Here is a 57671-nt window from a genome sequence, read left to right as displayed (position 1 = left end):
TAAAAAATGGCATTGAAAAATAGAAGAATAAAATATGATAGAAATATAAAAAATGGCATTGAAAGATAGAAGAATAAAAAAATTAATTTAAAAATAAGATATTTTAAAAAATAACATTTTTATAGAGTTTTAAATCATATAATAGTTTTTTAAAATAGTTCTTAATTATTTAAAAATTAAAAAATAGTTTTAGCTATTGTAAAATAGCTAAATAATTAGAATCTTTGTGGTTTGAGCTTTTTGGTTTTTTCTTTGCTCACATTTTGAGCTTCATCTTCATACTCATCACAAATGGCATCTACTTCACCAACAGCTCTCACTCTACCTTTTTCAATCCAAATTGCTTTATCACAAATGTTTCTAATTTCTCTAATTGAGTGGGAAACAAGCAATACAGTAGTGTTTGATGCCATTAATGATTGAAGCTTTTCTCTACTTTTTTCTCTGAAAGTGATGTCTCCTACTCCAAGAACTTCATCAAGAATGAGAATATCAGGATCTACAATGGTTGCTATTGAAAATCCAAGTTTTGATAGCATACCTGAAGAATAGTTTTTAACAGGCAAGTTGATAAATTCTCCAAGCTCTGAGAATTCAAGGATTTCATCGTATTTTTCATTTAGGAATTTTTCATTATATCCAAGAATCGCTCCATTTAAAAATATGTTTTCTCTTCCAGAGTAATTCTTATCGAATCCAGCTCCTAAGGACAGTAAAGGTGCTATATTTCCATTTACAATAACTTCTCCTTCATCTGGAGTGTATACACCTGAAATGATCTTAAGCAATGTACTTTTTCCAGCACCGTTAAAACCGATAATTCCTACCTTTTCACCTTTATAAATTTTAAATGAAACATTATCTGTTGCCTTAAAGATGGTTTTCTTTTCCTTGGTTCTATTAATGGTTCTGATAACATATTCCTTTAGGTTATCAATCTTGTCCTTACCTATTTTAAAGCTTAGGGAAACATTTCTCAATTCAATTGCAACATTATCATCACCAACAGTCTGCAATTGATTTTGAGCTTCAGCAAATTCCTCAATTTTCCTTAATTTTGCTGCTTCTTTTTCCTTTTTAGCTTCTTCTTTTTTCTTTTGAGCTTCTTCTCTTCTTCTAACTTGGTAAGGGTGACCGTTTTTCAATTCTTTCTCTTCTTTTGAAGGTCTTACTCTAAAGGTATTTACTTTAGCTTTTTCGTATTTGTCACTTCCCTCATACAATAATTGTATGATTGTGTCACCCTTTAGGTTAAGGGTTAAGTGAACCTTACCTTCTTCATTGGTAATTTGCCTATATGAATTACTTATCTCTCCTGTTTCCCTTAAAAGGTTATAGACAACTTCTTCATTAGCAATAGGCTTTCCATCTTCTGTTCTTAAATAAAATTGTAGAGAGACAGTGTTATGAATAGCTGGTATGATTTGAGTTTTGATTTTTTTAACTTCAGTTTTTTCGTTATCCATATGATCCCTCCATTTTTTATTTTATTTTTAAATAATATTGATTAATTGTAAATTTTTTATTTTGTTTCAGTTGATTTCTTTTTTAAATCCCCTTTTAAATTATAATTCTAAAGTAATTCTATCTTGATATTTGCGGAATACCAATACTCCTATTATGAAAATAACAAGAGAAATTGCAAATGTAGTTAACATTAAGCTAGCTGATGGGAACTGTCCTTCCATAACAAAAGATCTGAATTGTGCAATGATTCCATAAACTGGATTTAATTCCATATATCCCCTTATAGGTTGAGGAACGCTTGTTATAGGATAAAATATCGCACAAGCATAGATTAATAATGATGTGAAAATTTTATATAAATATTCTATGTCTGTGAATTTGGTACAAACAATTGCCAAGATTAAGCCTATTCCAGTAATCAATAAGAACAATACTGCGATAGGAATTACTGAAAATAGTGCCATAGCATAGAATGGTGCTTGTGTCAAAATCATTATTGCAATCAATACAATTACAGACATTAGGAAATTCAGGAATTCTGAACATATTCCACCAAGGGCAAAAATATATCTAGGTATAAAAATCTTATTAAAAATACTCCTATTTGCTTTAATTGACCTCATAGCGATTTTTGTTCCACTATTGAAGAAATTAATAACAATTCTTCCTGTTAAGAAGTAAACTGGGAAATTTTCAATACTCCTTGCAAATACTGCTGAGAAAATTGCAGTTAATAAAGCCATTTCTATCAATGGATTTAAGAAACTCCAAAGAACTCCAATGAATGAATCTTTGTATTTGGATGTGAAATTCTTTTTAATTATTTGCTTTAGCAAGAAATTTTCACTAGTTCCTTTTTTTAGTATTTCTAACGTCATATTTTTACCTAATTAAAATAGTAATTTAATATAATATTATATTCCTATTAAGTATTTATAATTTATTTATACTTAAACTTTATCTATTTAATTATTGCTTTTTTTGATTAAATTCATTTATACCCCTAAATAGCTATGAATTACTAACATTTATAATTGGAAACTTTTATAATTATAATTAAAAACCTTTATAAATTATTGTGTGCTTATAATTAGTGAATGATTGTTTTTAAAAAAAAATAATCAAATGTTGAATGAATATAAGATAAGAGTATAAAGGGGGATTTTATTATGGATGAAAAGATTAATTATTTGGCAAAAAGCGGTATTTTTGGTCTTGTTGTAGCTGATGCATTAGGAGTTCCATATGAGTTCAGTTCTAAAGAAAAATGTGAGGGAGAACCTATGACAGACATGATTGGCTATGGAACATACAATCAGCCACCTGGAACTTGGTCAGATGACAGTTCCATGACTTTAGCCACTGTAGATGGATTGACTTATTCATTAAGAGTCAATGAAGATGACCTTCGAGAAGAAGGTTCTGAAATAGACATTTTAGAAATCATTGATTATAATGAAATCATGAAAAACTTTGCTGCTTGGTTCTTTAAGGCAAGATTCACTCCATATGATGAAGTTTTTGACTATGGAGGAACAACTGCTGACGGAATATGCAATTATAAAGCAGGAATTGAACCAATATCCTGTGGAGGAACAAACCCCACTGATAATGGTAACGGCTCTTTAATGAGAATTTTACCTATTGCATACTTCATTTACTTTTTGTCCAGGAAATACTCATTTTCAGATGATGATAAGATGAAGGCAATCCATAACCTTTCATCATTGACCCACGGGCCAAGAAGAAGTAGAATGTCCTGTGGAACATATGTTTTAATAGCTATTGAATTGTTGAAAAACAGTTTTGAAGATAAAAATCTAAGCTTAGATGAAGCTGTCAATAATGGAATTCAATTAGCTAAGGAATACTATGAAAACAATGATGAGTTTAAAGAGACAATGCCTTATTTTTATGGCATATTTGATGAAAACATTAAAGAGACTCCAAAATCAGTCATTGAAGGTCGAGGATATGTAGTTGCTTCACTTCAAGCAGCACTTTGGTGTCTTTTAAATAATGATTCCTATAAGGAAACTGCTTTGGCAGCTGTTAATTTAGGTCAGGATACTGATACAACTGCTGCAATTGCTGGGGGTTTAGCTGGAATCTATTATGGATATGACAATATTCCTCAACATTAGTTAGAACAAATAGCTAGATTGGACTATATTGATAAGTTAATAGATGATTTTGCAAATTATTTGTAAATGGCTATTTCTTTTAACTTTTTTTCTTTTTTTTTATTTAGAATAATTTTTTTAATTTTAAACTATCATTTTATATTTTTTTACTTAAATAATCTTTTTTTAATTTTAAACTATTATTCTCTCTTTTTTTAATAAATAAACTAATTAAAAATTACATTATGAAAAAACTAACTAAAAAAACTATTTTTAAAAAAATAAACTAATAAAAAAATAAATTATGAAAAAACTAATTAAAAAAATAAAATATCTATTTAAAACTATTAAAAAAAGAATAAAAATAATTTAAAATAAAAAAATAAAACAATAAAAAAAAAGAATAAGAACTAAAATAATTCAAAACTACTTTTTAAAAGTTCTAACTATTTTATCCTTAGTTATCTTCAATAAAACTCCTACACCATGTGTTACAGGATCTTTAGTAGAGCCATCAACATCATAACGTACAGTGATAGGAACTTCAACTATTTTCAATCCTGCTTCAGCAGCATCTACAAGCATTTCACTTTCAATTCCAAAACCTGTATCCTTAAATCTGAAGCAATCTTTAGCTCTGCTGGAAAAAGCTCTGAATCCACTTTGGGAATCTGTAACATTAATCCCTGCGGATATATTTGTAGCAATATCCAAAACCCTTTGACCTACTCTTCTATAAGCGGGAGTGTTTTCTTCCGGCCCATTCATATACCTGCTTCCATTAACCAAATCAGCACCATCTTCAATGACCGGCTTGATTAAATCAGGAATCTCATCAGGATTATGCTGACCATCACCATCAATTGTTACAATGATTGAATCATCATTAATCGCTTTAAAACCTGATTTTAATGCTTCTCCCTTACCTAAATTAGTCTCATGATTTATCCGTTCTGCACCAGATTCAATAGCTACTTCTGCAGTCCTATCACTACTGCCGTCATTGATAATGATAACCTTATCAACATATTGTGAAGTTTTAGCTATGACATCAGCTAATGATTCCTCTTCATTGTATGCAGGTATGATTGCTACAATCTTTGCCATTCTATCACTTGAGAAATAAAAAATATTATAATCAGCTAAAAAAAAAGGAAATTGAAGATAATTAATCTTCAATTCTGTAATACCATTTCATCCATTCAACAGTTCTTTTAATTCCCTCTTTCGGAGAAACCTTAGGGTCATGCTTTAAATCGCGAATAGCCTTTGAGAAGTCAATGGTCTTGACTTTTGTAGTGAATGGTTCAGCAGGAGTGTAAGTCACTAATGAATCATCGATTCCTACAGCTTCTAAAACCAAATCAGAATACTCTTCAATTGTCATTTCCCCTTCAGGTTTGCTTCCAACATTGTAAACTTCACCAGGAATGAAATTATCTACAATATTAGCAAATGTATTTGCAGTATCTTCCACATAATCAATAATTCTTTTATGACCTTTATGAACAGAATAAGGCAATCCGTGAAGTGCTTTATAAATAAAAATAGGGATAAATCCTTTGTATGGAGAGTAAGCTTCATGAGGACCATAACAGTTTACAGGACGAACTCTTACAGTTTCAGTTCCAAACATGGTTGCAGAGTTCATGCACATCAATTCTCCTGCCCATTTGGAAATTGCATAGTCGTTCATTTGATAAGTGTCCTTAATAGGCATGTTTTCCATTACATCTTCAGTCATGATTCCTTCATAATCACCATAAACTTCAGCAGATGAAAAGGAAATCATTCTAAATCCTAATTTTTCTTGAAGACGGATCATATTTTTCAATCCGATTACATTTGTTTCCCAAAGGTTTTCATAGTATCCTTCACCATTCCATCTACCATATTCAGCAGCAAGGTTATAGACATAATCGAATTTCTCATTATCATCAAAAATTCTTTCCATTTGACGATAATTACGAATATCCCCTCTTACATAATCGCTGTAAGAATCAGAATATAAGTCAGCCTCATTTTCATGATGCAATAAGTCAACAGCCAAAACTTCATGTCCTCTGCTTCTAAGCTCATTTACAAGATTAGTTCCTATAAATCCGCTTCCACCAGTAACCATTATTCTTTGAGTTTCCATTAAAACACCTTTCCAATCAATTATAATATAAAAATCAATAAAACTTATCTACCAATGTCTAAAATACAAAAATAAATAAACTTATTTATCTGTCTAAAATACAAAAATAAATAAAACTTACCTACCAATATCTAAAACACATAAATAAAACTTATTTATCAATATCGTCATAGCTTTTAGGTTTTTTGCCACGTAATCTTGCAAAAAATCCCAAATCATCATATTCATTTAAAGTGAACTTCAACTGTGCCATTTTAGTATATGCTATATCCAAACGATTCTCTAAAGAGAATGTTCTTTGATTTTGGCGAATTCTTGATTTCCTTAAATCTCTTTCCAAACCGGCAATTTCATAATTGGCATCATTCAAGTCTTTTGTTAACTTATTAACATATTCATTAAGCTTTTCATTGTCAGTCCTTTCAGAATCAAGATATCGCCTAAGAATATCTATCCTATGTTTTAGTTTTTGAGTTTCAAAAGCCAATTCTTCGATGTCATATTGCCTAACTTCCAATTCCAAAGATTCAAACCGCATAATGTCTCGGGAAAGCTTTTCCCTTTCAATTGCAAAATGCTCTATCCTATCCTCATAGGATTCACATCTTTCCTTAAGAACACGATTTTCCTTACGGTACTGGGAAAGCTGCATCTTTAGCTCTTCTATTTCTTCCTCAGGACTCTTTTTATCAATCATTTAATCACATGCAATATTAAGCAATGAATTTAAAATTTAATGAAAATTGTAATTTAGATTTGCATAGATTTAGCAAATAAAGCAAAACAATAATGTTTTAACTAATCTATGCAAACAAACTAGAAAATTTCTAATTAATATTTGCCCACTTCATCACGAAGGAAGGATAAAATTTCCTCCCTATCCTTGTCATTCTCTAAAGCAAACATTAAAGAAGTTTTTAGCCAATCCATACGATTACCTATATCGTAGGTTTTTCCTTTAAACACTTGTCCATAAATCTCATCCAATTTGGATAATGCATCAGTCAATTGGATTTCTCCACCATAACCTGGCTCCACATCTTCAATGCAATCGAAAATGTCAGGAGTGAGAACATATCTTCCCATAATAGCTAAATTACTTGGAGCTACACGAAGAGGTGGCTTTTCAACAAGCTTGTCAATTTTATAAATGGCATTTTCTATCTCTTCACCGCCAATAATACCATATCTTTCAACCTTTTCATCAGGAACTTCCTGCAATGCAATAACTGACTTGTCATATTTTTCATAAATGTTAATCAGTTGCTTAGTGCATGGAACAGTGTCTTTAGTGATTGTGTCCCCTAACATGACAACAAAAGGATCATTTCCTACATGTTTCTTTGCACAGTAAATTGCATCACCAAGTCCTTTTTGCTTCTTCTGTCTTATAAAGTGAATATCAGCTAATCCAGAAATATATTCAATTTCCTTTAAAAAGTCTTCTTTTCCTTTAGTTTTCAAATGATGCTCTAATTCAAAAGACCTGTCAAAATGGTCTTCAATTGATCTTTTACCTTTACCTGTAATAATCAATATATCGTCAACAGCAGAATTTACAGATTCTTCTATCACATATTGAATTGTTGGCTTATCATAAACAGGCAACATTTCTTTTGGTTGGGCCTTTGTAGCAGGTAAAAATCTTGTACCTAAACCTGCTGCAGGAATTACTGCTTTCATCATTTCACCTCAAGTAAATATATTTTTGAATTGATTAATTTTAATAGTTCAAATAGCAATTCAAATGGATTACTAATTTAAAATAATTAAAATAGCAATACAAAGCAATTACTAATTTAATAAATAATTAAAATAGCAATTTAAATGAATTACTAAGTTATTAATATAATTAAAATAGCAATTCAAGGGAATTACTAATTTATTATAATAATATTTTATTAATAAAAATATATAAATTTGATGAAAAAAGCAATTAAAAAAAGAATAAAACATTGTTAAATATAAAATCTAAAAAAAGCAGAATGAAATAAATTACAAAAAGTGCAGGGGACGGGAATCGAACCCGCGAAGGGACTAACCCACTAGGCCCTCAACCTAGCGCCTTTGACCGCTCGACCACCCCTGCATAAAAATAAGCAGTTATATTAATAATACAGTACTATATAGTATGTTTATTATATTATTTAAACCTTACTACAAAAATAAATAAAAAAACAATTAAACAGTCATTAAAATTATAGAAGTTTAATATTGACTTCCATAGATTCACCATTAGCCAAGTCTTCAACTAATTCCCTGTTTAAATCAATAGCTGCCTTATCAGATTTAATCATTAAAGTTCTGGAACATATAAAAGTGCTTTTTCTGCAAACAATGTCTGTAGGATGGGAAAGACTTAAATCATGATGTCCAAAACCTTCTATCTTGTCATATGCATTTGGAGTCTTTAGCTCCACTATGACTTTAGTATCATCATTTGCCAATTTTTCCTTAAAATCATCTGGAAAGTTTTCCATTGATTTATCAATGCCTAAACCGATTATGCAATCTCCAGATAAAGTCAAATCCTTATCCTTGGTTATTTCAAAGGTGGATTTATGTTGAGACAATATGTTCTTATGTCCCTTTGCCCTAATTTTAAAATTCATAATAAGAAATATAGCAATTATTTTATAAAAATATTTTTAAAAAACCTAAAATAAATAAAATAATAGATAATCAAAAAATAAAAAAATCAAATTAAAACCTAAAATAAATAACAGAAAAAACCAAATATAAAAAAATATTATTGAAAAAAGGAGATTTTAATGATTCTAAATACTGGCTTAAGAACAGACATTCCAGGATTCTTTAGTGAATGGTTCTATAATAGAATAGATGAAGGATTCGTATATGTAAGAAATCCCTATGCAAAAAACCAAATCTACAGCTATAAATTAAATCCAGAATTAATAGATTGCATAATGTTCTGCACTAAAAATCCAAAGCCAATGCTTGAAAATCTTGAAAAGATAGATAAGTTCAATCAATATTGGCATATAACAATCAACAATTATGAAAAAGAGATAGAACCTAATGTTCCACCAGCAAATGAAGTTTTAGAAAGCTTCAAAATCCTTTCAAAGAAATTAGGAAAGTCAAGTGTATCATTAAGGTATGACCCGATTTTCATCAATGAAAAATACACTTTAGAACATCATATAGAATCATTTGAATATATTCTTAACTCATTATCCGATTATACAACTGAAGCCATCATAAGCTTTATTGACTTATATGAAAAGACAAAACGCAATTTTCCAGAAGCAAATGAAGTGAACCGATCAGAAAGACTAAAGCTTGGAGAAGAATTTGCCAAAATTGGGAAAAAATACAATATTAAAGTCAAAACATGCGTTGAAGGAAGGGAATTGGAAAAATTTGGAATAGATTCAAGCGGATGCATGACAAAAGAGGTAATTGAAAGAGTAATAAATAAAAATCTAAAGATCACTAAACAGAAGGCAAGAAATGGAGAGTGCTATTGCCTTTTGAATAATGATATAGGTGAATACAACACATGCAATCATGGATGCCTATACTGTTATGCCAATTCAAATAAAAAAATAGTCAAAAGGAATTTGAAACTTCATAATCCAAAATCTTCTCTTTTAATTGGAGATGTCAAGGAAGACGACATAATCATTGAAAGAAAACAAGAAAGCCTTATAACTAATGAAAAGACTAAGCAAACCAAATTATTTTAAAATAAATTATAGAAAAACCAAAAGGGAATGGTATCATGAATGAATACATTGGATATTGTGGATTAGATTGTGAAACTTGTGAAGCCCGCATTGCAAGAGTAAATGATGACAATGAACTACGTGAAAAAGTTGCAAAGCTTTGGAGCGAACTGAATGCTGTTGAAATAAGTCCTGAAATGATCAACTGTGTAGGATGTCGAATAGATGGAGTGAAAACTCCATTCTGTGATTCAATTTGCCCTATAAGAAAATGCGCTTCAACTAAAAAATATGAAACATGTGGTGATTGTGGAGAATTGGAAGAATGTGAAAAAATCAGAATGATTTTTGAAAACAATAAAGATGCACTAAAAAATCTAAAAGGCTCTGATAATTAAGATTTACACATAATCACAAATGCACTAACTCAATGAATCTATTAAATAATAATTACCACCAATTATATTAAAGATAAATACAAAAGTTGTTAAATTATGAAAGGTTGCTACTGTTTAATTATATCTATGAAAAAAAGTGAGAAACTTAATATAGGGCATCTATATCAAGACCATAAATTTAAGAAAGGATACTATGTTTACATAGGTTCAGCAATGAATTCAATTGTAGCAAGAATCAATAGACATTTATCTGATGAGAAGAAACTTCATTGGCATATAGATTATCTGTTGAAAAATGAAAGCAGTGAAATAAGGGATGTTCTCTATAATATTTCAGATAAGAAGATAGAATGTGATCTGGCAGCCATAATAGCTGAAAATGGAGAAGGTGTTCCAAAATTCGGATGTTCTGATTGCAATTGCAATTCCCATTTAATTTATTTTAAAAGAAAAAGAGATGCTGTAAATTCTGTAAAAAGTGCATATGATAATCTAAACATGAAATATTATAATTTAAACTATTTTAAAAAAAAGATTAATTAATAATAAAAAAACAAAAAAATAAAAATTTAAACTATTTTAAAAAAAAGATTAATTAATAATAAAAAAAGCAAAAAATAAAAAAAAAGAAAAAGGGTTATTTAGTTTACATCAGAGTATAATAACCCAATTGCTCTGTTATAGAAGAATGTTGCATAAACTCCTAATATACCGAGTAATATTCCGCCAATTATATTATGATAAGCATAAACTACCATAAAGATAAATGCAACAAGTAAACAAATGACGAAAACTGCAATAATAGTTATGAGAACTTTTAACATACCTACTTCTGATATATCAGAAATAGCATCACCGATAGAGAGAGCTGCTCCTAAACTATCATATTTTGCTAATCTACATACTGCCATAAATTCAGCAAATGCAAAGACAATGTATAATACAAGAACAACGATTAAGGTTAAAATACCTTTACCTAAGAGAGTTAATAATAACCATGCAATAACTGCTGGAACTATATAATAAACAAGACCAACAATAAGTACTTTGATAGCATTTGAAACTTGTCTTACAAGGTCAATGCCTGGAGCATCGTCTCTTCTTTCAATACCAAATTTAACAATATCTAAACCATATCCGGAAATTAATAATGCACCAATGATTATTACTAATATTCCAATAAATCCTAATCCTCCTGCAGCAATAATATGATTGTTACTTGCTTGAGGAATCATCGCAATAAGGCTTCCCGCACCTAAAATTCCGGCAATTATACCAATAAGCATATAAAGTACTAATGCTTTTACATTATGTAAAGGATATGCAATTGCATCTCCTATAATTTCAGTTATATCCATATTTAACACCTAAAAAATTAATTTTATATTTTTAATTTAATAATATCTTTTCAGACATTATTACTATATAAGTACTACTATTTAAATGTAAATAATAAAATTGGGAATTTTCTTTAAATTATACATAAAAATTACTATTTTTTCAAAAAATTAAATGATTTGAGCATATCAGTTCAGTTTAATTATATATTAAAAAGTATGAATTTAAAAAAAAATTAAATGATTTGAGCATATCAGTTCAGTCTAATTATATATTAAAAAGTATGAATTTAAAAAAAAATATTAAAAAAATCAGATTTGAATAAAAGTATTTAATCTTCAAAATAATTAAAAAAAAAACATAAAAAAGAAATTTAAGAATATTAAAAATTAATAAAAAATGAAATAATAAATCTTTAATCTAAGAATGACTTAAAGAAATTTTCAAAATCCTCATCTTCCATTGGTTCAGGAGTTGAGAAATTATCATTGATGAAAATGTCACTTGCCAATTTTCTATAAGCTTCCGCTTCATTTGACTCAGGAGCATATTCAACTACTGTTTTTGCATCCAATTCACTTCTTTGAATCAAATTGATTCTTCCTATAACTCCAATAACCTGAGTGTTGATCTTTTCTGCAAAGGAACTTACAATTTCCTCTTCATTTTCAATGCCTTTGCAATTGCAAATGATTCCTCCAAGGTTTCCTTTTAGCTTTTTGATTCCTTTGGAAATATTGTTTGCTGCATATAATGACATATATTCTCCAGAAGATACTATAAATACTTCATCAGCATAATCTTCTCTAAGAGGAACTGAAAAACCTCCACAAACAACATCCCCTAAAACATCATAAAGAATTACATCAAATTCTTCATCAAAGGCATTTAAATTCTCTAAACGTTTCATGGCAACTATAACTCCACGTCCTGCACAGCCTACTCCAGGTTCAGGACCTCCACTTTCAACACATTTGATCTGATTGAATCCTTCAAAAACCAAATCGGAAAGTTCAGGCTTTTTATTATCTTTAAGTGTATTAACTATTGTAGGAATTCTTTTACCGCACAATGTTCTTGTAGTGTCAGATTTAGGGTCACAACCAATTACCATGACCTTCTTATCATCTTCACTATAAGCTGCTGCAATATTAGCCACTGTAGTGCTTTTGCCAATACCACCTTTTCCATAAATAGCTATTTTCTTTTGTCTTTTCATCTTTACACCAGTTAATAGAAATTAAATAATAAAAATTAAAACATGCAAATATTTAATATTTTCTTTAATTTTAATTGAATTCATTTTTTCACTAAATCAATTTCTAAAAAATCCTCAAATTCATTAATGATTATTTCTCTTCCCGAGGAATCAACTTATATACAAAATCGCTTTCCCTTAACTTTTCATCAATTGCTATTGCTACATTAGAACCTTTTTCTGCCTTTTCAATAGCTTTTCCATCAATTTGCATAGATTCAATAACATGAGTAATGGAACCGGTAGTCGGCCCTTGAATCATGATCTCATCACCAACAGCCAAATCATCCCAAATCCTAAGTTCTGCAACCTTGATTTTATTATAGTAATTAACCACTTTCGCTATATCCTTTTTAATGAATTTGGATTGGTTGTTTTCGCTTATTTCATGAGGAATATTAAAGTAGAATCCAGTATCGAATCCTCTATTGAATACCTTCATAAGCTCTTCCATCCATTGAGGATTATACTTATAGTTTTCAGGATCCTTCAGATATAAGTCAATTGCTTCCCTATAAACCTTAACTGCTGTTGCAACATAATCTGGAGATCTTGCCCTTCCCTCTATCTTAAAGGAATCAATTCCCGCTTCAATAAGCTCAGGAATATGCTCTATTAAAGCCATATCCTTTGGAGAGAAGAAATTTGTCCTATATGAATCATCATATGAATTGGATATTATGAAGGATTCATCATCACATTCAGAGAAATTAATGACATCATCATTTTCATCCTCTTCAAAGCTTAACCTCCACTCCTTTCTGCATGGCTGCAAACAATCTCCACAATTAGCGCTTCTGCCATAAAGGCCATAGCTTAAGAAACATCTTCCAGAGATTGCCATACACATTGCACCATGAATGAAAACTTCAGTTTCAATAGAGGAATTGCTCTTCTTAAGCTTTTTAGTGATTTCCATTATTTCATCCAATGACAATTCCCTTGACAGGATAGCCCTTTTGGCACCTAATTTCTCCAAGGTCTTTAAAGCATAAAAATTAGTGGTGTTTTCCTGAACGCTTACATGAGCTTCAAGGCCATTTTCACATGCCAAGTCAATTAATGCAATGTCAGATAGGATAATTCCATCTGCACCATACTCTTTAATATAAGGCAATTGCTGTTGAAGCTTTTCAACATCTTCATCCTTCATTATGGTATTTGTGCAGACATATAATTTAGCTCCATATTCCTTTGTGATTTCACTTGCCTTCCTAATGTCTTCAAGTGAAAAATTACTTGCATTTATTCTCATATTGACATCTTCCAAGCCAATATAAACTGCATCAGCGCCATTTTTCAATGCACTGGCTAATGAAATGAAATTTCCTGCAGGAGCTAATAGTTCTACCATAAAAACAACTCATAAAAAAGATTTCTAAAAATAATTCATAAATAAAAAATATGCAATTTAAAATTAAAATTCACGCTAAAAATAAAAAACAAAAAAAGATGAAGAATTTTTCTTCATCTAAACCTAAAAAGGTCAATCATTACTCTTCATTAAAAACCATAAAGACCAAATCATCACTCTTCATTTAAAACCATAAAGGCTAAATAATTACTCTTCATCTGTTGGACCGGTTATAGTTTGAATATAACTTAAGTAAGACTCTGCCTCTAAATCATCAGGTATCTCAGTTGGATAGTCTTCAGTAATACAGCCTAAACAGAGGTCTCCTCCGTCCATGCCAATAGCTTCAATGAGAGACTCAATACTAATATATCCTAAAGTTTCAGCACCTAATTGCTTTCTGATTTCTTCAATTTCCAAATTAGCTGCAATCAATTCATCTTTAGTAGCTAAAGCAACACCATAGAAACATGGAGCAATAACTGGAGGACAGCCAATCAACATATGAACCTCTTCAGCACCTGCTGCCTTAAGGATTCTAACCAAGGATTCAGAAGTTGTTCCTCTAACAATACTGTCATCGATTACAACAACTCTTTTTCCTTTTAATTCATGGTTTAATGGATTTAATTTAAGCTTAACTGCAATTTCACGTTCTTCTTGAGTTGGCATAATGAATGTTCTGCCAACATACCTGTTTTTAATTAGACCTTCACCAAATGGAATTCCTGAAGCTCTTGCGTATCCAATAGCTGCAGGAATGGATGAGTCAGGTACAGGCAATACTAAATCTGCTTCAATAGGGTTTTCCTTATACAATGCTTCTCCGATTTTAAGCCTTGTATCATAAACGCTTTTTTCATCAATAATACTGTCAGGACGAGCAAAGTAAACATACTCAAACATACAATGTGCTCTTCTGGAACCTTTTGCAGATGGCAAAATATATGAATTGACCTTATTGTCCTTAAAGTATAATAATTCACCAGGTTCCATATCACGTATGATTTCTGCATTTATTACATCAAATGCAACTGATTCGGATGCAACTACAAAATGATCATCAGTTTGACCTAAAATCAAAGGTTTCATTGCCATAGGATCTCTTAAAACATATAGTTCATCATTGATTAAAATAACTAATGAATAGGAACCAATTAATTTTTGAGAAACAGTGTCAATGACTTTTAGAATGTCCTTTTCATTTTCAAATTCTTCCTTAATCAAATAACAGACGACTTCAGAATCGGTGTCAGATTGGAATTCATATCCTTTTTTAGTTAATTCATCTCTTAAGGAACCAGAGTTCACAATATCTCCATTGTGACCCATAGCTATAAATCCATCACCTAATTCAGTAAAGAATGGCTGTGAATTTTCAATTTTTGATTGGCCAGTGGTTGAATATCTTACATGACCAATACCAACATTTCCACTTAAGCTGTTAAGTAATGTATTATCAAAAACATCAGTTACTAAACCCATTCCACAGTGGAAATTTAAGCCATAATTAACATTATGAGTTGCAATTCCTGCAGATTCTTGTCCTCTGTGCTGTAAAGCATACAAACCGTAATAAATCAAGTGAGAAACATCCATAGAGGTCTCTTTAGAATGTATCCCAATAATACCACATTTATCTTTCAATATTTAATCTCCATTAACCCTATTAAGACAATAAAAAATTTTTAATAATTATAATTCAATGAATATAATATTAATCTTACTTAAAAAAAACAATTAAGTTAAAAATCATATGTAAATATTTATAATTTTTCTAATATTTATAATAATGTTTTTTAGAAAAAAATTTAAAAATGAATGAATGAAAAATTTAAAAAATAATTAATAATAAAAATACAGCAAATAAAATAATTCAAAAAAAATAATAATGTTTTTTAGAAAAAAATTTAAAAATGAATGAATGAAAAATTTAAAAAATAATTTATAATAAAAATACAGCAAATAAAATAATTCAAAAAAAATACTAAAAATAAATTAATTAAAAATAAGGGCATGAAAAAGATAAAAAAATAACTAAAAATAAATTAATTAAAAATAAGGGCATGAAAAAGATAAAAAAGATAAAAAAAGTTAATATTTAACTCCAAAGATTGGAAAATGCAGAGTAATCCTCCTCTCCATCATCTTCATCATCTTCACCGTCATAGCCATAATCTTCCCCATCATTATTCTCAACATACTGGTCTTCACCAGCATCATCTTTAATATAACGGCTGATTTCCTCTTCAATATCATCTTCATCTTCCATTGATTTAAGAGATTTGAGATTGAACACATTAATGCTTTCTTCGTTTCTTTCTTTTTGGTTCAATTTTTCATTGAAGATATCATCTAAGTCATCTTCATTGGAATTTCCTTCAAATTTTTCATTATAAATGAAATCATCATCGGAAGAATCAAATCCATTATCTTCATTTTTGAAAATGGAATTGTCGGCATGATTTGAATTATCCTCTTCAAATCTAGGGAAATCTTCGAATACTGACCTGTTTTCTGAATGGCTTGGAGCGAATTCTTCAATTTCCTCGAATTTGAAATTGCTTTTAAAATTATTATAATCCAAATCCTGCTTATTTGTATCAGATAAGATAAAAGCAGTCTTAATAATCTTTAACCAATCTAAAGCATCCTCTTTGGATTCAGCACATATGGCTCCTTGGCCAATCATTAGATTTTTAGGGCGGAAATTGTCTGTACTGATTAAAATGAACTTATAGGTATCCTGAGATAAATGTTCATCAAAGAGATCATACCACAAGTCATTCAATGAATAAACTTCCAATGAATTTTTGCTGTGAAGACCTTCAAATCTTGATTTCAAGTCTGAATAATCAGATTTGATCTTATCCAATTCCCTTTGAAGTGCCTTTACCTCTTCAGACAGCTTTTCATTTCTTTCCCTAAATGAATTGGATTCCTTGATTAAAAGCTCGTTTTCTTTGGAAATCTTATCAAATTTCAAGGATTCCTTATCAAAATCAGTTTTTATTTGATTATACAATCTTTTTGAATTGTTTATTGAAGACAAATTGGATATGCTGTATAATCCTCCTCGAATAATGGAATTTGCAATCTCATCTTCAAAGATATTGTCTTCATTATAGTCATATTCATAATCATTCAATTCTTCAAGTGAAGGAAGCTTTAGATATTCAATGAAATTAAAATCGTTTTTTAATGAAGATCTGAGATTTTCATATAGGCGATGGCCTTCCTCGTTGTTTTCAGTAGCTATTAAAACCAAATCTGCACCTACAATGGTGTTTTTAGCCACTTCAATATTTCGGCTTGGAATTATTGAAGAGATGTTTACATTAAAATTAGATAAGTCGAAATTGCTTACAGCCTTAGATATTAATTCCAAATAATCCATATTTGTCAAAATAATCCGAATGTCAACTAATTTGGATTCAAAAGGATTTAATTCATTTGAGAAACCATTTTCATCATCTTTAAAATCATTAAAGCCGTAATCATTTTCATCAAAATCATTATTCATTTAAACACCCCAATTTCTAAAGCTTTGAAAGATATTCAATAAAATATAAAAACTTAAAGATTAATCTTTTTATGCCATTTCCAAGCGGATTCAATAATGTCTTCCAAATTGGTAATTTCAGGCTTCCATTTCAATATCTCTCCTGCCTTTTTGGAATCAGCAATTAAAATATCAGGATCTCCTGGACGTCTCTCTTCAATCTTTACATCAAAGTCAACATCTGTAACCTTTTTGCAAGTTTCAATAACATCCTTTACAGAAAATCCACTGCCATTACCTAAATTAAAAATATTGCTGTCATTGAAAGGCTCTTCCAAATATTGCAATGCCTTCAAATGAGCATCTGCCAAGTCATTTACATGAATGTAATCCCTTATGCATGTGCCGTCAGGTGTGGCATAGTCATCTCCAAAAATGGAAATGCTACCTCTTTTTCCAATTGCTGCATCTAAAACCAAAGGAATCAAATGAGTTTCAGGATTGTGGTCTTCACCTATTTCACAATCCAAGTCTGCACCTGCTGCATTGAAATATCTAAGAGAAACATATTTTAAAGGACCGAAATCAGATTCATCCTTTAAGAGATTTTCAACCATTAATTTTGATTCCCCATAAGGATTGATCGGGTTCAATTCATTCTCTTCAGTAATTGGAATGGATTTTGGTATTCCATATAATGCTGCAGTAGATGAGAAAATAAATTTGTTTACTCTAAATTCCTTCATCACTTGGAGCAAATTCAAGGTATTTTCATAGTTGTTTTGAATGTATTTTTCAGGCTCTTCAACAGATTCAGCTACAGATGAAAATGCAGCAAAGTGCATTACAGCATCAATGTCATTTTCCTGGAATATTTCCCGGACCTTTTCTGTATCGCTTAAATCAGCATTGACTAGTTTACCCCATTTAACGGCATATTTATGGCCTTTGGATAAATTATCAAAGACTATTGTCTCATAACCTGAATTATTTAGCAGTTTATTAACATGGGACCCAATGTATCCGGCCCCACCAGTAACTAAAATCATAATATCACAAAAGTTAATAATTTTCTTATTTTAAAAATCAATAAGACATTTATTCCTCATTTAATTTTAAAAATTAATTTAGTTTCTATGTTTTATTAATTATATTAATTATATCTTTATTTTAATTTATATTTAACTTTTATCATTTATTTTATAAAATAAAGGAAAATTATTAGAAAAAAAGTGAAATAAGTAATAAGAATTTAATAAAAATGAAATGAAATTAATACTGAATAAATAAGAATAAAAAAACTGAAATGAAATAAAAACTGAATAAATAAGAATAAAAAAACTGAAATGAAATAAAAACTGAATAAAAAAAGAATAAAAAAAAAACTAAATGAAAATAAAAACTGAATAAAAAATTTAAAAAAAAATAGAAAATAAAAAAAGAAATTCCTTCCACTATGTGAAAAGAATTTTGGTTCCGGTTTTCATTGCCAAAGGCAATTGAAAAGCCAAATTATAAGAACAATTTACGTAATTTTAAAGCTGCACTTGGTTGAACTTTAATTAAAGCCTTAACAAGTTCAGTAGTACCAAGTGTGGTAAACTCAAGACCTCTGAAAGCATGAGCAATGCTGTTTAAGTCATCGTCGTCTAAGCTCCATAAGTAGTCACAAGCTTTGCTGTATTTATCCATAACGTGACCCATAGCTTCGTCAACCAATTCAGCATATTTCTTAAGGAATTTTTTAGAGCAGTCTCCTGCCGCAATAGCTTCAGCAGCTGTTTGACCAGCTAACTTACCACCAGTAATACCACTGGTAATTCCTCCACCGGTTAATGGGTTAACTTGGCTTGCAGCATCTCCACAAAGCATAATGTTGTCATTGTACATTTCCTTAACAAGTCCGCCAACAGGGTCTCCACCTACATTCAATTCAACAGGTTGAGCATCCTTAAGTGCATAACAGTTGTTTACAGCATCAACCAAGTATTCATATGCAGATTTTTCAGCCATTTCAGGAATGATAGCAAGTCCTGCATTTACGATATCGTCTCCTTTAGGGAAAAGCCAGAAGTAACCACCAGGAGCTACGCTACCGAAGTAGAACTCAAGAACATAATTTCTTTCCATTTTAGCATTACACATTTCAAACTGTACACCAGCTTCCATGTGTTTAGGTTTGGTGATAGCTTTAAGTCCTGCCCATTTAGCTACATGACTTTCAGAACCGTCTGCACCGATAAGGATTTTAGCATTAATGTCGTAAACTTCACCCATACATTCACAGGTAACAGTGTATGATCCGTCTTCTTCTTTTTTAAGACCTTTTGCTTGGGTTTTGATTCTGATTTCTACTCCTTCTCTACCTGCTTCCATAGCTAAGTGTTTGTCAAAGACCTTTCTTTCTAAGATGTAACCTGCTTCAGGCAATTCAACTACATCATTAGTAAGCCATACATCAGTTCCATCAGGAGCAATTAATCTTATACCTTCAATTTCTTGGGTAATCCAATGAGGATCTGCTTCAAGCTCTAAGATTTCAAAGGTTCTTTTGGAAACTCCTTCTGCACATCTTTTAGGAGCACCGATTTCAGATTTCTTATCCATGAGAATTACTTTTGCCCCGCCTTTTGCTGCAAATCTTGCAGCAGTGGAACCAGCAGGTCCTGCACCAATAACTAATACATCAGTTTTAATCATAATAATTCATCCCCAATCTATCTATTCTTCCATTTCCAATGCTGCTAATGGGCATGCATCTACACAAATTCCACAGTTGTTACAGTTTTCATCAAAAACCAAAGAATATTCTTTTACTTCTATGCAGTTTCTTACACAAACACCTGCGCAACAACCGCAATAAGAACACCACTCTTTTAATATCATTATATTATCTCCATAATAAATTTAAATTAATAATTAGTATAAAATCCTATTATTTAAAATATTAAACAAAAAAATGAAAGAAATCAGAATATTTTAAATATAAAATTATAGTATATAACATAAAATTATATCTTTTTTATTATATATAACCTTTAAGGTTAAAAAAAGGAAAATTAATTAATATTTAGTTAAATAGTTAAAAAAAATAAATAAAAATAAAAAAATAAGCATTTCAACTAAATAAATTAATTAAAAAAAGAAAATTATAGAAATAAAAAAATCAAAATCCAAAAAAGATTTGAAAAATTTAAAAAATTAAGATTTGAAAAATTTAAAAAATTAAGATTTGAAAAATTTAAAAAATTAAGATTTGAAAAATTTAAAAAATTAAGATTTTTAAAAAGAATAAATTAACGATATGAAAAATATTTAAAAATATATGATAAATAATTTTAGAAAAAATAAGGATTATAAAAAAGATTAAAAAAAATAAGATATAAACTTTTAGAAAAAAACAATTCAAAAAAGAAAAAAGAATAAATTAACGATTATAAAAAGATTAAAAAAAATAAGATATAAACTTTTAGAAAAAAACAATTCAAAAAAAGAAAAAGAAAAGATTCCAAATTAGATCATATTTGGAACTCTTAATGAAGTAGGTAATGGCTTGATTTTAGCCGGAGTACCAATAGCCAAGTAATAAGGAGGTACACTACGGGTTACAACTGCACCTGCAGCTACAATAGCTCCTTCACCAACTTCTATATTTGATAAGAATGTTGTATTTCCACCAACAGAACATCCTTTTCTAAGTTGAGGTCCTTTCAATTCATATTCAACTCTGACAGGATATCTGTCATTGGTAAAGCAGGCACAAGGACCAATGAATACATTGTCTTCAATGACACTGTTTCTTGGAATGTATACATTGGATTGAATGCTTACATTGTTTCCAATCTCACATCCACCTTCAATAACAGTGTTTGTACCAATCAATACATCATTGCCGATTGTAGTATGATCCCTTACAACAACATTATGTCCAGTTTTAAAATCATCTCCAATGATTACATCATTATAAATAACAGTGTTGGATCTAAGTAAAATGTTTTTGCCTAAAATAGGCTCTTTACTAAATCTTTTATAATTAACTCCTAATTTAATTCCTTCCCTAACTAATCTAGGGTATTTAGAGTCATTGTTATTTCCACGTAAATTTAAAAAACTAGGCATAATTTCACCTCAAACATAAAAGTTCATAAAAATATAAGATTTTACAAATTCGATATATCAAATTATAATTTGTTTAATAAAGTATATAAAATTTAATATAATTTTCATAAGAATTTATAAATCTAATTCCTCTAATTTCTTGTCAAGCTCTTAATCACTTAATTCATCTTCCTCTTCCAATTCCATTTCATCATCTAAACGTTTTTCTTCACCGGATAATATTCGTTGAGCCCTAATATCTTCCTCTTCAAGATACTTTTCCTTATTTTCCTCCCAATCAGCTTTAATCTCATTGATTAAATCTTCATCAGCTTCAATAGCAGGACCTGTGTAGGAACAATCCTTGCAAACCCATTTAGACCAAACCTGTGGAATGATCCAATCAATATTACTTGAACCGCAACGTGGACAAACATGTTTTTTCATATTATCACCTTAATAATTTTTTAAATTACAATAATATATTTTTACTCAATATATTAAAAAGTTTTCAAATAACAAAAAAATATTTTCACCCAATAATTAAAAAATTTTCAAATTAATGGAAGTGAAAAACATTCAATAAATATTATTATCAATTCCACTAAATATCAGCCAGTATTATAAAAGCTCCAAATCAAGTCTAATGCTTCACCAGGTTCCAATACACCTGAACGGGTTTCCCTTAAAATTCTCTGTATGGAATACTTTTTCATATGAGGAAACTTCTTATGAACTTCATACAAGAGAGGGCACCCAAATCCTTTAAATTTGTTTAAATTATAATGCACAGTTAATGATTTGTTTTCTAATTTTGACACGGATAATGAAGCAGGTAAGTTGAGCCTAATAATTTTATTAATTTCAATTTCCTTATCTACATCAGTTGGTTCAATTTTATCAGTTTCATCAATTTTTAAAGAATCTTCCCCACTTTCAATATCTTCACCAATTGTCAGGAATTGTTCTGTAATGCATTGGCTTCCAGTAGCCAACATGTCACCAAAAATGACTATCGGAATGTCATTGTCAAGTGCATATCTATAAACTGTCTCTTCAATGACCTTTGAACATCTTCCGCAAGGGTGGAATCTTCCTGTAAATGACTCTTCAATCAAATCGGCATAGTCAACTTCAATATATTTATGGGAAACGTCTAAATCAGCTACCAACTTATCTATGTTTTGTTTGAACTGCCTTGGAAGCACTATTGTACCTGGATCAACTGTAATAGCTATTGGATTAAATCCTAATTTTTTAGCTAATATTAGAGAGAAGCTACTATCAGTTCCTCCAGACAATGCTACAACAGCAACCGGCTTTTCCGCTTCGAAATAGCTATATGGGCTTTCTTCCAATTCTTTAAAATAGCTGTAAAAGTTGAATGAATATAAGTTTTCCAATTTGATTCTTAAAATGTCAATCAAATTATTCAATGCAATCAAAGTGCCATAATCCAATTTGTTTTGATTATCCTTTATATAGGACTCCAATTTTTTTAATGAAAGATTCATTCTATACTCTTTTTGCAGAAAATCAGAATAGCTTTCAACATGAATGCTTCCTATTCCAAGCTCTTCCCTAAGCCTTCCAACAACCCATCCTCCTTTTCCAATAATTGCAGACTTGTCTGGACGGTCATCAGTAATAATCCATAATTCATTTGTTTCATGGTCAAATAAAACTTCCTTAATGTCTATTTCCACCGTTTCATGACCAATTTCCTCTCTGATTCTGTTTATATGCTTTAAAAGAGTATAAGTATCATATACCATAGTTTCACCATTTAGAAAACTTAGGAATTCTAGTTTAAAATGATTTAAAATTATATAATAATAATTTTTTCTTAGATTTTTTATATTTTTAGCCTTTTACTATACATTTTACATATTTAGTTTTTTACTTTGAGTTTTTCTATACCAAATTTTTTTTTAAACTTTAAATTTTTATTCTGCTTTTCTAATTATTTAACAATAGTTATAAATTATTGAAAAAAATAAAATAATTGAAATGAAAAACAATTAGATTCCTTGCTTTTCAAATTCATTATCTAAAAATATGTTCATATTGTCAATAGCCAATTGAACCATTTCTGGAGAAGGCCCTCCTGGAACGTTTCTTATTTTGACGTTTTCAATTGGATTCAATGCATTGTGAATCAATTCATCATCAAGATTCAACTTTTCAAATCCAAGCTCTTCTGCTACATTGTCTACATATGCACCATCGATATCACTTGGGTTTACTCCTTCAGCTACAGCTTCATTAACAATTCTTCCGACAATCTTATGAGCTGTTCTGAATGGTATTTTTCTTTCCCTTAGCATAATGTCAGCTAAATCGGTAGCTGTAGCAAAGTTTGCTCCTGCAAGTTCCAAGCATCTTTCTGTATTGAAAGTGACAGTTAAAAGCATGTGATTGACTATCTTTAAAGTGTCATAAGCTACATCACAGGCATTCCATAAGTGAGGGGTGATTTCCTGCAAATCTCTGTTGTAAGTGTATGGAATAGCTTTCAATATGGTTAAAATGGTTACAAGCTCTCCATTTACAATAGCACATTTAGACCTTGCCACTTCTGCAACATCAGGATTTTTCTTTTGAGGCATGATTGATGAAGTTGAAGAGTATTCATCTGCCATTGAGACGATTCCAAATTCATAAGTGCTCCAAAGAACCAGTTCTTCACAAATCTTTGATAATGTAGTGCAAAGAGCACTGAGATCAAATACAGTTTCAGCGATATGGTCTCTTGAAGAAACTCCATCCATAGAATTTTCCAAATAATCGTCAAATCCAAGAAGTTGTGTGGTTAAGTCTCTGTCAATTGGGAAACTTGTAGTAGCCATTGCAGCAGAACCTAATGGGTTTAGATTGACTCTTTTATAGGTGTCATCCAATCTTTGGTAATCTCTTTTCAATGCCTGTGCATGAGCCATCAAGTGATGAGCCAAAGTGACAGGCTGAGCATGCTGCAAGTGAGTGTATCCGATCATAACTGTTTCCTTATGCTCTTTTGCAAGTTCAAGGATTCCTTCAATGAATTCAAGAATTCCAATTTGAATTTCAGTTATTCTGTCTCTCAACAATAATCTTATACCTGTTGCAACTTGATCATTTCTTGACTTTGCAGTATGCATAAATCCTGCTTCAGGACCTACAAGCTTGGTAACATAGTTTTCTACAGCCATGTGAACATCCTCAACAGAATGGTCAAATTCAAGTGCATCAAAACCTTCATCACTTAGCTTGTCCAATGCTTCAAGGATTTTATCAGCGATTTCCTCATCAATGATTCCTTGAGCCTTAAGCATTGAAGTGTGAGCATAATTGCATTGAATATCTGCATCAAAGATAAATCTATCAAATTCCAATGAAGAAGTGTATACTGCTGCCTCATCGGTCATTTCCTTTTCGAGTCTGCCAGTTCTAATTTTCAATCATATCAACTCTGATTAATTTTAGTCATTTTATAATTTAAAAACTGTATATTGAATTTGAATAATTTATAAATTAATAACCTTATGTTGAAATTAAAAAATTTATAAATTAAACAAATATATTGAAACTAAAAAAATATAAATTAAATAATCTTTTGTTGAAATTAAATAATTTATAATTTAACTATATTGAATTAAATAATTTATAATTTTAAAAGCTTCTTTAAATTAAAATTAATTTTTAAGCATTATAATAAAGATTTTGTTTTAATAATTTATATAAATATCTAAAACAAATGAAAGAGAATAATGAACATCCAAAAAATGAATGAAAAATCATTTAATTGAAATAATGAGATATTTTATCGAAGTCCTTTTCAATAATATCCTGATGGCTTGAATCAATTAAAATATACTCATAATTGTCTGAAATACACTCTAATTCCTCTTTAAATAAATTCAAAGTACTTAAATAAATTATATGTGAGTTTATTTTAGGAGTATGGAAATTCCAGCAGGAATTAATATAACTTATTTCAATAATTTTTTTAATCATTTTCCGAATATTCTTACTTGGATTCATCAAAGATTTCTTTTGAATCATATCAGCGACCCAATTAACCATATTCTCTCGCTCATCTTCATCTTCATTGACAAAATCCAATGTTCCGTCAATTAATACAATCTTGTCAATTCGCTTATCCTTTTCCAATTTTTCAGCAATCAATGATGCATAAATGCATCCTAATGAATAGCCAACAATTATATCTCCATCTTGGAATAGGCCTTTGATTGAATCATAATAGTAATTCAAATTATCTTCATGATTAGTGTTCTTTATCTCATCTAAGGATAAATCATACTTGAAAATCATCAATAAGATAAATGTTTCCATCAAAATGGATATTATCAATCAAATGAGGAAATACAGAAGATAATCCTTCAATAGGAGGCAATAAAAACATATTCTGATCAGTTTCTCCTTTTTTAACCAAGTCAAAACCAAGATTATCATCAAGGGTCTTGAGATTCTCATTAATGTATTTAGCAATATTATAAGGAGTCCTATAATTTAAAATAACATTTGCATTAATTTTTATGCCCATTTGTGATAATAGGGAGATTACCTTAATGGAACTAAGTGAATCACCACCTAATTTATTAAAATCATCATACACTCCTATTTTTTCCTGATTAAACACTTTTTCAAAGACATTTACAATTGCCTTTTCAGTATCATTTGATGGAGGGCAATACTTATTTTGCAATTATGCAAATCAACAGAAGGCAAAGCATTCTTATCAACCTTACCATTGACATTCACAGGAATATCATCTAACCTTATCACAAATGAGGGAACCATATAATCAGGTTTAGATTCAGAAACATTATCGCAAACAGCAGATTCAAGCTCTTCATCTGAAATATCAGCGGATGAAACAATATAAGCAACCAATTCATTGTTTTCTCCATTCTTTATGGTTTGAACAGTGACATTATCTATAATGTCCATATCCCTTATGACAGCTTCTATTTCTAAGAGCTCTACACGATTTCCCCTAACCTTTACCTGACTATCACGACGGCCAACAATGCCTATAGATCCATCTGGGAGGAATCTTGCCATATCTCCTGTTGAATATATGGTGCTGTAATCTTGGCTTTGGCTAAATGGATTTGCCTTGAAAGCCTTTTGTGATTCTTCAAGTCGATTCAAGTATCCATCAGATAATTGGGATCCTGAAATATATAATTCTCCAACAGCACCTGTAGGAACACGCCTACACTCATTATCCAAAATATAAGCCTTAGTATTATAGTTCAAATAGCCTACAGAAGAGAAATCTATCTTATCTGAGTTTTTAATCGATGTGTTGAAAGTAAATGCTTCTGTTGGGCCATAGGCATCTACAAGAAGATAATCATTTGGACTTTCAAATTCACCTAACTTTTCACCTCCAATAATCAGCACATCCAAAGAGCTTTCATCAATAGTTTCAACAAATAATTTTCCAATTTGTGTAGTTATGAATGAATGGGTAACCCCATGCCTTTTGAAATAGTCATTCATCTCAAGCATATTAAACCTAATGTCCTCCCCTACAATAGCTAAAGATGCACCAGCTGCAATAACACAATTTATTATGAAGTTAGTCACATCAAAGCCGATGGCAGAAAACAGCCCATAAACATCATCTCGAGTGAAATGGTATTCATTTTGATAAAATTCAACCAAATTAATCAAGGATTTACGCCTAATCTTAACTCCTTTAGGAATGCCAGTTGTTCCGCTAGTATATAAAATACAAGCCAAATCACCATAACTTACTTGAAGGGAGGATAAAGTTCCTATATCCCCATTAATCAGAGGTGATATGTTTAAGAGAGTAACCTCATTATCCAAATCCTTAGCACGGCTATAAGTCTCATCACTGACAATAAGCACTTTAGAATCAGTGTCATTCAATATGAAATCAATACGCTCATCAGGCAAATTATTGTCTAAAGGAACATAAACCGCCCCCATAGACATAATGGCTAAAATAGAGAAAACATAAAGTTCAGACCTTTCTGTTAAAAATCCAACGCAATCATCAAAGCCAACACCTAAATCAGTTAATGATTCTGCAATCTTATCCGCTATAAAGGCACCTTCTGCATAACTGTAAATCCTATCATCCATAGATACAATCTTATTATCAGGATATCTGGACAAATTATCATTAAAAGCATCTAAAACATCATCATAATCCAATTCATGTTCAGTTTTATTATAACTATCCAACAAGATGATATCCTCATCTGGAGTGTAATTGATTTGGGCCAAATGGCTAACATCCATCATTTCATGCAATATCAATTTGTTTGATTCCATAAATGACTTGATGAAATCTTTGGAATACCTATCGGAATGCATTACATACAAGCTATACTTATCGTCATTGACAATGACTTCTACAAGGAGATCTGAAATTAAATCATCCATATCATCAATCAATGCATCTTCAAGGTCTGCTGAATTGAAATCATTCATACCATCAATCAAGGCATCTTCAAGGTCTGCTGAATTGAAATCATCACTAAATCCATAATCCTTGACCCACTCTGGCAAGAATTGGAAAATAATATTTGAATCTATATCATATTCATTTGCAAGCAATCTGAAAGGATAGAAATTATATTTCACCACATCATAGAATAATGTAGACATATTATCTAAAAAGGATGAAACAGTACTGTTTTTACAATCAACCAAGAGAGGCAATGTATTTACAAACATTCCAATGGAATTGAAATTATTAAATCTGTCACGGCCATTTTCAACGATATTGAATAAGACCTTATCACTTCCAACAAATCTGGATAAAGCATAAACGAAAACCCCTGTGAATACAACATTGGCACTAAGGCCATTATCTGTTAAGAATGACTTGAATAAATCCACATCCAAATCTAAATCAATATGGTTTGTTCCTGGACCTTCAGATATGACACTGTCCAATAAAACTCCAGCTTCTTCACTGTCAACAAGCATAGACTCATAGAAATCCTTTGCACCAATATACTCATCAGAAGTTTCCATTTGTTGATTAAATGCAGCCACCTTTAAAAATGAATCATCCAAATCAATGGATTTGCCTTTAAGAGCATCTAATAAATCAGCCTTAAAGACATTTTCAGATAATGCATCAAAAATTATGTGATGGAAAACAGCAAATAACTTATAATCACTTCCAATATTATTTGTAGCACTTCCTGCATCATCTAAAGCACTTCCATCCCCATTAAATACATTTCCATTTTCAACTATTAAAAACCTGGATAAACTATTATCCAAATCAAATGGTTTTGTTAGAAATTCCCTAATAAATTCACTATTTGCATTGGATTCTACACTTATTTGAGGTTTGCTTCCTTTAACTAAATAAGGACCATCTTCTGTCTCGCTAATGCACATTGACAAAATAGGATGGGAATCTAAGACAATTTCTATTGCCTGGAAAATCTCATCAATTGAATATTCATTAGAAATTTCCATTAAAAGAGGAAGAAGATAAGAATCAATTTTATTGTGAGCAATAATATCCAAATAAACATTTAATTGAGATTCATTTAATGGACAACCAGATTCTAATGTATATTTATTTAAATCAAATTCATTATTGGCCTTATTGATATTGCTTGCAATGGCATGAGGAGTATGTAGACTTAATAAATCAGCTGCAGTGAGATTATTATCACCAATATAAGACAATAGTTTAATGGCAATTAATGAATCTCCTCCAAGGCGAAGAAAATCATCATATATTCCAATCTTTTCCTGATTAAAGACTTTTTCAAATGCTTCAACAATTTTTCTTTCATCTTCAGTGCTTGGAGCAACATATCCAACACGGAAGGAATCCATATCAACTTCAGGCAAGGAACGCTTATCAACTTTACCGTTAACAGTTAAAGGAATCTTATCCAAAGTAACAACAAATGAAGGCACCATATAAGTAGGCTTACGCTCATTAACATTATCTTGAATATAATCACTTATGTTACCCTCAAAATCACTGGACATGACAACATATGCCACCAATTCCTTGTTGCCATCATGAACCATTGTTTGAACAGTGACATCTTCAACATAATCAAAGCCTCTAATTGTGATTTCCACCTCTGACAGTTCAACACGGTTTCCACGAATCTTAACCTGAGAATCAAGCCTTCCAACGATTCCCATAGTGCCATCAGGTAAGTAACGTGCCACATCTCCTGTCTTATACATTCTTTCGTATCCTGGAATATCACCATCAAATGGATTTTCAAACAAAACCTTTTTATTTGCTTCCACATTATCCAAATATCCTACAGTTGTCTGATAACCAGATACATATATCTCACCAACAGCACCAAGAGGAACTCTCCTATGTTCATTATCCAAAATATAAGTTTTGGTATTCCAGTTCAATATTCCAACAGATGACTCATAAATCTTTTTATCTATATCCATTGCAGATACGGCATTATATTCTGCAGGACCATAAAGGTCAGTCAAAACATAATTCTCAGGAGGTTCGATGCTTCCTAATTTCTCTCCACCGGTTCTTAAATATTTTAGTGAAGTTTCAGATATTGTTTTTACAAACAGCTTGGCTATCTGAGTTGTAATAAAAGTATGGGTAACATTATGCTTAATGTAATACTGATTAAGCCTATTTAAATCCAAACGAATATCTTCAGGAACAAAGGTAACAGCACCTCCTCCAAATACAGATACGAAAAGCTCTAATGAAATGTCAAATCCGATTGATACAAAAATGCCTTGAACACTTATTTCATCAAATTCGGAGGTATCTGCATAGAACTGCATAAAGTTTACAATCTGACGATTAGTCATTTGAACTGCCTTTGGAGTGCCTGTAGTTCCAGATGTGTATATTATACAAGCGACAGGATTAACAGATTCTTCAACGTAATCAACATGAGAAGAGCATCCAACATCATCAGACAATGAGGAAAGATTGATGACCTTCAAATCCAAATCATATTCCCTAATCAAATCCTCAGTTCGCAATTGATTTGAATCGCTTATGATTATTGCTTTTGATGATGATTGATTAATCATGAATGAAATACGCTGATTTGGATAGGTTCCATCAATAGGAATATAAGTTATGCCTTCAGATATGCAAGCTAAAGCAGATAGAATCACCCAATGATTCCTATCAACAAAAACAGCAACCCTATCTTCACTATCAAGGCCATTTTCTTCCAAAAGCAATCTTATCTGATTGATCAGATATGCAGACTCTTCATAAGTGTAGCTGATTTCATCTGAAATAGTCAAAATGTTTTTAGGGGCTTTAGACAAATAGTCATTAAATGCCTCCAATATGCTACCGTATTTCAAATCATGGCCATTTTGGTTAAATGAATCGTAAAAATCCAAATCAGAAGTGGAAATGTAATTTATCTCACTTAACTTATCCACTTTTATGAGGTCATGTAAGATCAATTTATATGATTCAATGAATTTCTCAATGAATTCCTTTGAAAACTTATCTGAATAGTCAATAAGGATTTCATAATCATCCTCTCCATGAAAGATGTAAGCAACCATATCACTTATCACATCATCCATATCCTCAATAATCTCACTGATCATGCCTCCGACATAATCAGTCTCTTCCACATCATCACTTAGCCAACTTGGGAAATATTGGAATATTATGTTTGAATCGACATTATAGTCATTTGCAAGGAATCTGAAAGGATAAAATTATATTTCATCACACCATAAATCAGGTCTGATATATATTCTAAAAATGAGTCCACATCCTGGTTCCTGCAATCCACTGCTAATGGAAGGGTATTTACAAACATTCCAATGGAATTGAAATTATTGAATCTGCTACGTCCATTTTCAAGAATATTAAACAATACCTTATCATCACCAACAAATCTGGATAATGTATAGGCAAAAACACTAGTGAACAATACATTTGCACTTACATTATGTTCATCTAAAAATCCATCAATATTAAGATTCAATTTATCATGGACAAATCCTGGACCATTGCTTCTTACATCATCTAATAAAAGGATTATATCATCACTTTCAGCTAGCATCTTATCATAGAACAATTTAGCTTCCTCAAATTCTTTTGTTTCCTGAATTTGATGATTAAAGGCAGCTACCTTTAAGAAGGAGTCATCAAGCCCAACTTTTTCACCTTTAAGAATTGCTCTAAAGTCCTTTTTAAATACATCTAAAGATAAAGCATCTGAAATCAAATGATGCAGAACAGCAAAGAGAACATATTCATCTTCAGTTTCAACAATCAAATATCTGGACAGACTATTCTTTAGATTAAATGGAACAGATAAGAATTCTATGATATGATCCCTATTAAATCCAGAGATATGCTCAATTGAAGGCTTATCTCCTTTGACCATGTAAGGAACTTCAAAATCATCACTTATGGACATTTCCAAAATGGGATGAGCATCAAACATGCCATACAAAGCAGAGAATATGTCTTCAGAACTATACTCCTTAGAAATGACCATGGAAAACTGAACAAGATATGAATCAACCTTACTGTCTGATGCAATATCAAGATATACATTCAATTGAGACTCGTTTAAAGGACAGCCATTCTCCAAGGAGTAGATATCCAAGTCAAATTCATTCTTTTCAATGCTTTCTGCAATTGCCTTAGGTGTCTTCAAGCTTAAGATGTCTGCTGCAGAGACATTATAGTCTGGGATGTGAGATATTAATTTGATTGCACTTAGTGAATCTCCTCCAAGTACTGTGAAATCATCCAATATGCTGATTTTTTCCTGATTGAATACCTTTTCAAAGGCTTCAACTATGGTTTTTTCTTTTTCATTTCTTGGAGCAATGTATTCAGCACGAAGGGATTTTAAATCTACTTGTGGCAATGCTCTCTTATCCACTTTTCCATTGGCATTAACAGGTATTTCATTAAGTTGAATGACAAATGCAGGTACCATATATTCAGGCTTAAGTTCTCTGATGTGATTTTGAATATAATCTTTAATCTTTCCGTCAAATTTACTGTCTAATACTACATATGCTGACAGTTCATTGTTGCCGTCATGGTTTACTGTTTGGACAGTGCCATCCTGTATATGATCAATATTTCTTATTGTAACTTCGATTTCAGACAGTTCTACACGGTTTCCTCTGATTTTCACTTGGGAGTCTGCCCTTCCAACGATTCCAATGCTGCCGTCAGGTAAAATTCGACCTAAATCTCCTGTTTTATACATTATTTCATAGCCTTTTTGGTTTTCATTGAAAGGATTTTGGAATAATGCCTTTTCATTTTCATCAGGATTATCAAGGTATCCTTTGGTTGTTTGGTATCCTGAGATGTATATTTCTCCAACAGCACTTAATGGGACCCTTCGTTGTTCCTCGTCTAAAATATATAGTTTGGTATTCCAATTTGGGAATCCTACTGATGAATTGCCTATCTTTTTGTCAACATCGATTGATGTGATGTAATTGGCTTCTGTTGGGCCGTAGACATCACTTAGGATATATTCTTTTGGAGGTCTTATGTCTCCTAACTTCTCACCTGCTGTTTGTAGGTATTTTAGTGAAGTTTTTGAGATTGTATTTACGAATAGCTTTGCTATTTGTGTTGTGATTAGGGTGTGTGTTACATTGTGTTTTATGAAGTAGTCATTTAGTTTTTTGATGTCTAATAGGATTTCGTTAGGGACATATGTAACTGCCCCTCCTGTAAATATGGATGCAAATTGTTCAAGAGATACGTCAAAACCTACAGATGCAAATATTCCCTGAACATCTTCTTCAGTGAATCCTGTGCTGCCAATATAGAATTCTATTAGGTTCAATATTCCTAATCTGGTCATTTGAACTGCCTTTGGTGTTCCAGTTGTTCCAGAAGTGTATAAAATACAGGCAACATCATTTGAGCTGTTTTCAACATAATCAACATAATCCCTATTTGAATTAGTTTTTAAAACAGTCTTGTCTCCATGGTTTTCTAAAGAATCCTTGCTTGTATTATTCTCTAAAGAAGAAATATTGATAATGCCTGTTTTTAATTCAAATTCTTCACTTATATTCTTTAGGCGTGTTTGGAAAGTGTCTGTTGTGATTATTGCTTTGGAATCTGATTGCTTGATCATAAAGGCAATACGCTTGTCTGGGTAATTCTCATCTATAGGAACATAAGTTACTCCTAATGACAAGCAGCTTAAAGAAGATAGCAATGCCCAATGATTACGGTCTACGAAAATGGTCACTGTTTCATTTTCAGATATTTCATTTTGTTTTAATAGTGAATTTAATGAATTTATCAAATAGGCAGATTCTCTATAGGTGTATTTGGCATTGTCATCAATTACAAGAGTGTTATTTGGATATTTGCTTAAATTATCATTAAAAGCTGCTAAAATATTATTGTACCTTAATTCAGTTTCAGTATTGTTTAAATTGTCTAAAAGATTCAAATCTGAATCTATAGTATATTTTATCTCATTTAATGATTTTTTATTTATTATTTCTTCTGCAATTGATTTATATGATTCCACAAAATGTTCAATCAGGTCTTTAGAATATTTGTTGGAATATGTGACTCTGATTTTAAAGTAATTTTCATGGTTATAAACATAGAAAGACAAATCTCCTACTTTATCATGTTCTAATTCTTCAACAGAGCTTATGTTTTTGCTTTCGTCAGAGTTGTAGATTAGGTTATAGGCATATTGGAATAGGATATTTGATGAGAAATCATATTCATTGGCTAATTGGGAGTATGGGTAAAAATCATATTTCATTGCAGAATTTATTAATGTAGAGTTATATTTTAAGAATGAACCAATTTTTTGGTTTTCGCAATTAAACAGCAATGGTAATGTGCGTACAAACATTCCGACAGAATCCTTTAAATCCATGTGTGTTCTGCCGTTTACAATAAGATTAAAGAATGCTTTAGGAGAACCAGTGAATCTGGATAAAGTATAAGCGAATACACTGGTGAAAAACTGGATGTAGGTGATTGAATGATTTTCTAAAAATGACTTCAAGTAGGCAGAGTCCAGATTGAAGTCACAATAAAGTTCCCCATCACATTTATCTTTAGCTATGGAAGGCATCAAATCATAGACCTCTTCCATATCTGACAACATAGCGTCAAAGAATTCTTTTGCTTGATTTAAATCATCTTCACTTAATTTTTCTTCAAAAGCACTTTGTCTTAATACTCCATCGTCTACAGAGCCTATGGCGGTTCCATCTAAAATATCAGATAATTTATTTAAAAATATTATTCTAGAAGTAGAGTCTAGGATTAAATGATGGCAATCAATGCATAAAATAGATTCCTCTTCAATTATTAAAAATCGGGATAAACACTTATCCAGTTCAAAAGGTTGAACAAATGAATCTATATCATCTATAGAACCAATGCTTATCTGCAATTTTCCATCAAATCTAAATGAAATCCTATTTTCATCAACTAGAATTCTAGCAGACAAAACAGGAAAAATTTCAGCTAATTTGTAAATTGCTTTCTTAATCTCCTCAGCAGAGTATGACTTGGAAAACTTAATTTTAAAGGGCATATTGTATGAAGTTCCCATATCCTTAACGCTTTCATCCAAATAAACATTCAATTGAGATTCAGATAAAGGACAACCAGAATCTAATGAATAAATTCCAAAATCAGAACAATTTTCATTCCCATTCATAAATAACACCAATTATTAAAAAACATTAAAAAATATTAATAAATATTAAAAATGGATTAAGAAATTAATCTATAAAAAATTATAAAAGTTAGAATAATAAAATTTCATATTTTTAGAAGCAATTTTCCATTAAAAAATAACTTGATAAACATAAAAAAATTGGAAACAACTATCCAAAATAACAAAAAAAACAACTAAAATAATTAAACTTAAAATAAATAAAAAAAGTGAAAAATAGATTATTTAATTAAGTTAAAAAAGTAAAAAATAAAGAAAAGAAAACTGATTATTTAGTTTTCATTTCAGTGTATCCGCATTTACCGCAAGCGAATCTGTCACCGTGGTCAGCCATGAATACGCCTTCACCACAACGTGGACAGAATGGGTTTTTCCTTACGATTTTGTCTCCTTCTACAGTGTATAAATCTTTTTTATCAGGCATAATATTTCCTCCTAAACCTCAAATCTATTCTTCCGCTTCATCTTCTTCTTCAGCAGGAGCTTCTGGTTCTTTGTTCTTTTCAATGACACTTGCTTTTTCTACATCTAATAAAGATGATTCTCTGCCATATACTTTAGCATAACCTTCAGCTTTTGGTTCACCATATTTTGGTTGAATGCTGTCAACTACGATTAATTCTTTTTTAGTGTCGAGTAAAGCGATTAATTTGCTTTTGACATCTAAAAGTTTAGGAGTAGCTTCTCCTTCATATAAACAGTAAAATTTAACTTCAGTTCTATCAAATAAAACGTTTTCTTTTTTTTCAAAAATCTCGATTTCCATTATAAAACCTCTTTTTGGGTTTGAATTTAAATTATTATAAATAAAAATTTAAATTAATAAATTGATATCAAAACTACAAGCCCAATTATTCTTCATTAAAATAAGTCATAAGCTTAGCAGCTCTGTCTTTAGCTTCAGAAACATTAACAAAGACCAAACCTTCATTAGGTTGACCATATAATATTACAGCATCTTCAGGTGCAATCAATAAGCATGGAAGAACTGCAAGATCCTCTTCCCCTTTAACTACAATAAGGCGATTTTCCTTATCCTCTAATGTTAAAGAAATTGCCTGCTCTATGGTTTCCCATAGATTTTCAGTAATTGTACCTGCCGGATTATCTGCATCTAAAATGTTTTCTGTACGAATAATATCCTGATTATGATCTTTACGTTGAATACGATTGTCTATAATTCCCAAATCAGGAATCAAATCATTATCAACAAGATTTTTAGTGGTTTGATCACCAACAGAGATTAAAAAACTAGCTTCCTTAATAATAGGAATTGCATCTTCAAATTCAGCATACAATTTACCTAATGGTTTTTTAAATTCACCTATTGAATTTTCATCTAATACAAACAAGTTTTAACCTTCTATCAATTAATCAAAATAATAATATTTTATTTTAATATTCTTTAAAAAAATATAGTAAAATAATTATTATACTTTAATATTTATCTAATTTAAGATATATAAAGTTTAGCATTGTTAGACTTTTTAAATCAGGAAAAAGTATTCAAAATGAGTGAAAATAAAAAAATAAGAAAAAAATAATTAAAAAATAATTATTCCAAATGATCGAAAACTTTAATCATACATCTTTATCAACATTATTATAAAGGTTTCCTAAAGCTCTAGCACCAAATAAAGCTATAAATGGAGTTCCTATCAAGAATGCAATCAATATGCCAACATATGGAATGGCAGAAACAAATCTAATAATGAAAGCAAATAGGAGAGTGATTATCACCAAAGCAAGATACCATACAATAAATCTGCCAACACCTATTGTCTTAATGTCAGCGAAAACTTCCTTAATCTTTAAAGCTTCTCCCATTTCATTATATTTAGCTAATCTGCACTTTGCTATTTCAGTTAGTAGTTCAAAGAGAATATATAAGATGAATGCCACAGCCCCAGTAATCATAAGGCCGTTAAATAAAGCAACATAATATTCATGAGGAACTGAATGGGCCATAGCAGTAGCATTTACTGTAGTGTTCACCACATCTCGCCCAACTAATCTTACAATTTTCATCAATGATGAGAAGGTTCCTGAAGCCCACCCAACAAACAATACGAAAATTGTAGGGAGAATATAATAAACAATTTTGACAACCAATAATTGCAATCCATCCATAAAATTCGAAAGGATGCTCAAAGACGGAATTTCATCACTTGAATTGATTGTTTCCCTTAAGGCACTTAAAAGATAACCTTGAATTACAAAATAAAAGATAAATGTAATGAATCCACATATTGCAATCATTGATGGATTAACGTTAATATGCCATGAACGGAATATTGATTGCAAATCTGCAATAATAAAGATTAGTCCAAAAATGAGCAATGCCTTATAATCTTTTGTAGGATAGAATAAAGCCTCTTTAAATAAATCAATTAAACTAGACATCAGAATTCCCCATATAAATAAATGAACATTTAATAAATTATTTTAATTTCAATAAAACATTCAATAAATATAAGTTTAATTAGTTAATATTTATACTTTTTGAAAAAGATTAAAAAATAATTAAAATTAAAAAAATAGTAAAATAACTAAAAAAATAATTAAATAAATAATAAATTAATTAAAAATTAAAAGGAAAGTAATAAAGAAAGTAAAAAAAGAAAAGTAAGAAAAACAATTATCTTACTCTTAAAGCATATTCACCTGGTTTTGTAATGCCTAATTCTCGAGCAACTTCAGATTCTTCAGGATCAGTGATTATTAAAAGTCCACTCCAATTGTTAGAAGTAGGGTTTTTACATTCAGGACATTGTTCCTTTTCAGTCAATAAACTACAGTGTGTACAAGCTTTCATTATTCTTCCACCTTAGCCATTCCTTTTTCTTTAGCTCTGTTTTTATCAGCTTGAATCCACTCGAATTTACCTAAGTTAGGCTGTCTCATGGTAAGACCAATTTTAGATTCCTTAATGGTTTTTCCTTTGAGACTTAAAGTGACGATTCTTGCTCTGACTTTGTCTCCTTCAGTTAAGATCTTTTTAGATTCGTTTCCTAAAAGAGAAGCGTTTCTAGGGTCATAATTAATATAATCATCAGTTACTTGAGAAACGTGTACAAGACCTTCCATTGGTCCAATTCTTACAAATGCACCAAATTCAGTAATATCAGTAACTTCCCCTTCAACAATTTCCTGTTGTTCTGGCTTAAAGAAAATTGCATTGAATACAACATTGTGGTAAGCAGCACCATCACCCATAATAAGCACTCCTTCACCGATTTCTTCAATGCTGAAAGCACCGACCATCAAACCTAAATTTTTATCAAGTTGACCAACGTACTCTTCATTTAAAGTTTCAATAGCCACATCTTCAAGAGGTTCGTCGAATCTGTAAGGTGGGATTCTTACAGTTCCCTCAATAGTTGTCATGTAATACAAAATAATCCCTCGTTTTTAGTGAAATTTAAATTTTATAAGTTAATTTTTAAATAAAGCAATTAAATCTATTCATTTAAAATTCTTTAAATTTTTAAGTCAAATTTAATTAAACAAATTAAATAAATTAATAAATTAAATAAAAAATAATTTATCTAATTTTTTATGAAATAATGAATATTAATTAGAATTATAATAAAGATAGTATTTAAAGTTAATTATAATCTATAATTAAATAATTAAACTAAATTTGATTATTAAATAATTAAACCAAATCTAATAATCAAATTATTAAACCAAATCTGAAAATTAAATAATTAAACCAAATCTAATAATCAAATAATTAAACTAAATCTGATAATTAAATAATTAAACAGGATAACCTTCAACTGCAAGATATTTCTTTTGCCTTAATATAACTAATGCAATTCCTTTTTTCTTAGCTTTTTTTCTTAAATTAGCATCATTTGTTGCCAATACTTTAGAAACCCTTACCAATGCATCATCAACTGATTCATTGTCATTTAGAGGAATCTCTCTAATTTCAATCTCTTCAGACTGAGCGATTTTCAAGCCTAAGCCTGCAGCTAACCTTACCTTACCTTTGCTATTGTTCTTTAAGCCCTTAAGCTCATTGATAAGAAAAGTTGTTGTAACCAAATGGTAATTAGGCAAGATTCTTTTAAACTCTTCTAAAATATCCACATTGAATTGAAAAGGAATCATAAAAAAGTTAGTATCAATGAATACCTCTCTTTTATCCTCAGATTCCATGCTATCACAGTTAACTAATTAATTTAATAGATAAGTTCTTTAGCAATCCAATAATTAAATAAAAAGGATTTATACAATATGCAAATATAATGTGCAAAATATAATTGTAAAATATAATTGTAAAATATAATTGTAAAATACAATATGCAAATATAATGTGCAAAATACAATATGCAAAACCCTATATAAACAAATTAAACAATTCGCTTATTAATCATTTATTGAATAATACCAAATCCAATTAATCTCCAACGTGTACCTACTCTACGGGATAAAGCGACTCTGTCACCTTTATCTGCACATACAGGTAATTTCAATGCAACGCTGACATTCTTCTTAACTTTGGTTACTACACCAATGGTAGTGGTTGTACCACAGTTAATCATTAAAGGTTCTTTGATTTTAATTGGATCCACTTTTCTTTCATCTTTAGTTCCTACAACACGTTCCAAAAGTTCAGTTTTCATATCAAAGCTATGCAATACGTCAGGCAAAGTGCCTTCAGCACCAGCAACAGAACCAGACAATGAATCTGCTTTAGTTAATGCAGGGTCTAATTTAGTAGCTACACCAATAAGACCGCCAGGTCCTACCTCTTCAACAGATTCTCCACCAACTTCCAAGCCGATGATTTCAGAAGTTAAGCTCATCCATTTGTTCTGTTTGCTTTCCTTGATATTAATTCCAGGTCTAATTTCAATGATGTCTCCTAATTTAAGAGTTCCTTGAACTAAACTTCCACCGATTACTCCACCTTTAATCTTTTTAGGATGGGAACCAGGTTTATTAATATCAAAAGATCTAGCTACATGCATTTTAGCAGGTTTTTCCAAGTCTTTTTCCGGTGTAATGATTTTATCATTGATAGCTTTAATGAGTATATCGATATTAGCTCCTTGTTGAGCAGATACTGGTATGATTGGCGCATCTTCTGCACAAGTACCTTTTACAAATTCTTTAATTTCATTGTAACTCTCAATAGCTCTTTCTCTAGGAACAATATCCACCTTATTTTGAACTACAACTACATCCTTAACACCAATAACATCAAGTGCCATTAAGTGTTCTTTGGTTTGTGGCTGTGGACATTCTTCGTTAGCTGCAATAACTAAAACAGCACCATCCATGATTGCTGCACCAGATAACATGGTTGCCATTAAGGTTTCGTGTCCTGGAGCATCTACAAATGACACTTTTCTAATTACTTCTGTTTCGCTTCCACAATGTTCACAAACATCCTTGGTAGTGTAGCATAAAGGCTCTTCACATTTAGGACATTTTCTAAATTCAATGTCAGCATATCCTAAACGAATAGAGATACCTCTTTTTGTTTCTTCACTGTGAGTATCTGTCCATACACCAGATAATGCTTTAGTAAGTGTTGTTTTTCCGTGATCGACATGGCCCACAAGTCCTATGTTAACATCAGATTGTACTTTCACAGATTACACCTTTAATTTTTTTAAATAAATTTTTGAATTAAATAATAAACATAATCGAATATTAAATAATAAATTTTTGAATTAAATAATAAACATAATCGAATATTAAATAATAAATTAATTGAATGAACATCAGATAAGTTAAATTATCCTAATTCAATCAATAGATAACAATTAATAAAAATCTAATAAATAAATTCATATTAATATTGAATTATACTTATGAATAACGTTTTTTCCTTAATTAAAATCACATTTATAATTCAATATTAATATAAACATGATTTAAATGATTTATGCCTTAAATTTTGAAATAATAAAATATAATAAATAAATTTGAATTTTTTAAATAATAAAAATATAATATTAGAATATTAAATGAAAAAACGAAAAATAATAATGAAAATAAATTTCATTATAAATTTCATTAATCACTTAATATCTGAAATTCCTAAGAATTTAAATCAGACAACAATTATCTAATTATTCTTCTGCTTCCCCTGCTTCTTCTTCAGGGTTTAAGATATCATTTATAGATTTGCTACCTGCTTTAGTAACAATAGTGTTGATTTGAACAATATCTTCAGAGACAGTGTTTCCTCTGACAGTTTTTCTTCTTTTAACACCATCAACTTTAGGATTGTAGCCTACTCCACCGGTTAAGAGACTTTTGATTCTTCTAGGACCATCAACGTCTTTTTTCATAACGAAACCGTTTTTGTCACTACCACCAGTTATTTTTAAGGTGTAGCCATCTAATCCAACGATTTGACCATCAAATTCTTCACCGATTTTTAAGCCGTTTAATTGTTTTGCATCATCAACTTCTATTTGATAACTTAATTCTTTTTCAGATACAACAACTTTAAATGCCAATAAAATTCCTCCTTTTGTTTTTAGGAATTTAATCTCCCTTAATCTCTAGTATTTATTCTATAATCTTAAAATATGTGAAATAATATATCACGATTTTAAATGAATTGCTTAATCACCATTAACCGAAAAATACATCAAACGATTTTAAATGAATTGCTTAATCACCATTAACATAATCTATTGAATCAATGATTTGAATCATTATTCAAAAAGACCGAATTTACCCCAGTTCCTATCGTTTCTACGTTTAATCTCAAGGATCTCATCAAGGGCCATGAATTCATCTTCGTTTAATTTATCCTTAAACTCTCTTTCCAATATTTTATAATGCTTTTCAGGAATATCCACATATAAGGTATCCCCTTCCTCAAAGTCCTTTCCTGCTACAGCATCATCAATAGCCATAGCAACTCTTTGACCTCTGGAAATTGCAGGCAATGTTTCACCTTTGTCTTCCATACTGGCAATTGTACCTACATAGTCTCCATTTGCATTCATTAAAGCATAGCCGTGCTTTACAGTTCCTGCTTCAACCTCAATACCACAAATGGCAGGTTTGCTTTGCCTGAATATTAGTTTTGGAAGAATCATGAATTTAGCAGGCTTAATGATAGCTTCAAGCCATTGCTTTTTCTGAGCTTCTTTTCTTTCTTGAACCCAAGCTTCATAATCTTCAGTTATTTGGTAAATCACATCACCCTTAAAGAGCTTAACGCCAGAATTATTTAAATCAGTTTCAGCTTTAGGATGTACCTTTACATTGAATGCTATGATAACACCATGCTCAATGTTTTCATCCTTTGCAATAGAGGCATCGATAACATCCCTCTTATTTACATCTCCAATTTCAGCAGACCTGATTGGAATCTCCATTTCCTTAAGCAAGTGAACAACCGCTTCAAGTGATCCTAATGTATCAGCCTTAACAAACAAACCTTCATCATCAGTATCAACAGTAATGTCTTCCAATTCCTTCAACAATTCTGCCTCCACATCTTCCTCGTCATTCAAGACTCTTAGAGGAGAACCGGAAACAACATCATCAAGGCCTGGAGCTGCTATCTTGATACCTGCTGCTGCAACAACCTCATCGACCTTTTGGAATCTGTTTTTGGATTCCCTCATCTCTTCAAGAGGGAGAGGTTTTAAAATGGATCTGATTTTGGTCTTTACAACATTGCTTGCATCCATTAAAGCAATCTCATCACCATCTCTTAGCACACCATCATAGATAATACTATCGACAGTTACGCCAAGACCGGTTTCTTCCTTAACTTCCAAGACAGTTCCTTTAGCAGGAGCATCTTCATGGATTTCCAATTGTTCGGTTAAATATTCCTGAGCAAGACCAAGCAACATGGCAATAAGCTCAATAATACCTTCACCAGACTTTGCACAAAATGGAATGATTGTAATTTGGCTTGCAAAATCACTTACTCTGTCAAATCTTTCAGATTGGAATCCTTCTTCATGCAATTTTCCAACAAGCTCGTAAACCTTTAAATCCAATTCGGTTTGTACACTTGGAGCTTGCTGTTTAAAGCTTTCCATAAATGAAGCTCCTTCATGAATATCCCATCCAAAGATTCTATCAATTTTATTTGCTACTACAATAAACGGAGTCTTATACATCTTTAGGATATTAATTGCTTCATATGTTTGAGGCTTGAATCCCTCATTGATGTCAACAATTAAAATAGCTAAATCCGCTAAAGCTCCACCACGTTTACGAAGTGATGTAAATGCTGCATGCCCTGGAGTATCTACAAAAAATAAACCTGGAATTGTATTTTTAATTGATAAACGAGCTATGAAATCACCGCAAATGTCATTTATTGTATCTATTGGTATTTCAGTAGCACCTATATGCTGGGTAATACCGCCTGCTTCTCTATCAGCAACAGTACTTCCTCTGATATAATCCAATAAGGTAGTTTTACCATGGTCTACATGACCTAAAACAGATACAATTGGGGATCTTATCTTCATTTTACTCCACTCACATTAAATAATTCATAAATTTAAACAATAATTAAACAATAATAATTTTAATCAATATAAAAGCCACAATAAGCCAATTTTACTTAAAGCCAATAGGTTAATATAACTAATGATTATAGACAACGAATTTAAAATTCAATAAACTTAATATTGATTGATATTGAATCTATTCGTAAATCCAAGCGTTATCAGACATAGAATAATCACAAATTTCTTCTTCATCAAAGAAAAGAGCAATTTCTCTTTTTGCAGATTCAGGTGCATCAGATGCGTGAATAATGTTTCTTCCGGTACCCATACCGAAATCTCCTCTAATGGTTCCTACATCTGCTTCTTTAGGATTAGTAGCTCCTACCATTTTTCTGATTACAGAAATTGCATCGTCTCCTTCAATAACCATAGTTAAAGTTGGAGCGGAAGTGATATATTCAACTAAACCGTTGAAAAATGGTTTTTCGGAGTGTTCTCCATAATGTTCTTTTGCTAAATCTTCGTCAATTTGTCTTAATTTCATAGCTACGATTTTGAGACCTTTAGCTTCAAAACGGCTTAAAACTTGACCCATTAAACGTCTAGATACCGCATCAGGTTTCATCATAACAAAGCTTCTTTCAATCATTGTTTAACCCATTTTACTTTTCTTGGAACTCTGCCAAGTTTAATCATATTTTTTTCACATTTACTACTACAGAAGAAATAGATAGAACCGTCTTTTTTTACGTACATTTTACCGGTACCTTCTTCTATTTCTTTACCACAGAATGAACAAGTTCTCATGTTAAAACACCTTCTTTAAATAAGATAAGCCTATAATAACTTATGTTATTAAGGAGTTCTAATCTCCTTAGCTTCTCTGATTGTGTCGAGTAACATTAAAATATCGCCTTCACGTACAGGACCCATGATATTTCTTGTTAAAATTCTTCCTTTATCTCTTCCATCGAGAATTCTGCATTTTACTTGCATGATTTCTCCAGTCATACCAGTTCTGTTTAGAACTTCAATAACTTCTGCTGGACTTCCTTCTTCCATATTATCACCTGTTAATTATATTGAAGATATGTATCTTCTAAGGCGCAATACTTATTCTTTAAGTTCTGCTACTTTTTCAACAACTTCTGCTACTAAGTCAGCAGCATCTCCAGCATCTACAATACAAGCGGAAGCAGTTCCAACACTTAAACCAGCAGCTGCACCAACTTTGTCTTTGGTTGCTAAGTATACGTAAGGAATTTCTTTTTCTTCAGCGAGAACAGGAATGTGTGCAACGATTTCAGCAGGATCAACATCTTCTGCGATAACGACTAAAGCTGCGTTTCCTCTTTCGATAAATTTGGTTACTTCGTTAGTTCCTTTTGCTACTTTACCAGTATTTTGTGCTACTTCTAAAGCTTCTTCTGCTTTGTTAGCGATTTCTTCAGGTGTGTCAAATTTTACATAAATGTTTGCCATATAATTTACCTCCTTTTTCATCTGGCTTTTGCCATCCATCGGCAAATATTATAACTGTAATAAATCTATAAGTTTTTTAGATTTAATAATAAAGAATACAATTATAATAATTAAAACAGTAAAAACATTCAAGATCCAATTTTGGATAAGTAATTACTATAAGTAAAATCAGTAAGCAATTAAATATTAAAATATAATCAATAATAATTCAAATATTCCTTATTCGAATATCAATCAATTATAGATAAAACTTTTTAAAATATGATATTTACATAAAATCCATGAAATCTTATTAAATATAATATCATAATAAAAAGTTAGCTTGAATCAAGCTAAATAATATTCAATTATAATTACAGATTTAAAGTTTTAATCTATAACTCTAAATATTATATCCACATCACTAAATAATAAAGCCTAAAATAAAACATAAAAAGATTTTTATTCTAGTTTAATATTTTCAATGAATATTATTAGTTTAAGTAAAATTAGCTAATAATATAAAATTTTTCAATTTAGTATTAATGAAATAAATTCTAGAGAACTAGACATAATAAAATATATAATTTATACTATATAAATGTTATTAGAAAATAGGCTAAAATAAGAAAAAAACTAATGATTTAGAAATCAGAAAAAAGAAAAAGTTCTAAAAAAATAAAAAATAAGTTCGTATAAAGACATGAGAAAAAGAAATAAGTAAAAAAATTACTTAAATCTAAATCTCAAGAAAAGATAAAACAGCAATCTTATTTAATTGCTAATTTAATATCTTCAGCTTTTACAGTTTTTCTACCTGCGTGGCGTGCAAAGTTAACTGCTTTTTGAGCAATTTCGTTTCCGTATTCTTCGATTGCTTCAGCTAATTCTTCTTTAGCTGCGTCAGCTACTCTTTCAGCACCAGCATTTTTTAATATTCTTCCTATAGGAGCGATTGGTAATTCCATATTTAACACCTCAAATTTTTATAATAATAATTGTATATTTTTTAATATATAAATATATCTATTAAAATGCTTAAAATTTAAAATCATTTACACTAAACTTTTAATAATTTATAATAAAATTTAATTATTTTTGAAATCAAATCTTAACAAAAAATATAAAAAATTTCAAAATTTCATTAGAGAATACTCTAACAAATTAGAAATAATAAAAAAATATTAAAAAAATCAAAAAATAAAAGAAAAATATTAAAAAAAAAATAGAAAAATATCCTCTCTAATGAGATTTAAAAATATTGAATAATAATACAAAATCAATGAAAAATATTAAAAAATAGAGGAATACACTCTTTATGAGAGTTAAAAATATTAAAAAAAAATAGAAAAATACACATTCTATTGAGATTTAAAAATATTAAAAAATAGAAAAATACACTCCCTAATGAGAGTTAAAAATATTATAAAAATATCAAAATTTATAAAAGATAGGATTGCTAAAAAAATTTCCAAACTTTTAAAAAGTTTGATCAAATATATTTTTTCAAAAGGTTTAAAACTAAATAACCAGAAAATAAAATATTTTGGTCAAGGTTTTTGAGGCGAAGCCTCAAAAAGCTTGGAGGTTTATTTGTTAAGCAAAATCTCTTTAATCTTGTTGATGTCTGCATCTACTTGGACAGGTTCAACACATGCATCAATAGCTGTGTTAGGATCTTTAAGCAAGTGTCCAGTAACAACACAAACAACTCTTTCTCCCTTGTCTACATCTCCTTGTTCGACCAATTTCTTAAGACCTGCAATTGATGCTGCAGATGCTGGCTCTACACCGACACCTTCAGTTCTTGCAAGCAATTTTTGAGCGTCAAGGATTTCTTCATCAGTTACGGTTTCAACTAAACCATTAGAATCATAAATAACTCTTAATGCTTTAATAGCACTTACAGGAGCACCAATACGGATTGCAGTTGCAATGGTTTCAGGGTTTTCCACAGGAGTCATGTCCATAGTTTTGTCTCTGAATGCATTTGCAATAGGACAAGCTCCTTCAGCTTGAATACCAGCCATCATTGGAACATCATCCATGAATCCAGCATTGTGGAATTCAGTGATACCTTTCCAAATAGCTGAAATGTTTCCTGCATTTCCTACAGGCAATACAATCCTGTCAGGAGATTCCCATCCTAATGAGTGGACGATTTCATAACCGATGGTCTTTTGTCCTTCAAGTCTGAATGGGTTGATTGAATTCAATAAGTATAAATGCTTTTCACGAGCAAGTTGGGTCATTGCTTCTAAAGCTTCATCAAAGTTACCGTTAATGGAGAACACTTCTGCACCGTGGAACATAGCTTGAGCCAATTTTCCTAATGCAACTTTACCTGCAGGCAAGAATACTGCACATCTAAGTCCAGCTCTTGCAGCATAAGCAGCAAGTGAAGCTGAAGTATTTCCAGTAGAAGCGCATCCTACAGTATCTACACCAAGCATCATAGCTTTAGTCATACCGATAGTCATTCCCCTATCCTTAAAACTGCCAGTAGGGTTGGATCCTTCTACTTTTACATAAAGTTCAATTCCAAGTTCCTTACCTAATTTTTCACATTTGCAAAATGGAGTTCCACCTTCATCTAAGGAAACTCTTTTATCTGCATCTACAGGCAAGCATTCTTTATATTTCCATAAGTTATCTCTTCTGCCTTCAAAAGTAGATTTTGGAACATCAACTTCCACTTCCACTTCTAAAACAGATCCACATTTTTTACAGTTGTAGATAACTTCATCATCTTCGTATTCTTCTCCACAAGATACACATCTAATCATTTTATCACATTAAAGTTTTTTTGATGAATAATAATTTTAAATAGATTAAAATATTCATTAATAAATTTAAATAGTTTAAAGTAGTTTTAATCACTTTTAAAATTGTATTAAGCATTTAAAATAGTTTTAAACATTTTTAAAATTGTATTAAGCATTTAAAATAGTTTTAAACATTTTTAAAATTGTATTAAGCATTTAAAATAGTTTTAAACATTTTTAAATTCTTTTAAGCATTTAAAATAGTTTTAAACATTTTTAAAATAGTTAAAACAGTGTTTAATCAATAAATTAATTATAAAACCATGAAAATAATTAGCTTATAATTAATATACATCATATAGTTATAATCATCATACTATAAAAACTTATTTTAATTCAAGTTAAGTATTCTAAAAAGTGATGAGAATAAAAAAAAAAGAAGAGTAGTTAGAATCCAAATAATAAAAAATCTTTTAATCAAACTTTTTAAAAAGTTTGCAAATAGTTAGAATCTAAATAATAAAAAAAGATTATCAAACTTTTTCTAAAAGTTTGGAAAAAATTTGGGTCAAGGTTCTACGGACTAAAATCCGTGAAGCTTGACAAAAAAGATGGTTTTAATCATTGTCTAACGAATACCTATTCCGAAAAATGGCAATATCTTATAAGCAATAGGTATAGTTAGATTTGCTTCAATGAATGCTGCAATAATTAAAAGAACAACAGCAAGACATAAGAAAACAAATGATTCCTTTAGCTTACTTTTATTCTTATTAAATGAAGCAACAAATCTTTGCCTTAAAGTTATTTTTACGTCAGAGAAATATGGATCAAAGATATCCAAATAAGACATATCTGGAGATATGAGACCCCATAGGAAACGAAGTACAAATAAAAGCAATACAAAACCACCGGTTGAAGCAATGATAATTGCAGGAATTTCAAATATTCCATGAGGTAAAGTTAAAGCCAAATATTGCACAATGTTTAACTTTGTACCGTAGAAACCAACGAATAATCCATTATTAGCTAAAATAATTGCTCCTAATATTCCACCAAGAGCTGAAAGAGCATATATTATAATAGCTACACTGACATTATTGATAAATAGGGAGTGAGTTGTTAAAGTCACTGTTCCACTTTCAACATTCTGTTCAAATGAATCCACCATAGGCTTTATATATTCAGCAACCTGATCTGCATAGAAATATCCTATAATAAGTGGAATTACAAAAATTAAGATTGAAATAAATAAAGGTATTTTATTATTTACAAATGCAGATTTGATTTCATCCTTAACTCTCTTCAAATAATATTTTATATCTGCCATAAAATAACCTCGCTAATGTTTTTATTGCATAATTTCTAGTTTTAAACTTTTTTATAAATATGATTAATCAAATAAAGATTCAGCAATATCTAAAGACTCCTCTTGCTTTACTTTCAAGTCTTCAAAGAAGTCCTTCATCAATTCTGCTGCATGGACCTTGCAATGACCGCACATAAGACTTCCATTCTTACATTCTTCACGAATCTTTCCAAGTTCCTTTTCATCATCCACCAAATGATAAACAAGTATTTCATAAATCACACATTCATCAGGTCTTCCACCTAACTCCTTTTGTTCATCAAGAGTTTCTCTTCCACCTGTTTTAGAGGATTTTACTTTTTTCTCAGCTTGCTTTGGTGTTTCATTTAAATAAATTGCAGTATTAGGCTTGCTGCTTGACATCTTATCTCCAGTCAGTCCAGTTAAGAACCTATGATAAGTGGAAGCTGGAGCTAAGAATCCATACTCTTCATTCATTTTAGCAGCAATGTCCCTTGTTAATCTTAAATGAGGGTCTTGGTCAACTCCTACAGGTACAACAACCTGTTTTGGACCGCCAAACTCTTCAGTTTGAGGAAGCAAAATATCTGCCACCTGCACTAATGGAACATACAAATGGGCAATGTTAGTGCTTTCATTAAATCCATAAATTGCATGCATATTATTGAAATTGACTCTTTTTGCAAGCTTAAATGTCAAGTCATTTAAAGTCTTGTTTTGTGATTGAAGATAAACAGTCACATTATCAGCAGTCAAGTCAAGGCCTAAGGCAATGTAATTTGCCAAATATTCATTGACAGCTATTTCCTTAGCCTTTTCAAAGCTGATTCCCCTTGCAGCATATGATTCCATATCTGCAATGGATAAGGATAATGAAGCTCCTTTTTCAGCATACCATTTCAATTGGTCAATAACCATCTTGTGACCAATGTGCATTTGACCACTTGGCATCATGCCTGTCATGACTCCAAAGTCCTTTTTGCCGTTTATCAAAGGAACTAGCTTATCAAAATCTCTGTGTCCAAAGATAACTCCCCTTTTCATCAATCTTGCAGGGTCTTCAATATCCCCAACAAGCTTAGAGAAATCTTTAATACCAAACTGATTGAATAATTTATCGTAATCTACTATAGATGAGCCCCATGGATCAATCAAATAATCACCTTAAATGTAATATCTTTCTTTAAATTAAATAAACGTATAAAAATTCATATGTTATTTTCTATAAGCATTAAAATAATAATAGGTATTTTTAATTAAAATAATTTTAATTTTTGAGTGAAAAATACCCTATAATTAAACAAATATTGCTATTAATTAAATATGATTTTCTGATTTATATAAATAACCCTATAATCAGAATTATTGATTCACTGATTAAATAAATAACCCTATAATCAGAATTATTGATTCACTGATTAAATAAATAACCTCCAAATAGGACAATTAAAAATATCAATTATGGCCTTGTCCACTCTATGTTATAGTATGTAACATCCAAATCATCATCTACAACTGCAAGCAATAGCTTCTTGTTTACGCCATGTGATACTCTTACATAGCTTGCAAAGTCTAATACATTCACTTCTTCTTTTTCATACAAGACCTTTACTAAAAAATCTGAATGTGCATGACCTGGACCGGTTCCCCTTTCATAAAGCCTGAATTCAGAACCATACTTGAATCCTGTCTTAATGATATATCCTCTGTTTTTCAAATCTCTATAAACCAAATATTTGCCGTAGACCTCATCTTCCTTGATTAGATCAATGATATAGGATAGATCACATTTCTTGTCGTTTTCATAAATGTCAAGACGTCCGCTTTCCATCAAATAGCAAGCCTCTAAAAGGGAAAGTTCTAAACAATTCTCAGATAACTTTCCAAACTGGCTTTTTTGATTGAGAGAAACAGCCCTTTGATTGCCTTCTTCAATCTTGACAGTTACAATACCTTCAAATAAATCTCCGCGCATTTAAACACCTGAATAAAAATCTGCAATAAATAAAATTAGAAAGAATAAAAAAATGAATAAACAAATAATTACTAATATTTTCAATTTTTTAAATATATAGATAAATCTTTTTTATTTGACATATTTAATAATTGCTTGAAATAATAATCATTTGTTAAATTCTGTTGCAATAACTAAATTATCGGAATTAAAAAATAATAAATTAGTATTTATATTTTAAGAAATATGTTATTAGCCAAATCCCTTGAGAGTGGGATTAAAGTGTCTTCCAAATAGATGTTATATCTATTGGAATCGTCAGAATCAGCTATTCTGATTTTAGTTCCAATGCTTAATCCAACATTCAAGGCATTGTTTAAGGAAGCGTCTCCACCTCTGATAAACAATATTTCACCTTCATCGCCAGGTGACAATTCAGATATAGACAATAAATGGAAATCCCTTATGCCAATCTCTTCAATATCATTATGGCTATTTATACAATCTTCACAGTTTGCAAAATCAAAGTCACATGCTGGAATCAAATGGTCATCTGGACAGGTATCCGGATGCTCTAACATATGACAAATAGCTCTTTCAGCCTCATCAGACAATGCATGTTCCATTTCACATGCTTGAGCATGAAGGTTTTCATCTTTGATTTTTAAGACATCCTTTAGGAATCTTTCAAGAATTCTGTGTTTTCTTGTGATTTTTTGAGCTATCTTATTACCTTCTTCTGTTAAATTAGCCCCTTTATAAGGAATATAATCAATATAACCAATATCCTCTAGTTTTTTAAGCATCTGAGTTACACTACCTGGTGCAATACCTAACTCTTTAGAGAGAGTGGTTGTAGACACATATGAATCTTTGCTTCCGAATTTATAAAGAGTTTCCAAATACTCCTCAATGTTATCACTAATTTCCCTAGCCATGCATAACCACCGGCAAATTATAAGTTTTTATTAATTAATCGAATTAACTATTTTCTCATATTTTTATTTTATTTAATTTAAAAAGTACAAATATTACCCAATAAACCGATAAAACAGTTATTATATAATATCGCTTAATATAATAATAATTTAATTGAGAAAGTATATAAAGTTTTGGATAACCTAAAATTTTTAAAATTGAGAAAAATATCTAAAATTGAAAAATAAAATTGATAATAACACATTTTCTAAAATAAGGAAGAATAATTAATTTTTAGATAAAATAAATAAAAATCATAATAAATAAACAAAAAATAGAATATGAAAATAAAATTTAAAAAATAAAAAATAAATGGATTAAAATCGGCTTTGTTAAATCCTATAAATTCATATAAAAATTTTTAAAAATTAATGTTAAAAAGATTTAAAATTAAATTTTAAAAAAGGTTTTCAAAGCCCCTAAAAACAATAAAATTAAAAAGATCCCAAAACTTAAAAAAAAAGCTTAATCAAAATATTTTTTCAAAGACATGAAACTATACAAACAATGAAAAATATTTTGGTCAAGGTTTTACAGTCCGAAGGACTGTAAAAGATTGTTAGAAAGGAATGTTCATATAAGTGTGAACGCTATAATAATGTTTGGTGTCCCAATTCTTTATATGTCCTAAACTGTTTCTATAGCTGGTTCCATCAGCAGAATACCATCTTTTGTTAACATATATCTGAGCCCAAACGTGTCCTTCAATAGACCCTGAACGTATAAATCTGCATCCTTGTGCATGACCATATCTGGCAGGAATCTTTACAGCTCTGCAAAGTGCAACAATCAAGTTTGCATGGTCACAGCAGTTACCTGCCTTTAACCTCAATGTCTTTGCAGCTCCCCTCAATGAATTGGCATAATTATCATAATCCAAATTGTTTCTTAAATAATTGAATATGGCTGTTGCCTTTTCCAATTTGGTGGCATATTTCTTTGTAATCTTTTTAGCCAATTTTCTAATTGCCTTGGTTATTCTTGCATGTCCTCCACCATATAAGTACTTGGAAACTGAACATTTGGTGTTTTGATTCAATGCTTTCTTAAACTGGCCAGAAGGATCTATGACCTCAAGATAAAATGTTTTTTTGGATGGGCCATAAATGCTGTTGTTGCCATATGCAAGGGTTGTTTGATAAACCTCTCTGTTAAGCCTAACCTTAAAGTAAGCCTTTCCCTTAGTATTAGTGGTTCTCACATATGTCTTGCCGTTGATTGTGATTTTAACCTTTTCACCTTTAAGAATCTTGCCATCAATTCCTTTCAATAAAAGAATGAATGACTGACCTTTAAGAACAAAGTAACGCAAAGGTGTTAAATTGGTTTTCTTATACACAGGCAAATCCATTGTACGATTTGACTTTTCATAAAAGTCATTAGCTGAAAAAGTGCAGTTCAGATTTATGATCTTTTTGTCAGATGGCATTTTGATATAGATTTTACCATTTTCATCAGTTGTTCTGACATATCTGTCATCATCCACATATACAACAATTTTTTGCTTTGCCAAAGGGTCTCCTTTAATTGAGCTTAGCTTAATGGCAAGGTTGGTTGATTGGTATCCATAAAAAGAAGTTGTTATTCTTGTTTTTTCAAACAATGACACATTGGAACTAACTGATTCCGCAGGATTAAAATCATAATTGCCTAAATAGGAAACTTGAATATTGTACAAGCCTTTTACTTTAAAGCTTAAAGGCAAAACAGCTATGCCTTCCTCATCAGTCAAGATATTTTTAGAGCTTGATTTTCCATTTGGATTAATTATCTTAAAATTAATCTTGGCATTAGCCATAGGATTGCTGTCTTCATCCACTAATTTAACTTTATAATCATTTTCATCATATATTTTCCAGTTGTCTGGAGAAATGATTGATAAGCTAGTGTTTTTAGCAATGTCTTCTGGTGTATCATCATCTTCATCATCTTCACCATCGACACTATCTGCTAAAGCATTGCTATTTTCATTAGCAGCACTGATAGCTAAACCATTATCTGCATTAGTGTTGTCTTCTTCCAAGTTTTCAATATTTCCATCTGAAATGGAAATTTCATTACTATCCATTAAATTAAGTGGATTTTCATCGCTTAAGATCTCTGCTGAAGCAGAGGAAACTGATAAAATTAATATTAAAGATAATAATGAAAAGATTAATTTATAATTAATTTTCCTCACCATCTAAAATTATATAAAAATTATTTATTCAATCAAATTTTTTAAAAGACTTTTAACAATCATAGAAAAATAATATTTAAAAAATTAAAAAAATTGAATAACCCCATTTATAATATTAAATTTTTATAATATAAAAAATTAATTAAATTTTTCTAGAAAACAAATATAAAAAATTAATTAAATTTTTCTAGAATGATAGAAACTTAAAAAACCTATAAAAACAAATATAAAAAATTAATTAAATTTTTCTAGAATGACAGAAGCTTAAAAACCCTATAAAAATAAATATAAAAAATTAATTAAATTTTTCTAGAATGACAGAAGTTTAAAAACCCTATAAAAATAATTACTAATGCATAGGCCAAAATCTGTTGAAAACACAGTTTATTTAAATGTATTTTTAGGAGCACTGATAGTATCTTAGGATTTTACTCAAAAACATAATACAACAGTTAATAGAGAACTGAAAAATTCAGGCCCCTAAAAATATTTAGTCATTTTTATACAAGGATATTCAATGGCGAGGTGTGTTTTTAATAGAATATCATTACTTTTAATCAAATTTTATTCTTTTATAATTCTTATCACCCGGGCCATCAGGATATGAATTATATGCAGTATAAATTAAAGTACCAGCCAGTACACCTATACCTACTACAATAAGAGGTATACCTATTATCGGCAGCTCGAAGCCAGATATTAAAATCCCACCTGCAATGAGACCTGTGAAAAATCCACCTAAACCAATACCCAATACAACCGCTTCACTTACACTATCTCTATATTGAACAATACCCTTGCTATCTTCAATTAAAGTTCCATTAACATATACTTCACCATCATTGACATTTAAAATATTATTTCCCACGCCATATGCTTTATTATTGATAAAAGTACAATTATTTACATATAGTAATGCATTACTAAATATTGCGCCTCCTTTTTTACAATAATTATTGGAAAATGTACAATTATTACAAATTGTAAGTCCATAATTATTAATTCCAGCACCATATCAGGATCCATATAATAATCCATCTTATTGTTATCTAATGTAACATTATTTAAAATACAAGCACAACCCAGATTATAAATAGCCTGATTAAATTCCGTAATCATTAAATTATTAATTGTTACAATAGAATTTGTACTATATATGTAAAGCCATTTATTTTCATCACTCTTAGCAGAGAAACCATTAATTAGAGACCCATTACCATTAAAATTAATAAAGTCAAATTTAGACTTTTCGAAATTCCATTCTCCATTAGACTGAATATTACATTCTTTTGCAAAATTGATATTCAATACTTTTAAAACATAACCTGAATAACCAAAAGTTTTAATAAATTCATATACCTTGTTAAAAGAATCTAGATTATAATTCAAAGCATTATCATAATCAACTTGATTAGATATGTATAGATTTTTAGATAGTGATGCATTAACATCATAATTTCCCTTTAATAAAACAGGGAAAATGTCATATATTGCTGAAATATTTTTTAATGAATAAATTCTCTTATAAATTATTCCATCACCAAAATCTTTACAAACAGTAACAAAAATGTCTTTACCATAACTGCTATATAAAATGGTATTATTGTTAAATTGAGTAACTCCATTTAAAAATAAATGAATGATATCTATTTTTTCCCCTAAGAAATCTACTTTATAAGAAAAATAATCTTTACAATAATCAAAGATATACTCTAAACCATAGGAAATATTATAATCAGAATCCCTTGCATTGTTTGAATTAAATGTTACTTCACCATCTCTTATTAAAATTGCATTGCCACAGTTATAAATATCTGAACCGTTATTTACAAAAAGATCCTTAAATGATACATTGTTTAATATTAAACCTCCTTCATTATATATTGCACTGCCGCATAATGCCTGATATCTAGTGAAAGTACAGTTATTGCAAACACAATGATACAGATTCATGATTCCACAAGGTGTGCCATTATTATCCTTAAAAGTGACATTATTGAAAATACATATTCCAGAATTATATACAGGAGTTTCATATCCTTCAAGGACCAAATTTGATACAATAAAAACATTACCGAAATCAATTTTAGCCCAATCAAAGCTATTATTAAAACCGTTTACAGGTGTGATTTTAGAACCATGACCATCAATAGTAATTACATTAAAATTATTAGCATTTGACAACCATAATGCATCAGAGGCAAAAGTAAAATTATCTGCAAAATCAACGTTTAAATGTATTTAATTAATCTTCTATTTTGAAAATCATCGGTAATATTTTTCAAGGTAGGATATAATTCATAAAGATTGGTTTTGTTAAAAGCACAAACATGCTCATAATCATCAATATTATTCACAGTAAGATTCAGAATAAAAGTTAAATCATATTTATAATCATTGTTTTTTAATTTATAGAAAATATCATTGAAATTTTCCAGATCATAAAAATGATATGCCTTTTCAAAAGTAACTCCATCATCAAAAGATCGGCTTAAAGTTAAAACATACTCATTAATTCTAAATTCACCAGAATATTCCACACCATTACATAAATTCCTTTCAACCCTATTCATTATAGCAGAATACAATAAAAGAACAATGTCAATTTTTTTATCGGCAAGATTTATGAAGTGTCTATAATACATATATTCGGGATCAAAATTAATCATATGGCCATCAATAACATCAGTGTAATTGAATATACCATATATGCTGCAGTTTTTACGGTTTGGATCCATATAAACTGCCTCGCCGGACAATAGTGAGAATGAATCGATAAAAAAAGAATCATCAATGGTGTTATTGACACCACCCATATATATTGCACCTCCAACACCTGAGGCAGTAGTATTTATAAATACAGAGTAGTTTATAATACCATTACTTCCCATCCATTTAATTGCCCCACCATTGATAGCTGAATTTCCGGTAAATACACAATTAGAAATAACTCCATTATCTCCTTTCCAAACAATAGGACTCCTGTCAATTACATTGTTCCCCAAACTTACTTCATTATAATGGGAATTGGTAATAATTAAATTATGAATTTTAACATTTTTACCTAATATCTCAAAAATTGCAGAATTATTCCTTCCGTCAATTTTATGTCCGTTACCATTAAGTATTATATTGTTTGTATGAATTTGAATTCCTCTAGTATAGTTATTTTCATCATAATCACTATAATAATCCTTATCAAAATTATAAACATCACCAGGAGACAAATGAGAAATATCTGAACTTAAATCAGAAAAATGTGTTATTGTGGATAACATCCTCATCTATCACTACTTCTTTATCTATAACTGTAGTGTTGCAAACATCTTCATGAGCTGCAACAGTACCAGTTCCAATTAAAATTATACTAAAAAAACATAACGAGAGTGTGTAACGATTATGACCCTCACCCACATTTTTCTTAACTTATTTTCCTTTAAATTTATATACAATGAAGTACAATCTATTATTATAGAAATAA

52 protein-coding genes, 1 tRNA gene and 1 pseudogene are annotated in these 57671 nt (G+C 30.2%); 5 read left to right on the top strand and 49 right to left on the bottom strand.

Annotated features, from left to right (window positions below; translation table 11 throughout):
* Positions 1–215: 215 nt before the first annotated feature.
* Together QZV12_RS05800 and QZV12_RS05795 are read right to left on the bottom strand one after the other, a co-directional pair.
* Positions 216–1466, bottom strand: a complete 1251-nt coding sequence (locus QZV12_RS05800) for an ABC transporter ATP-binding protein (protein WP_295618652.1) — start codon at positions 1464–1466, stop codon at positions 216–218.
* 99 nt (positions 1467–1565) lie between these two features.
* The gene (locus tag QZV12_RS05795) at positions 1566–2345 is read right to left on the bottom strand and encodes an ABC transporter permease (protein WP_295618649.1); all 780 of its coding nucleotides are present in this window, start codon (positions 2343–2345) and stop codon (positions 1566–1568) included.
* 291 nt (positions 2346–2636) lie between these two features.
* Between QZV12_RS05795 and QZV12_RS05790 the strand changes: the two genes are divergently transcribed.
* Entirely contained in the window at positions 2637–3611 is a 975-nt protein-coding gene (locus tag QZV12_RS05790; RefSeq protein ID WP_295618646.1) for an ADP-ribosylglycohydrolase family protein, read from the top strand.
* A 405-nt stretch (positions 3612–4016) separates the two neighbouring features.
* On the opposite strand, the gene QZV12_RS05785 is transcribed toward QZV12_RS05790, so the two are convergent.
* The 6 genes from QZV12_RS05785 to QZV12_RS05760 form a co-directional block, all read right to left on the bottom strand.
* Positions 4017–4697: a glycosyltransferase family 2 protein gene (locus QZV12_RS05785; protein ID WP_295618644.1), complete on the bottom strand. Its 681-nt coding sequence runs from the start codon at positions 4695–4697 to the stop codon at positions 4017–4019.
* A 61-nt stretch (positions 4698–4758) separates the two neighbouring features.
* Positions 4759–5730 carry an NAD(P)-dependent oxidoreductase gene (locus tag QZV12_RS05780; RefSeq protein WP_295618641.1) on the bottom strand — a complete coding sequence of 324 codons (972 nt, stop codon included), beginning with the start codon at positions 5728–5730 and terminating at the stop codon, positions 4759–4761.
* A 151-nt stretch (positions 5731–5881) separates the two neighbouring features.
* Positions 5882–6427, bottom strand: a complete 546-nt coding sequence (locus QZV12_RS05775) for a hypothetical protein (RefSeq protein ID WP_295618637.1) — start codon at positions 6425–6427, stop codon at positions 5882–5884.
* A gap of 134 nt (positions 6428–6561) precedes the next feature.
* Positions 6562–7413 carry a UTP--glucose-1-phosphate uridylyltransferase GalU gene (gene galU / locus QZV12_RS05770; protein WP_295618634.1) on the bottom strand — a complete coding sequence of 284 codons (852 nt, stop codon included), beginning with the start codon at positions 7411–7413 and terminating at the stop codon, positions 6562–6564.
* Between the two features lie 322 nt (positions 7414–7735).
* Positions 7736–7819 (bottom strand) — tRNA-Leu (locus QZV12_RS05765).
* A gap of 109 nt (positions 7820–7928) precedes the next feature.
* Positions 7929–8342, bottom strand: coding sequence for a DUF371 domain-containing protein (locus QZV12_RS05760; RefSeq protein ID WP_295618631.1), 414 nt, complete (start codon positions 8340–8342; stop codon positions 7929–7931).
* A 159-nt stretch (positions 8343–8501) separates the two neighbouring features.
* Here QZV12_RS05760 and QZV12_RS05755 point away from each other — a divergent pair, with 159 nt between their 5' ends.
* The 3 genes from QZV12_RS05755 to QZV12_RS05745 all read left to right on the top strand — a co-directional run bounded on the left by QZV12_RS05755 (position 8502) and on the right by QZV12_RS05745 (position 10360).
* Entirely contained in the window at positions 8502–9440 is a 939-nt protein-coding gene (locus QZV12_RS05755; protein WP_295618628.1) for a DUF1848 domain-containing protein, read from the top strand.
* A gap of 35 nt (positions 9441–9475) precedes the next feature.
* On the top strand, positions 9476–9817 hold the full coding sequence (locus QZV12_RS05750; protein ID WP_295618625.1) for a DUF3795 domain-containing protein: 342 nt from the start codon (positions 9476–9478) through the stop codon (positions 9815–9817).
* Between the two features lie 96 nt (positions 9818–9913).
* The gene (locus QZV12_RS05745; RefSeq protein ID WP_366925541.1) at positions 9914–10360 is read left to right on the top strand and encodes a GIY-YIG nuclease family protein; all 447 of its coding nucleotides are present in this window, start codon (positions 9914–9916) and stop codon (positions 10358–10360) included.
* Between the two features lie 98 nt (positions 10361–10458).
* On the opposite strand, the gene QZV12_RS05740 is transcribed toward QZV12_RS05745, so the two are convergent.
* The 37 genes from QZV12_RS05740 to QZV12_RS05560 all read right to left on the bottom strand — a co-directional run bounded on the left by QZV12_RS05740 (position 10459) and on the right by QZV12_RS05560 (position 54079).
* Complete coding sequence (locus tag QZV12_RS05740; protein ID WP_295618618.1) at positions 10459–11103, bottom strand: DUF4013 domain-containing protein; 645 nt, start codon at positions 11101–11103, stop codon at positions 10459–10461.
* Between the two features lie 467 nt (positions 11104–11570).
* Positions 11571–12374, bottom strand: a complete 804-nt coding sequence (gene cfbC / locus QZV12_RS05735; protein ID WP_295618613.1) for a Ni-sirohydrochlorin a,c-diamide reductive cyclase ATP-dependent reductase subunit — start codon at positions 12372–12374, stop codon at positions 11571–11573.
* Between the two features lie 130 nt (positions 12375–12504).
* Positions 12505–13767 carry a peptidase U32 family protein gene (locus QZV12_RS05730; RefSeq protein ID WP_295618611.1) on the bottom strand — a complete coding sequence of 421 codons (1263 nt, stop codon included), beginning with the start codon at positions 13765–13767 and terminating at the stop codon, positions 12505–12507.
* Between the two features lie 207 nt (positions 13768–13974).
* Entirely contained in the window at positions 13975–15414 is a 1440-nt protein-coding gene (gene purF, locus QZV12_RS05725; RefSeq protein ID WP_295618608.1) for an amidophosphoribosyltransferase, read from the bottom strand.
* 454 nt (positions 15415–15868) lie between these two features.
* On the bottom strand, positions 15869–17290 hold the full coding sequence (locus QZV12_RS05720) for a hypothetical protein (protein ID WP_295618606.1): 1422 nt from the start codon (positions 17288–17290) through the stop codon (positions 15869–15871).
* A 53-nt stretch (positions 17291–17343) separates the two neighbouring features.
* Positions 17344–18318 (bottom strand): UDP-glucose 4-epimerase GalE, encoded by a 975-nt coding sequence (galE, locus tag QZV12_RS05715; protein WP_295618603.1) that lies wholly within the window; start codon positions 18316–18318, stop codon positions 17344–17346.
* 463 nt (positions 18319–18781) lie between these two features.
* Positions 18782–19969, bottom strand: coding sequence for an NAD(P)/FAD-dependent oxidoreductase (locus QZV12_RS05710; RefSeq protein WP_295618601.1), 1188 nt, complete (start codon positions 19967–19969; stop codon positions 18782–18784).
* Between the two features lie 21 nt (positions 19970–19990).
* Complete coding sequence (locus QZV12_RS05705; protein ID WP_295618598.1) at positions 19991–20155, bottom strand: 4Fe-4S binding protein; 165 nt, start codon at positions 20153–20155, stop codon at positions 19991–19993.
* Positions 20156–20782: 627 nt separating this feature from the next.
* Positions 20783–21388 (bottom strand): acyltransferase, encoded by a 606-nt coding sequence (locus QZV12_RS05700; RefSeq protein ID WP_295618596.1) that lies wholly within the window; start codon positions 21386–21388, stop codon positions 20783–20785.
* A gap of 150 nt (positions 21389–21538) precedes the next feature.
* Positions 21539–21814, bottom strand: a complete 276-nt coding sequence (locus QZV12_RS05695; RefSeq protein WP_295618593.1) for a hypothetical protein — start codon at positions 21812–21814, stop codon at positions 21539–21541.
* A 164-nt stretch (positions 21815–21978) separates the two neighbouring features.
* Positions 21979–23142 carry a 7-cyano-7-deazaguanine synthase gene (locus QZV12_RS05690; protein WP_295618589.1) on the bottom strand — a complete coding sequence of 388 codons (1164 nt, stop codon included), beginning with the start codon at positions 23140–23142 and terminating at the stop codon, positions 21979–21981.
* Positions 23143–23388: 246 nt separating this feature from the next.
* Entirely contained in the window at positions 23389–24807 is a 1419-nt protein-coding gene (gene argH / locus QZV12_RS05685; RefSeq protein WP_295618585.1) for an argininosuccinate lyase, read from the bottom strand.
* A 340-nt stretch (positions 24808–25147) separates the two neighbouring features.
* Positions 25148–25681 (bottom strand): hypothetical protein, encoded by a 534-nt coding sequence (locus QZV12_RS05680; RefSeq protein WP_295618582.1) that lies wholly within the window; start codon positions 25679–25681, stop codon positions 25148–25150.
* A complete protein-coding gene (locus QZV12_RS05675; RefSeq protein ID WP_295618579.1) occupies positions 25665–26075 on the bottom strand; it encodes a phosphopantetheine-binding protein in 411 nt (136 codons plus the stop codon). The genes QZV12_RS05680 and QZV12_RS05675 overlap by 17 nt, the downstream gene beginning before the upstream one ends.
* A complete protein-coding gene (locus tag QZV12_RS05670) occupies positions 26024–30988 on the bottom strand; it encodes an AMP-binding protein (RefSeq protein WP_295618576.1) in 4965 nt (1654 codons plus the stop codon). Before QZV12_RS05670 ends, QZV12_RS05675 begins: the two co-directional genes overlap by 52 nt.
* Positions 30989–31023: 35 nt before the next feature.
* A complete protein-coding gene (locus tag QZV12_RS05665; RefSeq protein WP_295618574.1) occupies positions 31024–35049 on the bottom strand; it encodes a condensation domain-containing protein in 4026 nt (1341 codons plus the stop codon).
* 286 nt (positions 35050–35335) lie between these two features.
* Positions 35336–35491: a 30S ribosomal protein S27ae gene (locus QZV12_RS05660; RefSeq protein ID WP_295618571.1), complete on the bottom strand. Its 156-nt coding sequence runs from the start codon at positions 35489–35491 to the stop codon at positions 35336–35338.
* 24 nt (positions 35492–35515) lie between these two features.
* Positions 35516–35833 (bottom strand): 30S ribosomal protein S24e, encoded by a 318-nt coding sequence (locus tag QZV12_RS05655; protein WP_295618568.1) that lies wholly within the window; start codon positions 35831–35833, stop codon positions 35516–35518.
* 85 nt (positions 35834–35918) lie between these two features.
* Positions 35919–36419: a GTP-dependent dephospho-CoA kinase family protein gene (locus tag QZV12_RS05650; protein ID WP_295618565.1), complete on the bottom strand. Its 501-nt coding sequence runs from the start codon at positions 36417–36419 to the stop codon at positions 35919–35921.
* Between the two features lie 229 nt (positions 36420–36648).
* Complete coding sequence (locus QZV12_RS05645) at positions 36649–37470, bottom strand: DUF4013 domain-containing protein (RefSeq protein ID WP_295618562.1); 822 nt, start codon at positions 37468–37470, stop codon at positions 36649–36651.
* 235 nt (positions 37471–37705) lie between these two features.
* Entirely contained in the window at positions 37706–37882 is a 177-nt protein-coding gene (gene spt4 / locus QZV12_RS05640; RefSeq protein WP_295618559.1) for a transcription elongation factor subunit Spt4, read from the bottom strand.
* Positions 37882–38454 carry a DNA-directed RNA polymerase gene (locus QZV12_RS05635; protein ID WP_295618556.1) on the bottom strand — a complete coding sequence of 191 codons (573 nt, stop codon included), beginning with the start codon at positions 38452–38454 and terminating at the stop codon, positions 37882–37884. The genes spt4 and QZV12_RS05635 overlap by 1 nt, the downstream gene beginning before the upstream one ends.
* A 375-nt stretch (positions 38455–38829) precedes the next feature.
* The gene (locus QZV12_RS05630) at positions 38830–39234 is read right to left on the bottom strand and encodes a PIN domain-containing protein (protein ID WP_295618553.1); all 405 of its coding nucleotides are present in this window, start codon (positions 39232–39234) and stop codon (positions 38830–38832) included.
* Positions 39235–39452: 218 nt separating this feature from the next.
* The gene (locus QZV12_RS05625) at positions 39453–40676 is read right to left on the bottom strand and encodes a translation initiation factor IF-2 subunit gamma (protein WP_295618551.1); all 1224 of its coding nucleotides are present in this window, start codon (positions 40674–40676) and stop codon (positions 39453–39455) included.
* Between the two features lie 483 nt (positions 40677–41159).
* Entirely contained in the window at positions 41160–41552 is a 393-nt protein-coding gene (locus QZV12_RS05620) for a 30S ribosomal protein S6e (protein WP_295618548.1), read from the bottom strand.
* 201 nt (positions 41553–41753) lie between these two features.
* Positions 41754–43541, bottom strand: coding sequence for a translation initiation factor IF-2 (gene infB, locus QZV12_RS05615; protein WP_295618545.1), 1788 nt, complete (start codon positions 43539–43541; stop codon positions 41754–41756).
* A 178-nt stretch (positions 43542–43719) separates the two neighbouring features.
* Positions 43720–44172, bottom strand: a complete 453-nt coding sequence (gene ndk / locus QZV12_RS05610) for a nucleoside-diphosphate kinase (RefSeq protein WP_295618542.1) — start codon at positions 44170–44172, stop codon at positions 43720–43722.
* Complete coding sequence (locus QZV12_RS05605; protein WP_067146875.1) at positions 44169–44330, bottom strand: 50S ribosomal protein L24e; 162 nt, start codon at positions 44328–44330, stop codon at positions 44169–44171. Before QZV12_RS05605 ends, ndk begins: the two co-directional genes overlap by 4 nt.
* A 48-nt stretch (positions 44331–44378) precedes the next feature.
* Complete coding sequence (locus QZV12_RS05600) at positions 44379–44585, bottom strand: 30S ribosomal protein S28e (protein WP_292777638.1); 207 nt, start codon at positions 44583–44585, stop codon at positions 44379–44381.
* A 51-nt stretch (positions 44586–44636) separates the two neighbouring features.
* The gene (gene rpl7ae / locus QZV12_RS05595) at positions 44637–45005 is read right to left on the bottom strand and encodes a 50S ribosomal protein L7Ae (RefSeq protein WP_292777681.1); all 369 of its coding nucleotides are present in this window, start codon (positions 45003–45005) and stop codon (positions 44637–44639) included.
* Between the two features lie 749 nt (positions 45006–45754).
* Positions 45755–45952, bottom strand: a complete 198-nt coding sequence (locus QZV12_RS05590; protein WP_012956290.1) for a histone family protein — start codon at positions 45950–45952, stop codon at positions 45755–45757.
* A gap of 621 nt (positions 45953–46573) precedes the next feature.
* Complete coding sequence (gene thrC / locus QZV12_RS05585; protein ID WP_295618533.1) at positions 46574–47770, bottom strand: threonine synthase; 1197 nt, start codon at positions 47768–47770, stop codon at positions 46574–46576.
* Positions 47771–48377: 607 nt separating this feature from the next.
* Positions 48378–49079 (bottom strand): stage II sporulation protein M, encoded by a 702-nt coding sequence (locus QZV12_RS05580; protein WP_295618530.1) that lies wholly within the window; start codon positions 49077–49079, stop codon positions 48378–48380.
* A 63-nt stretch (positions 49080–49142) separates the two neighbouring features.
* Positions 49143–50234, bottom strand: a complete 1092-nt coding sequence (locus QZV12_RS05575) for a tryptophan--tRNA ligase (RefSeq protein ID WP_295618527.1) — start codon at positions 50232–50234, stop codon at positions 49143–49145.
* Positions 50235–50538: 304 nt separating this feature from the next.
* Positions 50539–51054 (bottom strand): tRNA-intron lyase, encoded by a 516-nt coding sequence (gene endA / locus QZV12_RS05570; protein WP_295618524.1) that lies wholly within the window; start codon positions 51052–51054, stop codon positions 50539–50541.
* Between the two features lie 209 nt (positions 51055–51263).
* Complete coding sequence (locus QZV12_RS05565) at positions 51264–51971, bottom strand: metal-dependent transcriptional regulator (protein ID WP_295618522.1); 708 nt, start codon at positions 51969–51971, stop codon at positions 51264–51266.
* A gap of 599 nt (positions 51972–52570) precedes the next feature.
* Complete coding sequence (locus tag QZV12_RS05560) at positions 52571–54079, bottom strand: transglutaminase domain-containing protein (RefSeq protein ID WP_295618519.1); 1509 nt, start codon at positions 54077–54079, stop codon at positions 52571–52573.
* Positions 54080–54545: 466 nt separating this feature from the next.
* Here QZV12_RS05560 and QZV12_RS13795 point away from each other — a divergent pair.
* Positions 54546–54657: pseudogene (locus QZV12_RS13795) on the top strand (IS5/IS1182 family transposase); the annotation flags it as partial.
* An 86-nt stretch (positions 54658–54743) separates the two neighbouring features.
* On the opposite strand, the gene QZV12_RS05555 reads toward QZV12_RS13795, so the two are convergent.
* From QZV12_RS05555 to QZV12_RS05540, 4 genes are read right to left on the bottom strand one after another with little or no spacing between them, the layout of a single operon-like run.
* Positions 54744–55172, bottom strand: a complete 429-nt coding sequence (locus QZV12_RS05555; protein ID WP_366925542.1) for a hypothetical protein — start codon at positions 55170–55172, stop codon at positions 54744–54746.
* A complete protein-coding gene (locus QZV12_RS05550; protein WP_295618513.1) occupies positions 55094–56374 on the bottom strand; it encodes a hypothetical protein in 1281 nt (426 codons plus the stop codon). The genes QZV12_RS05555 and QZV12_RS05550 overlap by 79 nt, the downstream gene beginning before the upstream one ends.
* Before the next feature lie 47 nt (positions 56375–56421).
* On the bottom strand, positions 56422–57468 hold the full coding sequence (locus QZV12_RS05545; protein ID WP_295618510.1) for a hypothetical protein: 1047 nt from the start codon (positions 57466–57468) through the stop codon (positions 56422–56424).
* Positions 57440–57604, bottom strand: coding sequence for a hypothetical protein (locus QZV12_RS05540; RefSeq protein WP_295618507.1), 165 nt, complete (start codon positions 57602–57604; stop codon positions 57440–57442). The genes QZV12_RS05545 and QZV12_RS05540 overlap by 29 nt, the downstream gene beginning before the upstream one ends.
* Between the last annotated feature and the right edge of the window lie 67 nt (positions 57605–57671).

Origin of the sequence: uncultured Methanobrevibacter sp. (genome assembly GCF_902769175.1) — an archaeon.
In the GTDB taxonomy this organism is placed as follows: Archaea; Methanobacteriota; Methanobacteria; order Methanobacteriales; family Methanobacteriaceae; genus Methanobrevibacter.
This window is presented reverse-complemented; position numbering and strand designations above follow the sequence as displayed.

What these genes read in the sequence shown, in the direction of transcription:
- QZV12_RS05800 (WP_295618652.1), bottom strand. Translation starts at nt 1,466, where the DNA reads ATGGATAACGAAAAAACTGAAGTTAAAAAAATCAAAACTCAAATCATA.
- QZV12_RS05795 (WP_295618649.1), bottom strand. Translation starts at nt 2,345, where the DNA reads ATGACGTTAGAAATACTAAAAAAAGGAACTAGTGAAAATTTCTTGCTA.
- QZV12_RS05790 (WP_295618646.1), top strand. Translation starts at nt 2,637, where the DNA reads ATGGATGAAAAGATTAATTATTTGGCAAAAAGCGGTATTTTTGGTCTT.
- QZV12_RS05785 (WP_295618644.1), bottom strand. Translation starts at nt 4,697, where the DNA reads ATGGCAAAGATTGTAGCAATCATACCTGCATACAATGAAGAGGAATCA.
- QZV12_RS05780 (WP_295618641.1), bottom strand. Translation starts at nt 5,730, where the DNA reads ATGGAAACTCAAAGAATAATGGTTACTGGTGGAAGCGGATTTATAGGA.
- QZV12_RS05775 (WP_295618637.1), bottom strand. Translation starts at nt 6,427, where the DNA reads ATGATTGATAAAAAGAGTCCTGAGGAAGAAATAGAAGAGCTAAAGATG.
- galU (WP_295618634.1), bottom strand. Translation starts at nt 7,413, where the DNA reads ATGAAAGCAGTAATTCCTGCAGCAGGTTTAGGTACAAGATTTTTACCT.
- QZV12_RS05760 (WP_295618631.1), bottom strand. Translation starts at nt 8,342, where the DNA reads ATGAATTTTAAAATTAGGGCAAAGGGACATAAGAACATATTGTCTCAA.
- QZV12_RS05755 (WP_295618628.1), top strand. Translation starts at nt 8,502, where the DNA reads ATGATTCTAAATACTGGCTTAAGAACAGACATTCCAGGATTCTTTAGT.
- QZV12_RS05750 (WP_295618625.1), top strand. Translation starts at nt 9,476, where the DNA reads ATGAATGAATACATTGGATATTGTGGATTAGATTGTGAAACTTGTGAA.
- QZV12_RS05745 (WP_366925541.1), top strand. Translation starts at nt 9,914, where the DNA reads ATGAAAGGTTGCTACTGTTTAATTATATCTATGAAAAAAAGTGAGAAA.
- QZV12_RS05740 (WP_295618618.1), bottom strand. Translation starts at nt 11,103, where the DNA reads ATGCTTATTGGTATAATTGCCGGAATTTTAGGTGCGGGAAGCCTTATT.
- cfbC (WP_295618613.1), bottom strand. Translation starts at nt 12,374, where the DNA reads ATGAAAAGACAAAAGAAAATAGCTATTTATGGAAAAGGTGGTATTGGC.
- QZV12_RS05730 (WP_295618611.1), bottom strand. Translation starts at nt 13,767, where the DNA reads ATGGTAGAACTATTAGCTCCTGCAGGAAATTTCATTTCATTAGCCAGT.
- QZV12_RS05720 (WP_295618606.1), bottom strand. Translation starts at nt 17,290, where the DNA reads ATGAATAATGATTTTGATGAAAATGATTACGGCTTTAATGATTTTAAA.
- galE (WP_295618603.1), bottom strand. Translation starts at nt 18,318, where the DNA reads ATGATTTTAGTTACTGGTGGGGCCGGATACATTGGGTCCCATGTTAAT.
- QZV12_RS05710 (WP_295618601.1), bottom strand. Translation starts at nt 19,969, where the DNA reads ATGATTAAAACTGATGTATTAGTTATTGGTGCAGGACCTGCTGGTTCC.
- QZV12_RS05705 (WP_295618598.1), bottom strand. Translation starts at nt 20,155, where the DNA reads ATGATATTAAAAGAGTGGTGTTCTTATTGCGGTTGTTGCGCAGGTGTT.
- QZV12_RS05700 (WP_295618596.1), bottom strand. Translation starts at nt 21,388, where the DNA reads ATGCCTAGTTTTTTAAATTTACGTGGAAATAACAATGACTCTAAATAC.
- QZV12_RS05695 (WP_295618593.1), bottom strand. Translation starts at nt 21,814, where the DNA reads ATGAAAAAACATGTTTGTCCACGTTGCGGTTCAAGTAATATTGATTGG.
- QZV12_RS05690 (WP_295618589.1), bottom strand. Translation starts at nt 23,142, where the DNA reads ATGGTATATGATACTTATACTCTTTTAAAGCATATAAACAGAATCAGA.
- QZV12_RS05680 (WP_295618582.1), bottom strand. Translation starts at nt 25,681, where the DNA reads ATGATTTTCAAGTATGATTTATCCTTAGATGAGATAAAGAACACTAAT.
- QZV12_RS05665 (WP_295618574.1), bottom strand. Translation starts at nt 35,049, where the DNA reads ATGAATGGGAATGAAAATTGTTCTGATTTTGGAATTTATTCATTAGAT.
- QZV12_RS05660 (WP_295618571.1), bottom strand. Translation starts at nt 35,491, where the DNA reads ATGCCTGATAAAAAAGATTTATACACTGTAGAAGGAGACAAAATCGTA.
- QZV12_RS05655 (WP_295618568.1), bottom strand. Translation starts at nt 35,833, where the DNA reads ATGGAAATCGAGATTTTTGAAAAAAAAGAAAACGTTTTATTTGATAGA.
- QZV12_RS05645 (WP_295618562.1), bottom strand. Translation starts at nt 37,470, where the DNA reads ATGTCTAGTTTAATTGATTTATTTAAAGAGGCTTTATTCTATCCTACA.
- spt4 (WP_295618559.1), bottom strand. Translation starts at nt 37,882, where the DNA reads ATGAAAGCTTGTACACACTGTAGTTTATTGACTGAAAAGGAACAATGT.
- QZV12_RS05635 (WP_295618556.1), bottom strand. Translation starts at nt 38,454, where the DNA reads ATGACAACTATTGAGGGAACTGTAAGAATCCCACCTTACAGATTCGAC.
- QZV12_RS05630 (WP_295618553.1), bottom strand. Translation starts at nt 39,234, where the DNA reads ATGGAATCTGAGGATAAAAGAGAGGTATTCATTGATACTAACTTTTTT.
- infB (WP_295618545.1), bottom strand. Translation starts at nt 43,541, where the DNA reads ATGAAGATAAGATCCCCAATTGTATCTGTTTTAGGTCATGTAGACCAT.
- ndk (WP_295618542.1), bottom strand. Translation starts at nt 44,172, where the DNA reads ATGATTGAAAGAAGCTTTGTTATGATGAAACCTGATGCGGTATCTAGA.
- QZV12_RS05605 (WP_067146875.1), bottom strand. Translation starts at nt 44,330, where the DNA reads ATGAGAACTTGTTCATTCTGTGGTAAAGAAATAGAAGAAGGTACCGGT.
- QZV12_RS05600 (WP_292777638.1), bottom strand. Translation starts at nt 44,585, where the DNA reads ATGGAAGAAGGAAGTCCAGCAGAAGTTATTGAAGTTCTAAACAGAACT.
- rpl7ae (WP_292777681.1), bottom strand. Translation starts at nt 45,005, where the DNA reads ATGGCAAACATTTATGTAAAATTTGACACACCTGAAGAAATCGCTAAC.
- QZV12_RS05590 (WP_012956290.1), bottom strand. Translation starts at nt 45,952, where the DNA reads ATGGAATTACCAATCGCTCCTATAGGAAGAATATTAAAAAATGCTGGT.
- thrC (WP_295618533.1), bottom strand. Translation starts at nt 47,770, where the DNA reads ATGATTAGATGTGTATCTTGTGGAGAAGAATACGAAGATGATGAAGTT.
- QZV12_RS05580 (WP_295618530.1), bottom strand. Translation starts at nt 49,079, where the DNA reads ATGGCAGATATAAAATATTATTTGAAGAGAGTTAAGGATGAAATCAAA.
- endA (WP_295618524.1), bottom strand. Translation starts at nt 51,054, where the DNA reads ATGCGCGGAGATTTATTTGAAGGTATTGTAACTGTCAAGATTGAAGAA.
- QZV12_RS05565 (WP_295618522.1), bottom strand. Translation starts at nt 51,971, where the DNA reads ATGGCTAGGGAAATTAGTGATAACATTGAGGAGTATTTGGAAACTCTT.
- QZV12_RS05560 (WP_295618519.1), bottom strand. Translation starts at nt 54,079, where the DNA reads ATGGATAGTAATGAAATTTCCATTTCAGATGGAAATATTGAAAACTTG.
- QZV12_RS05545 (WP_295618510.1), bottom strand. Translation starts at nt 57,468, where the DNA reads ATGTTATCCACAATAACACATTTTTCTGATTTAAGTTCAGATATTTCT.